The following is a 57085-nucleotide window of genomic DNA, read 5'->3' as shown; positions in this document are numbered from 1 at the left end:
GTCTCCCCGCGAGGTGCCCACCCATATTCCGCCCGGCGCGCAACGGCTTATTGCTCGTCTGGGCGACGTGCCGCTCGTCGTCTTCTCGGCAGCGTGGGACCTCATCACATGGACGCCGCTGTGGGAATCCCTTCTCGACGACCCGACGCTCACCTCGGGAAACGAGCGCAATCTGCTTCGTCGGCACTTCGCTGAAATTGACGGGCAGCGCCCTGTGGGAACGATCACCCCTGTGACGACGACAGAGGAGTTCTCGGCGTCGCTCGTCGCCGATCTGCGTCGGGTGCGTGGGCGGTATCCCGACGATCGCAACGTTGCGATGCTCATCGGCGACCTTCTGGCGTCGAGCCCGACGTTTGCGCGACTGTGGCACAGCGGCGCCGTTGGCGAGCATCAGTCGGAGCGCAAGATTGTGCGCAACTCACTCGTCGGCCTTGTCGAACTTGACTGCGATGTCTTTACCGTCGCAGGAGCCGATGCACGCATCGTCGTCTACACCGCTGCCACGGGGTCGGATGCCGCGGCAAAGCTCGACTTTCTGCGCGTCTCCGCCGTCTCGGCGACTGCCGTCGCACCGCAGCACTGAGCCCTCGCGTCACTACGCGCGGTCGATGCTGCGGTCGAGCCACTCGGCAAGCAGCTGTCGTTCGGCGCTGCTCAGCTCGGTGAGCGTCGGCGCGATGGCGCGCATCGCGACGACCGTTGTGATGCGCGTGTCGTCTGCCTGCTCAGGGGCATTGCTGATGATCTCGCGCAGAACGGCGTCGAACATCGCTGTGGCGAGTTCCGGGTCTCGATCACCGGGCGTGGTCGTCAGAAGAGTGAAGACCGCCCCGGTTCCGGCGGAGCGAATGAGAGCGACGGCGCGCTCCTCGCCGACGCGCAGCCGTCCGGCCTCTGCCACTCGGTGAACACGTCGCCGCAGAATCTCACCTCCGGCCCGCGTGGCCGGAGAGTCAGTGCCGCGCCCCGGATTGTTCATGAGCGTGAAGAGCACGGGGTTGGCGAGGCCGAACTCAATCTGCGTCGCCCACCCGGCCCGAAGGTCGTCAACGGGGTCGACGTCGTCTGCCGCTGCGGCGTCGACAACGGCAGATTTGGCGGCGACAAATGTCGCCATCACGCTCTCAGCCACCGCATCGAGCAGGCCGTCCTTGTCTCCGAACAGGCGATAGATGGTTGGTGGCTGAACGCCAGCTTCCTTTGCGACGTTGCGCGTCGTCACTGCTGCCGCACCCTGCTCCTGCAGCAGGCGGGCGGCAGCGTCGACGATGGCGGCCCCGGTGTGCGTGGGGGAATCGACTCTCGTGTCTTCAATCACGTTCCAATGATAACGCTTACTTGCTAACAGTGATATAACGGTGCTAACGTTCACATGTTTCCATTGATAACGCGAAGGGCAAACCATTATGATCATCGTCACCGGAGCAACCGGCGTACTCGGCGGAAAAGTTGTCGACCACCTCCTGGAAAGCGTCGCGGCCGACCGGATCGCCGTCGCGGTGCGCGACGTGTCGAAGGCGCAGCGTTTCGCCGATCGCGGCATCGACGTCAGACGCGCAGACTATTCAGACCGGGCGTCGCTGACGGCGGCGTTTGCGGGAGGCGACCAGCTGTTTCTCGTTTCGTCGAGTGACCCAACCGCCGATGCCGTGACGCTGCACCGCAACGCAATCGACGCCGCCGTTGCCGCGGGTATCGGCCGTGTTCTCTACACGAGCCACCAAGGGGCTCACCCGCAGAGTCCCTTCGCACCCGCACAAGATCATGCGGCGACCGAGTGGATGTTGGAAGAATCCGGCCTCGCGTGGACATCGCTGCGCAACGGTTTCTACGCGCACTCACTCGAGTTCATGTTGGGTGCGTGGCGTGAGACGGGCATCATCGAGGTTCCCAGCAACGGGCCGGTCTCGTGGACAGCACGGGAGGATGCCGCTGAAGCAGCGGCTGCGATCCTCGCTTCCGATGGTCGCTACGACGGGCCGGTCACGCTCACGGCACGCAGCGCACCGACATTCGATGAGATCGCGATGATCGCGTCAGAGATCGCCGGGCGCAGCATCCGTGTCTCGATTGTCGACCCTGACGAATGGGTTGCCGGTCAGGTGGCCGCGGGAACCCCCGAAGGCATGGCGCACTTTACGCTCGGCATCTATCAGGCCGCGGCGGGTGGATACTTTGCTGGCGTCGATCCGACGTTGGGCGAGCTGCTCGGGCGTGAGCCGCGTTCGGTGCGTGACCTGCTGACGTCATCGGCGAGCTGAGCGCGGGGTCTCCGTCAGATTCGCCCGATGATCTCGGCGCGCTTCGCCTCGTATTCGGCATCGGTGATCACCCCGCGCTGACGCAGCCTCTCGATCTCGCGCATGCGCGTCTCGGGCGAGGGGATGCCGGTGGCCGCCGCGTTGTCGGGCGAGCTCGAACCCCGGCGCGAGAGCACGACGGTGAGCACGATTGCGACAATGACGACAGCGACGATGACGAGGACGATTGCCGCCACGATCATCAGGTGCCATCCGGTGAGGTTTCCCAGCATGTAATCTCCTGCCGATAAGGGAGGGCGAGGCGGTGGTTCGAGCCTAGTACCGCGGCTCGTGACCCGCGATTTCTGCCGATTCTTTGCGAGAGGGTGTGGCCAGCGAACCCGAGGTCGTGCACGGCTCGAGTAGCCTTGGAGCACGATTGAGCTGGGCTCTGCTTGCGCACGCGCCCTCACCTGACGGTGGTCAGGGGAGGGCGCGAACGTATGCGACAACGCCCGGGCGGATGTGGGGATCATGGCACGCGGCAGACTTGTCGTCACCGCTCTTGCGATCGTTCTGATCACCCTGAACCTGCGCATCCCGGTCAATTCGGTCGCACCGCTTCTGCCGTTGATTCGGGACGAGACCAACCTCAGCACCTCAGCTGTCTCACTGTTGACGACGATTCCGCTTTTGTCATTCCTGCTCGGTGCTCCGTTTGTTCCTCGGCTGCTGAGGCTTCTCGGTCAGACGCGACTCGTCACATGCTCCTTGATCGGCATCACCCTCGGAATCATGATCCGCTCTGTGCCCGGCGTCGTGGCGCTCTACGGCGGAACGCTCGTGCTCGGGGTGTCGATCGCTGTCGCGAGTGTGCTCGCGCCGTCGATCGTGAAGGCCGTGCCGAATCAATCCGGGTTCCTGACCGGCCTCTACACAATGAGCCTCAGCATTGGGCCCGCGGCCGCGTTGGGTCTCACTCTGCCCCTGGTCACCGTCGCTGGTCTGTCGTGGAACGTCGCACTCATCGCGTGGTCGGTTGTGACGTTCGCGGCGATCGTCGCGTGGAGTCTCGCCCGACGAGGGCTCTCGAACACTCGGCCGAGCAGCTCAACCGTCCAGCATCCGCGATCATCGGTGTATCGCGAGAGGAGTGCGTGGGCAATTGCCTTGTACCTCGGGCTGACGTCGCTGACCTTCTACACGACGGCAACCTGGCTGCCGACCGTTCTTCGCGAGTCCGGCATCAGCGGCGTCGTCGCTGCTGGAATGGCCGCGTTCGTGAGCCTCATCGCTATTCCCTTTGCTCTCGCCGCCCCGCTTGTGGTGAAGAGATTCAGCGGAAACACCGGTCTTCTGACCTCGGTCTCATCTGCGCTCGTTGTGATCGCTCCCCTGCTTCTGCTGCCACGGCAGGCCAGTCTCAGTTTCGTCGCCGTGCTCGCATTCGGCGTCGCCCAGGGCGCGTGCCTCGGCATGGCCTATGCGCTCGTTGTTGACCGCTCGCGTTCTGTTGAGCATTCTGCGGCCGTCTCCGCGATGTCGCAGACCGTCGGCGTCTCGCTCGCGGCCGTCGGGCCGCTTGCCTTTGGTGCCCTCTTCGATGTCACACAGAGCTGGGTGAGCTCGCTGCTGCTTCTCGCCGTGCTCGGATGCGTGCAGATTGCCAGCGGGTTGACGCTTGCTGCGAAGAAATGACCGGGATGCCGTGCTCGAGCAGGTTGAATACCTCTTCGAGGGCACCGGCCGGGTCGGAATCGTGATCGCTGAGAAGCTCCGGAATCTCGAGCACGTACCGGGCGATCGCGCGGGAGGTGACGTCGTCGGGTGCGCGGCCAAGCTCTTCAGCGACGGCCTTCGCCAGAGGTGCCTCGCAGCGAACCCAGAGCACGCGCGAGTAGTCGCGCAGAGCCTTCGTGTTCACGATGAGGTCTGTGCGACGGCGAAACTCGGCCGACGGGTGAGCGACAAAAGGTCCGCGAGTTGCCATAAACTCCCGCAGCGCCGCGATGACGGTCTGCCCGTCTGGGCGCTCATGAACCGCCGAGAGAAGACTTTCGCGACGTTCGATGCCGTCGTCGAAGATCAGCGCTTCTTTCCCATCGGGAACATGCCGAAACAACGTGGGCACCGAGATGTCCACAGCGTCGGCGATCTCTTTCACGCTGACCTGGTCGTACCCCTTGCGCATGAAGAGCACAAGGGCGGCTTCGGCAAGGGCTCGGCGAGTCTGGAGGTTCTTTCTCTCCCGACGGCCTGCTGGTTCGACGCTCATGACGACAGCATATCGGAAGACGTAAGTCGATTGTAAATGTAAGTCACTTGCAAAGAATAGTCACTTGTGTTTTGCTGAACGTCAGACGAACACGCTTGTTCGCCGAAAGGACGATCCCTATGACTCTCAACGACACCACCACCACACCGGTGCTCATCATCGGCGGCAGCCTCGTCGGTCTCTCTGCCGCAGTGTTTCTCGCGTGGCACGACGTTCCGGTGATCGTGATCGATAAGCACACGGCCAGCTCGCAGCATCCGCGTGCCATCGGTTTCACCACCCGCACGATCGAGCACTTTCGCCACGTCGGCATTGACGTTCCCGCTTCGCTGCAAGGCATGAAGCCGCCAGGCCGGGCTCGTGTGCAGAGCCTCGTAGGCACGTGGTTTGAGGAGCACCCCTGGACGCTGCGAGGAGGCGGATCGTATGGCGCCGAGTACTCGCCCGTGACGGCGAAGGCGATTACGCAAGACAGGCTTGAGCCGATTCTGCGCGATCGTGCTCGGGTGCTCGGTGCCGAACTGCGGCTCGGCACCGAGCTGCTCGACCTGGCCGAGGAAGACGACGTCGTGACCGCGACGGTGCGTGATCGACAGAGCGGACGCGAGTACGCCATTGACGCGCAGTACGTGATCGCCGCCGACGGCGGAGGCAGTGGGGTGCGCGAGGGCCTCGGCATCGAGCGGAGCGGACGCGGTCATCTGAGCACTCAGCGCAGCATTCTGTTTCGGGCGCCGCTTGACGAGTATCTGCATGACGGCATCGTTCAGTTCGAGATTGAACAGCCAGGCCTCACGGCGTTTCTCACAACGTACTCAGATGGGCGGTGGGTGCTGATGCTCAGCGACGACGTCGAGCGCAGCACGGAGGAGCAGCTCGATCTCGTGAGGGCCGCGATTGGCCGCAGCGACGTGCCGATTGAGCTGATCACGAGTGGGCGCTGGGAGCTGAGCGCCCTGATCGCCGATCGCTTCTCGAAAGGGCGCGTGTTTCTCGCTGGCGATGCTGCGCATCAGCTTCCGCCCAATCGCGGAGGGTTCGGGGCAAACACCGGAATCGACGATGCCCACAACCTAGCGTGGAAGCTGGCGGCCGTGCTCGGCGGCGAATCAAACGAGGATCTGCTCGACACCTATGACGCCGAACGCCGACCGATCGCGCTTCTGCGGCACGATCAACTGTTCGCCCGAGCCGATTTCAAAGCTCATCTCGAAGTGGGGGAGGCGGACGTGCCCGTTCTCGACGACGCGGCGATCGAACTCGGTCAGCTCTACCGGTCGTCTGCTGTGCTCGGCGCCGATTCCAGCCTTCCGCCAGCGCAGACTCCCGACATGTGGAAGGGACAGCCTGGCACGAGGGCGCCTCACCTCTGGGTGACCAGAGCCGGCGAACGGATGTCGACGCTGGATCTGTTTCGCGGCGGCTGGGTGCTTCTCACGGAGAGCGAACAGTGGGTGGATGCCGCTCGTGAGGCGGGAGCAGCCGTGAACGTTCCGCTCGATATCGTGCGGATGGGCCAAGACGTCGCGCCGATCGAACCGGGTGCATTCGGCGACGCGTACGGTGTTGACTCTCTCGGTGCCGTGCTCGTGCGGCCCGATGGCTACATTGCGTGGCGCGCCAGCTCGGAGTCGGCGGACAGCTCTGTCGCGCTGACCGCCGCTTTGCGAGTGGTGGCCGCCCCGGCACACGCGAAGGCGAGTGCTATCGGATGATGGTCCGTGGCTCTGTGGCCGTTGAACTCAGTTGGCGGAGACCTGAGCTTTGGGCTCCAGGTCGCTGCCGACTGATGCTTCAGCACGGAGTGTACCCGAGGGAACGATCCAGAAGAAGACCGTCGTCGATGCAAGAGCGAGCACAGCGAAGTACACGAGACCAGATAATCCGAGACCGTGCAGCCATGGGCTCGCGGGAATCGCGGCCGCGGCCGCGATGACCGTGGCAATCGCAAAGCCGGCTCCACGGCGTCGCCCCGCGGCATCCGATGTCCACGTCCATCGTGTGGTCACGAGTGTGAGTGCGATCATCACGATAACATTCGTGGCCATGCCGACCCAGACCGGGTGAATGCCGAGGAAGAACTCCGTGGGCGACCAGGCGCCCCAGTGATACCAGAGCAGACCAGAGACAAACCCCGCAACCATCGCCGGGATCGCTGCCTTACGTGTGGCCAATGGCCAGAAGAATGCGGCAAGCACGGGAGCGAGCGTTGCACCGTTGCGCAGTGTCCAGGCGAGCACGTTCCACCATGCGGCTTGCTCGGTGCGCAAGAATGCGAAGCCGATCATGAGAAGCGTGAGCAGCACGAGCGACCAGCGGGTGTACCGCACAAGATCGGCTTCGGTCGCGTTGGGGCGGATGGCGCGGCCGACGTCGCGCCCGAGACTCGTCGCACCCGAGAACTGGCACGGGCCTGCCCAGCCAAGTGCGCACGCCCAGATACCGAGAAAGAACACTCCCGTGAGGGGAGCGGGCAGCACCTCTGCGATGTATCGAGGCGTCGCGACGAGCGGAAGTGCCTCGTTGGGCACAACGATAGCGGCGGCCGTGCCCAGAACGACGCCGAGAATAATGAGTGGCAAGCCGAGGCCGGCAGCGATGAAGAGGCCCTTCTGGCCGTCCGCCGGAGTACGGCACGACAGGCTCATCTGAAACGCAGCTTGCGCCAGCAGCACGTTGACGATGAACGTTCCGAACCAGGCGGCAATGAGCGTCACGCCCGCGCTCGTCGGATCGACCATCTCCGGTCGTGACTGGGCGAGCTCCGTCAGACCGTCGACACCGGGATTGATGAGAAAGGCCGTCACTCCAACGGCGAGCATTGCGAGAAAGACGACGCAGTTCATGGTCTGAGTGAATGCAACGGCACGCATGCCACCTGCCCACAGGAAGAACAGAAGCAGCACCGCGGTAACGGCGATTGCGGCGTAGATCGACAGCGAGGTGAACGCGTGCAGCGCAGAGGCGAACGCGATCGCCGTAGCGACCGACCACATCGGAAACGTGAACGCGGTGATCGTGCCCGAGATCCCCTGGGCGAGCCGGCCGAAGCGCTCGCCGATGATTCCGGTGACGGTGACGACGAGGCGCTCACGCAGTGGCTTGACGAGCAGAAGCGCGATGAGAATCACCTGAACTGTCTCGGCAATGCCATACCAGATGGCAGAGACGCCGGTACGGTAGCTCAGCTCCATGATCGAGATGAAACTTGAGCCAGAGAACAATCCGGTAATGCAGAACGCCACAGTCCATTTGCTGAAGCTGCGTCCGCCGACGAAGAAGCTGGCAATACCTTTATCTGCCTCGGCGCCGCGGCGCTGCAGAAATCGTCCGACGACGACAAGCGCGATCGTATAGCCGATCGCGAGCCCGATGGTCCAGAGACCCGGAGCGGTCATTGCTCGATTCCGGTGGAGTGGGTTGCCGACACGGGACTGACGGCGGGCACCTGCGCCGTCGATGCGAACTGCCAGTCGATCGTGAAGTCGACGCCGGCATCGCGCACGAGGTTGATCGCTGGGCAGCGCTTCTCGCTCAGGCGTACCAGCTCGGCACGCTGGCCGTCATCAGCATCGACGTCGATATGAATCGACAGGGCATAATCGTGAAAATGCGGCGAAACATCGGCTGTGCCGTGGAAACCGCGTACGTCCATGTGGGCGTGCGATGCAGTGTCGAGTGCACGCAGCGAGAGGTCGAGCTCGGCGGCGACGGATTCGATGACGACGGTGATGCACCCATTGAGGGCGCCTGCTATGAACTCCATGGGTGTCGGCGCGCTGTTTGTGCCCCCTGCGGGCTCAGGCTCGTCTGTGCGAAACGAGAAATCACGGATGCTGACGTCCGTGGTCATTCGCGTCTGCCACGTGCCGCGGGCGCGCACCGACTTGAACTGTGGCTCGTCGGTATTCGTTGTGGTTGTGGCTGTGGACGCGAGAGTGCTCATGTGCCGATTCAACGCGGTCAGCGGCGTCAGCACCACTGAAACGTAACGTACGGTAATGTTCCGCGCCCAGGTCGCTGGGGCCGGGCATGTCTGCGCGGCCCCAGCGATCTCACGCTGACGTCAGCGTGAGATCACGGCTTGCCGCGTGCTGACATATGACAGTGAGCGTGGTGGCGTCACCTGAGACGGACGCCGTGACACCCTCCGCCGTGCACGACCACCGTCCAGCAAGAGTCAACGTGACCGTCGACTCGGCACTCACGTTGCGACGCCAAGGACGCGAGTAACTCGTCATGCGGCCCTCATAGGCGCCGTCGGCAGCAAACTGATCGGGGTCTTCGCCGTCATACAGGTGCAGGTCGGGGTCGGTAACAGACAACTCCAGTTTCTCGCTGACCACGCGCTCCATGAGAAGACAGGGGGTGTCCGTTCCGGTGACCGTGCCCGTGAGGTCATCGACAGAAGAGAAACACACGGATGCCGTGATCGCGGTGCCCTTATGCGAGACCACGTGCGCAGCGGCGTCCTTGCGCACAACGCTGTAAGGCGCAGCATCCGAAGCCATCTTCGTGCTGAACTCCCGTGTCTTTGCCTCGCCTGCCTGCACAAGGATTGCGTACTCATACCCCAGCTTGTCTGGTGCTGTGCCATGGCGCAGAAGGGCTGTGTCGAACTCCGCGCTGCCTGTCTTTGTGCCGGCCTGGTTGGGGCTCGACTGAAGCACCGAGATTGTGCGGAGCTTCTGACCAGAAGCGACGTAGTATCCATTTCCGAGCGGATCGACGAGAGCCGCGGCATCCGTGAGCGCCTTCGTCGTATCTGCGCCTGTGGCGCTGCCGTCGGGAACGCGCACCTGGTACAGCGTCGTCTCGGTTTCAACGTTCGAGCTGGCATTCGAGATGTTGCTGCCGAGCACAATGATGAGGTCGTCAAAGCTGAACCGCGAGAGTCGTGCCGTGTGCGTCTCGTCAAAGAACGGGTGCTCCATGAGATGCATGCCGAAGACTCCGTGCGTGCCCTTCCACGACCCTGCGCCGGCGAATGCGGAGCGTGTGAGTACCATTTGCTCGATCGTGCCCGTGAGATCGGCCTTCAGATCCCCCCACTCAAGGTGGCGCGACGTGCTGCCGGGGAAGCGGTTCCAGTCCCACCCAGGCTGCACAAAACCATTTGCGGCATGAGTGATCTGCCCTGTGGCATCGGGCACCGCCTGAATCTCGACAGTGCCGTACGTCGAGTACCGTCCATAGAGGTTTGCGCCGTCATAGATCTCTGTCGACCAGAGGTAGCGGCTGTGTCCGCGCATTGTGACAAGCCATTGATCGCGCCGATGGAGCCCGCATGCAGCGTAGCCGAGCTGCCAATTGCCGTTCGGTGCTGCCTCTTTCGAGATGCCTGCTTCGGTGAGTCTTGCAGCAAACGTCTTCTGGGAGTTGGTGGGCTGCGCAGGCAGCAGACGCAGGAACGCGGAGGCAACGGCTGTGTCGAACGATCCGTCTGTACCGGGGTCAGGGACGCCCGCAAGGCGCTGAAAGGTCGGGACGTGCAGTGCCTTATCTCCCGTGGGATGCCGACCTGTGAGAGAAAGAGGCCACTGCGTGGTGTTCGCATGAAGACGTTGTGTGAGGAGCGCCGTGCGCAGCACGTGGCGCGCCTCGGCAGACACGCCGAAGGCAGTTCCGTGCAGAAGCGCGATAACGGGGCTCATTCCCGCGAATGCATCACGAGCGTAGTCCGGGTACGGTCCCATATGGTGAAAGGTGGTGCCGTCAGGCTTGAACCCGCCCGACAGGCCGGGCGAGTGCGTGAGAGCATGGTTTAGCCACGCGGTCACGGCGGTCAGCACTGTTGCCTGCTCACTCTCGTCGTCTCGTGTCAGTCCTGCGATGATCATGCCCTGCAACAGCGTGTTCAGCACGTCGACGAGGCCGCCGTAATGTGAGGGATCGCTGAAGTCCTGGGCCAGCCGGCCGAGCCCGAAGAACCACGAAAGATTGCCCCGAGCCCGATCCCACAGATTGTTCTCCTCGAGAACAGGCTTGGCGAGCAGGAGCGAGTCGGCGAACCCGCGATACTGATAACCGATGTGATGGATGCTGCCTTGCGCACTGCCTGCGGCGAAACCTTGATTCTCGAGATGCGCGAAGAGTCGAAGATACAGCGTCGCAAATCCTGGGGCCGTCGACGCGTTTGCATCGCGGGACGCTTTTACCGCCTGCGCCACGGTAAGCATTGCATCTGTCACTTTGCGCAGAGTGACGACAGACGCGAACTCGGCGATGTCGCTGCGCAGTTCGATCGGCCAGATGGCGCTCTGGTAGCCATTGACGAATGATCCAGTTCCGATCGGCGTGGAGCCATCTGTGAGAGCGGGGACGCCGAGACCGTCGACTGTCGAAGTCAGCGTTGCGAGGGCGCCCGCTGACACAGACGGCTTGCCTGCAAGCGATGCGAGAAGACGATCTCGAACATCGGCGACGCCATCGGTGCTCGCTGCGGGTGGAAGCGGATGCTCGGCGAGAGCCGCCCGAAACTCGAGGAGTGCAAGCCAGTGGTGGTTGTCGGCGGTGGCGATCTCAGGTTGCACGGTGGGCACCTGGTCGTCTGGGGTCGGGTGGTCGGGCCGCATCTCGGTGTTGAGGATCACCTGGTCGATATAGAGACGCCCCTCATGCGTCGGCGCGATGAAGCGTACGCGGTTCATGCCGTGGTGCGGTGTGCCCTCGGTGTCGTAGCCGAATCGTACCCAGCACGTTCGCCACCCCGAGAAGTCGAGGCCGAAGTCGAACCAGCAGTCGCAATTCGCGCCGCGCCCAAATTCGATGCGCAGTGGCTCGTCGGACGGGGTCTCGTTGTAGATCCACACGCAGAACGTGTCGACCGTGCCCATCCACGCCTGGTCGTCGCCCACGGAGTATGAGCTCGCGTCATACCGCAGCGGCTGCTTGATAATGAGGGTCGATCCCGCGGCGTAGGTCCACGCAAGACTGTGCATGCCGACCTTCGCGCGCTCGGCCGAGATCTCGATCGTCGAGTGCTTATCTGTGCTGAACTGCTTCGGCACACGACTTTCAAGAAGGAAGATCGGGGGATCGAGCTTTTCTGCACGCCTCTCGATGTCTGTGATTGCTGTCCTGGTTCGCACACCACGCCTGGGCATCGCGCCCGCTGCAGAAAGGCCCGAGATGTTCGGTATGGTCGCACCGGCGACGACTCCGGCGGTGAGAACACCGCGACGACTGAGTTTCATCAGTACCTCCTTGTGACTGTGTTCGTATCCCAGTCAAGAATGGAAGGAGAATTCAAGACCCATTCGGAAAACCGTCGGTGTGACCTCGCGCAAAGCGAGAACGCATTCAGTACGGAATCGCGAAGATCTCGCTCCGGATGCTGTCGTCGGCGCTCGCGGGAACCACGAGGAACTTCAGTGCATCCGTATCGTCCGTGTCTCGGCACCACGTGAGTAGTCGCATTCGCAGATCGTTAAGAACATCGTCGTATCGCGATTCGACGGCGAGATTGCGCTGTTCGCCCGGGTCCCGCTCGATGTCGTGCAGCTGTTCGCGATAGCGTCCCCAGCTGTAGACCGTGTACTTGTAGGTACCGGCGTAGAGCGCGCGCCCTCGTGTGAGTGGCGGGCCAGGGCGCTCAAATCGAGTCTGCACGACGATATCGCGCTGGACAGGATGCGTGCGGGCACCGAGCGGAAGCGGTACGCCGAGTCGTGACGGCTGTGTGCCATCGGAGGTCTCGCTTGCGCCCGCAAGCCCGTACAAGGTCGGCAAGAGATCGAGACTGACTGACACAGGGTCGGACTGACGTCTCCGAGGAATTCCCGGCCCGGCGACGATGAGTGGAACCCGCACGCACTCCTCGAAGAGCGCTGTCTTTTGATTCCACCGGTGCGAGGCATCGCCGTCCCCATGGTCACTCGTGACGATGACGATCGTGTTCTCGGCACCGTCGTCGCCAAGGGCGCGGAGCAGAGTGCCCACGTAGCCGTCGAAACGTGAAATGAGCTGACGATACGCGTAGCGATACTCTCGCCACTCCTCTGGCGTGTAGCGCTCCGTCGCGTATATGTTCTGCGCAGCATGCTTCTCGAAGCGAACTGCTTCGGGTTCAAACGGAGCTGGCTCGAAGTTGGCGGGAAGCGGCGGTGCATCCGCGATCGGCGCTCGCCGTGTGTCACCGTACGGCATCGGCTGTCGACGCGCGTATTCGCAGATGGTGTGCGGATCGTCAAACGACGCACAGAGAAAGTACGGTGTTTCGCCGTTGCGGGCACGAATCCACTCTGCGCACGCGTCGGCAAGTCCCGAATCCCCGAACGGGCTCAGCACGGCGAAGCCGGTTCCGTCAGGCGCGCTCGGCGATGTTGCGTGCCATTTTCCGGCGTACGCGCAGTCATATCCGGCACGACGCAGCACATGCCCGAGACTGTTCTCGTCGAGGGCGGGTTCTGACCCGGCGGTCCTGCTGTCCGGCGCATTTCCGGCAATTCCGAGCTCATGCGGCATCCGCCCTGTCAGCATGCTTGCCCGAGAGGGTACACAGAGGGGAAAGCTCACGTATGCGCGCTCAAAGTCGGCACCGGATTGGGCGAGCCGATTGAGATGCGGAGTGTCTGAGAACTCCGCATCCCGATCGAGCACGTGGGCACCGAGCTGATCCGCCATGATCAGCAGGATGTTGGGCTGTCGGCCCGGCTCAGATGTCACTTACCCATGCCGAGAGTGAGACCTTCCGTGAGACGTCGGCCGAGCCACAGATAGATGACCAGCATCGGAATGACCACGATGCACAGACCTGCGAAGAGCCCGCCCCAGTCTGCGCCCGAATATGTCTGCTGTTGGATGAATGAAATGAGGGCGACGGGCAGCGTGTACTTATCTGTCGACTGCAGCAGTGTCAGCGCGAGCAGGGTCTCGTTCCAGTGCGAAATCACCTGCAGCACGAAGGCGGTCAAGATGCCGCCCTTCGCGAGTGGCAGCGTGATGCGCCAGAACGTGCCGAAAGCCGTCGTGCCGTCGAGCGCAGCTGCCTCTTCCATCTCGAGCGGAAGCGATCGGAAGAACGCGGTCAAGAGGAACACGGTGAACGGCATCGAGACGCCGATGTACACCAGGTTCAGACCAATGAGACTGTCTGTCAGGTAGACCTCGTTCAGCATCACGAACAGCGGAATGAGGATCACCTGTGCCGGAATCCCGAGCCCGAGCACGAAGTACATGGTGAGCGAGCGCGTCAGGCGATTATCCACGCGGCTCAGGTAGTAGGCGGCGGGCGCGGCGACGGCGACAGTGAGCAATGACGAGACCGTCGTCGTGACCACGCTGTTGAGCGTCGCCGTGGCGAAGTCGCCGACCGTCCATGCGGTGATGAAGTTCACCGGGTCCAGTGACGTCGGCATGCCCCACGGGTTGTCGAGGATGGAGCGCGTGTCGCGGAAGGCCTGAATGACCATCCAGACCATCCAGGCGATATTGAGCGCGACGAACAGCCAGAGCAGCACAAGTCCAATGCCGCGGAACACGCTGCGGTCGTGCGTGATGGCCGCTCGCCTGCGGCGCTGCTTGCGCGGCCGCTTCGCCGCCACAGCGGGCGGTGTGAGCTCGGTCATGGTCATGAATGGCTCCTAGAACTCGACGGCATCGCGCTTCGTTGCACGACGCAGCAGGACGACAAGGATGGAAATGACGGCAAGGGACAGCACAGCGGATGCTGTTGCTGCACCGTACGCGGGGATCGACTGCCCTGAGAACGCCGTGACGTAGGTGTATACGGCAACAGTCCACGTCTGCGTCGGCGGCATCCCCTGGCCCGTCGATCCGCCGAAGACCCAGATGATCTCGAAGATCTTCACCGAGGAGATCGTCCAGAGCACTGCACACGTCGCGAAGACGTCCCAGGTGAGGGGAAGGATGACATAGCGCAGCCGTTGCCAGGCGTTCGCGCCGGCCAGGGCGCAGTCCTCGTAGTAGTAGGGCGGAATCCGGTCGACGCCGGCCATCAGGATCGTCGTGAAGTACCCGGTGGTGATCCAGGTCATCATGACCATGATCAGCGGAAACAGGTTCTCGTGCGCGAGCCATGCGGGCGGCTCGGTGACGCCGAGTCCGCCCAGCAGCTTGTTGACGAGCCCGCCCGGGTTGAAGATGAATCCGGCGAGAACACCGAAGATCATCGCGTTGACCAAGTGCGGAAAGAAGATCACGGAGCGCGCGACCTTGCGGCCGACCATGTCGCGCAGAACGAGCGTCAGGCCGAAGGCAATCACGAAGATCGCAATTCCGACCACGAAGAGCAGCAGGAGCGTGTTCACGAACGACTGCACGAACAGGACGTCGGAGAAGAGGCGCACATAGTTCTTGAAACCGACGAATTCCATGTCGTCGCCGCCGGACCATTCGTTGAAACTGATCCAGACTGCGTAGAGCGACGGCACGACGAACAGAATCGTGTAGAAGAGGAATGCCGGGCCGACGAACGGCACAAAGAGACGCTTACGTCCCCTGTCGATGGCGTTGCCGCCGGCTCGGCGACCCGAGGGGGTCGCCGAGCCCGCGGCACGCGTAGCTCCGATCATCCGAGCTGTCTCGGTCATGAGTTCTGCTTCCAGTAGTCAGCCTGCCCGGTCTTCATCGCGTCGATGAACTGCTGAGCATCGAGTTTGCCGAGCATGAGCTTGTCCAGCGTTGGCCAGAGCAGCTTCTCCGTGTAACCGGGGAAGGAGATGCCGTCGTTCTGCTGGTAGTAATCGTCAGCAGCGTCGAGCGCCGCTTTCACGGTGCTCATGTCTTCGCTCACGGCGGCGTCCTGACGGATGGGAATGATCTTCGCATCGGTTCCTAGCGCATCCTGATACTGCTTGCCGAGGAAGAACGCGGCAAACTTCTGCGCGTTCTCAGCGTTGTGCGCCTTCGCTGGTACGGCGAATCCGACGAAATCTGCTCGCTGTGAAACCGGGCCGCCGTCAACCTCGGGGAAGGGGAACGACGAGTACTCGAAGCCATCTGCGGCGTACGATGACGTTTCGTTCGGAAGCCAGGTGCCGTTGTACATCAGCGCGCCCGAGTTGTCGGCCCACTTCTGCTGCTGTGCTGGCCACTTGCTCGCGTTGTATCCGTCGATGAAGTAGCCGCCGTCGACAAGCTTCTGCACCAATTCGGCAGCCTTCAGCGACTCGGGGGAGTCCCACGCCTCACCGGACTCGTCTGAAGCGATCTTCTTGAGGGAGCCGGGACCGGCCAGACGCATCATCATCGTCGTGTACCAGTAGGCGTTGTATCCGGAGACGTCGCCGTCAATTGCAATGGGGGTCTGGCCGTCTGCCTTGAGATCGTCGAGCGTCCCGATGAAATCGTCCCATGTCTGAGGCGGGTTCTCAGCGAGCTCCGGATGCTCGGCCTCGTTGAACCACATCGCATCGCTCGTGAGGGAGTACGGAAGCATCCAGGGGGCGTCCTCTCCCTCCGCGGTGAGCGCGCCAGCGTCGATGTACGCACTCGGAATGAGGTCGGAGACCGGCTTTCCGTCGACTTTGGCATCGTAGGCCTCTGTGAGCGGCAGCGCCTGCCCAGACTCGGCAAGGATCGGGGCGAGCTTCGCGAACGACCCGTCTACCACGTCAGGAACCTTGTTCGTATTGAGAGTGGGAAGGGCCTTCTTGATGTTGTCGCGACCCTGCCACTGGACGTCCACGGTAATTCCGGTCTCGTCTTCGAAATCGGCGATCGCCTGGGCAACGACCTTCTGCTGCGCTTCGCCTTCCTTCCACATTGCCCAGTAGGTCAGCGAGTCGCTGTCGCCGCCCCCTTGGGGAGCGCAGCCGCTTGCCGTCACCGCAAGCACCCCGCCGATGACGAGGGCGGACAGGGCTCGGATCTTCGCCATTGGTTCACCTTTCACGTATGGGCGGCAACGTCGCCGCTCGTGTGGATCGACTCTCACAAGGATTGAGGAGAGTATTCAATAAGTAATTGCAAGAAAAACGAGTTAAATTTCCAAGAAGGGCCGGAATGGCAGGGAGCGGTACGAGATACTTCTGCAAATTAGGTCTTTATTACTCTCTTATTGAGAGTGAGTATTGAAGAAGCGCCAGAAATGAGGAGCCATGTCGAGAAAGCCAGTTGTCGCACTCCGCGACGCCGAAGCGCGCGGACTGAAATTCGAGCTGCTCGCGGATGAGCTTCGTCGAGGAATTCTCGCGGGTACGTGGACGGCCGGGCAGAAGCTCCCGACGGAGCAGCAGCTCGCGGCCGATACCGGGCTCTCGATCACGACAGTTCGGCGGGCGTTCGACGAGCTTGTCGCGCAAGAAGTCGTTGTGCGCCGTCAGGGCGCTGGAAGCTTCGTCGCGCCCCAACGGCGACCAGACGAGCGCGTGCGACGTCGCATCGGCGTGCTGCTCCCCGACACTCAGCTCTACTATCCGCGGGTGCTGCAGGGAATCGACGAATCGCTGTCGGCCGCGGGAAGCTCGCTGCAGCTGGCGACCTATCGGTACGATCAGGCGCTGGAAGACCGCAGCATCGAGCATCTCCTGGAATCGGGCGTCGAGGGGATGCTCCTGGTGCCGACCCTGACGGAGATCGGCGACCCGGCCCGCCGCGCGCAGAGCCTGATGGATCTGCCGGTTCCGGTGGTGCTGCTGGAGCGAAGCCTGATTGACTCGGGGGCCGGGGATCGCACGGAGCACGTCTGCTCCGACCACCAGGGCGGTGCCTACGATGCCGTTCGCCATCTGGCAGATCTGGGTCATGAGCGCATCGCCCTCCTGACACGCCAGCACACCCCGACGGGTCCCGCGGTCACGCTCGGATACCGGCGTGCGGTCGCTGATCTGGGGCTCCCCGCTGACCTCGAGTTCTCCGAGAACAAAAAGGTGTGGGAGACCACGGGAGCGGATGCTGCGCTTGACGCGATTCAGGAATTCGAAGCGACAGCAGCCCTCATCTTCGGCGACCGCGAGGCGACGCTCTTCGAAGCGGCAATGAGGCGACGGGGACTGTCGGTTCCCGACAACATCGCTCTCGTCTCGTACGACGATGAGACGGCCGATCTCGCTGAAGTTCCGCTGACCGCTGTTTCACCGCCCAAGTACCGCATCGGTCGGATGGCCGCCGACGTGTTGATGCGTCGTCTGGCCGAAGGCGATGACTGCCCCCTGCACCAGATCCGGCTTCGGCCCCGTCTCGTCGTGCGTCGCTCCTGCGGCGCCATGCGCGACTGAACACACTGCCACTGAAGGAGAACATTGCGAATCGGACTCATCGGCGCCGGTGCCGTTGCTGATTTTCACATCCAGGCCGCCCGCTCCATTGCACACGCGGAGGTGACGGCGGTATGCGATCTCGACGACAGTGCTGCAGCCCGTGCCGCTGATCGTGCCGGCGATGCTCGAGTCTTCGCCGACTACCGCGAGATGTACGCAAGCGGCTGTATCGACGCGGTCATCGTCAATACGCCGCACGCGCTTCACCTTCCGATGGTGACGGATGCCGCTCGAGCGGGGCTGCATGTTCTCGTCGAGAAGCCGATGGCGACAACGCTCGCCGATTGCGACGTAATGATCGCCGCGTGCGAGAACGCGGACGTCGCACTCGCGGTGGGGCACATTCAGCACTTCATGCCCGACAAGTTAGCGGCCAAAGCGATCATCGATTCCGGTGAACTGGGTGATGTCGTCATGATCCACGACGACCGCAGCACGGATTATCGCCCGGGAACGCGCCCCGACTGGTTCCTCTCGCGAGACGTTGCGGGCGGGGGCGCACTGATCAACATCGGAGGGCACTGTCTCGATCGATGCCTCTGGTTCGGCGGAGCCCACGCCACCGAGCTCTTTGCCTCAACCGTGCAACGCTTTGGAGCCGCCGTCGAGACAGACGGGATGATTTCGCTTCGCCTGAAGAATGGCGTGGGAGTGACCATCAGCGTCCTCTCGGACCCACCGTCGAAAACAGACAGCATGTCGATCGTGTGCGAGCTCGGCGTCGTCGTCGCCGATCCCCGAAGCGGCACAATCGTGCAGAGGGACGGCACCAGCCGTATGCTGCATTCCCCCGACCCTGTCGACATTCAACGCGCGTTCACGGCGCAGCTCGCTGATTTCCTCGCGGTCATTGCGGGCGCTGAACCAGCGGTTCCGCTTTCACACGCTCGGCATGTGGTCGAGCTCGTCCTGGCAAGCTACCGTTCAGAGGAACAGCATTCGCTTGTCGCGCTCGAGAGCGAGGCGGTCGAGGCAGGGGCGGCGAGGTAGATCACGATGACGACCCAGCAGCGCCCGAACATCCTCGTGATCATGAGTGATGACCAGGGATCGTGGGCCCTGGGATGCGCGGGGAACGCCGAGATCAAGACGCCGACCCTCGACGCGCTCGCCGCTCGTGGCACACGGCTGAGCCGCTTCTTCTGTGCTTCGCCGGTGTGCTCGCCGGCTCGCGCGAGCCTCTTGACCGGGCAGATTCCGTCGCGGCATGGCGTGCACGACTATCTCGCCGGGCCGCATGCCGGCGCGCAGAGCTCGGATTATATCGCCGGCCTGCCCTCGTTCACCGACGCGCTCGCCGATGCCGGTTACCGTCTGGGGCTGTCGGGGAAATGGCACTTGGGAGCGAGTGATGTTCCGCGCCCTAGCTTCGTGCACTGGTACGCGCTCGAGGGTGGGGGAAGCCCGTATTCCCACGGGCGCATGTATCGGGACGGGCGCCCCGAGGACGTCGAGGGATACCTCACCGACGTCTTCGCCGACGACGCAATCGCGTTCGTCGAGGCCGAGGCGAACCGGCCCGAGCCGTTCTTCCTCGCGCTGAATTTCACGGCGCCGCACAAGCCGTTCGCGGGCCAGCATCCGGCCGAATACACCGAGCTGTATCGCGACTGCGTCTTCGAAACGTGTCCGCAGGAGGAGGCGCATCCGTGGCAGCCTACCGTCGACGGAATTCCCATCGGCGGTGAGGCCGATGCGCGTGAGGCCCTGGTCGGCTACTTCGCCGCCGTCACAGCGATGGATGCTGCCATTGGCCGGGTGCTTGATCGGCTTGCCGCTCTCGGCATCGACGATGACACCCTCGTCGTCTTCGCGAGCGACAATGGCTTCAACTGCGGCCACCACGGCATCTGGGGCAAGGGGAACGGAACGTACCCCCAGAACATGTACGACGAATCCGTCATGGTCCCGTTCATCGCGGCGCATCCGACCCTGGTAGACGAGGGCGCCGTCGTCGACGACCTGCTCTCCAGCTATGATTTTGCCGCGACGCTCCTCGACCTGGTCGGGCTCGATCCCGAGCCATTCGAGCGCGGACCGGGGCGTAGCTTCGCGTCGGTGCTGCGCGGTGAGAACGTCACCGGACGGCCGGTCGTCGTTCACGATGAGTACGGTCCCACTCGTATGATCCGCACCGGCGACCGCAAGTACGTTCATCGACACCCGTGGGGTCCCCACGAATTCTACGATCTCCTGGCGGACCCGGGCGAGAGAGTGAACCTCGTCGATGTTCCCGAGCGGGCGCCCGAAATCGAGAGGCTCCGCGCGCAGATGGATGCGTGGTTCGCACGGCATGGCGATGCGATGGCGGACGGTGCTCGGCTCCCCGTGGCCGGTGCAGGTCAGATCGCTCCCCTCGGTGCCGACCCGCTGGGGGCATTCACACCGCCCAACTGGGACGGCACCGAACAATCGCAACGTCACGGAGGTTCCACGTGAGTCGCACTCAACCCAACATCCTTCTGATCGTCTCTGACGATCACGGGTACGCCGACCGCTCCGCCGTTGGATCAGCGGACGCCTCGACGCCGCATCTCGACAGGCTCGCTTGCGAGGGGACCAGCTTCACGGATGCCTATGTGACGGCTCCGATCTGCTCGCCGTCGCGCGCGGCGATGATCACGGGACAGTACCAGCAGCGCTGGGGCGCAGCCTGGTTTGATTCATCCCACATCGGCTCGGAGCCCACGATCGCCGAGATGCTGAGCGAACGCGGATACGAGACAGGCTATTTCGGCAAGGTGCAACTATGGTCCCGAAGGGCCGGGCGATCGCGGGACTCCGCCACGTCACGGATTCGACGAGTCGTTCTACGGTCTCGCCGGCCAATCGATGGGTCGATTGCATTACCTCACGCACTCGCGGGAGGCGATGAGCGAGTTTGGGGATGCTGCCGAGGCCATGGCGGTGCAGCCGATGTGGTCCGGCGACCAACCTGCCGACGTCGACCGGTTCCTCACCGACGAGTTCAGTATGAGGGCGGACGACTTCATCAGCCGCGACCGCGAGTCGCCCTTCTTTGCCATGGTGGCATTCAACGCCGTCCACAATTTCTGCTGGCAGCTGCCCCACGATGAGCTCGAGAAGCGCGGGCTGCCCGCGCTCGAGGACTGGCACCCGGGAGCAAGCGAGTACCTCGACTGGTACGACGGTGCGATCAGCCCGAACCTGCCGAACGGGCGCGCCTACTATCTCGCTCAGCTTGAGCTCATGGATGCGCAGATCGGGCACCTGCTCACGCGCCTCGACGCTCTCGGCATCGCCGATGACACCATCGTCGTGTATCTGACAGACAACGGTGGCTCCACGTGCAACTACGGTGACAACGGGGAGCTTCGCGGAACGAAGTACACCCTGTGGGAGGGTGGTGTCCGGGTGCCGTTTCTCATGCGCTGGCCTGGACTCGCCGAGGCTGGCGCCACAAGCAACCAGCTCGTCAGCTCTCTCGACCTCGCGACAACGTTCGCTGTCGCTGCCGGTGAGCCGCAGTCGGAGAACCTCGATGGGCGTGACCTTGCCCCGGTGCTGGCCGGTGGTGCGGGGCACGAGGTGCTGCACTGGGACTGCGGCTGGCAATGGGCGGTTCGCGAAGGTCAGTGGAAGCTGAGCTGGTGCGATGCGGCATCGGAGACCGCACAGTACATCATCGACGTCGAGCACACGTCTCCCGGAGACGGAGCCTTTCTCTGCGATCTCGAGACAGACATCGGCGAGACCACGAACGTTGCCGCCGAGCATCCGGAGATTGTTGACCGTCTGGCGCGAGCGCACGATGCCTGGCGAACCGAGATCGGGCTTGTCAACGGCTGAAGCGGTGGATTGAGCGTGACCATGAGCGCGATGGGGGCATCGTGCGTGGCGACGTCGAGCTTGATGCAGGCGCGCGAGTCTCGCACGGCGAGGGCTCTCGCAACAAGTCGCCGACGTCATCGTCTGACAGCTAACGTCATGTGTCGCGCCCGCGGTGACGCCAGCTGCATCCTCCCCTAAATTCTGAAGCCACACCGACATACTCGACGGCGTTCAGGAGGAACCCATGCCCGCAGCATCCGACCGTCTCGAAGCTGTACTCGAGACACTTCGACCCGTCTTCGACGCGATCGCGACCGACGCGTACTCACGGGAACGAGATCACCTGCTGCCACGCGAGCAGGTGGCACAGCTCGTCGACGCCGGCTTCGCGAGCCTGCGGGTGCCCGCCCGGCGGGGCGGCGCCGGCCTCAGCATTCCGGAACTCGCCCGCGTTCTCACCGAGCTTGCGGCTGCAGATTCGAACCTTCCGCAGATCTTTCGCGGCCATATCGCCTTCGTCGAGGATCAGCTCACCGCCCCCGCTTCGCCCGAGCGCGACGCCTGGCTCGACCGCTTCGTCTCCGGTGAGATCATCGGAAATGCGTGGAGCGAGGTGGGCTCCGCGACGGTCGGCACCTCCCAGACCACCGTGACGCGCGCTGGCGACGGCTACGTCGTCAACGGCAGCAAGTACTACACGACCGGCAGCATCTACGCTGACTGGACTGACGTGACCGCCACGAACTCCGAGACAGGGGAGGCGGTCACCGCGCTTGTGCGGGTCGACCAGCCCGGCGTCACGGTGCGCGACGACTGGAACGGGTTCGGCCAGCAACTCACCAGCACCGGCACGATCATCTTCGAGAACGCTCGGGTCGAGCCCAGCGAGGTGCGGCTTTTCGAGTCGCGCTTCCGCTACCAGACTGCTCTGTACCAGCTCGTGCTTCTGACAGTACTCGCGGGCGTGGCGTCGTCAATCGAGTCGGATGCTGCCACGCAGATCACCGCGCGAAAGAGAACGTACTCGCACGCCAACGCCGACCTCGTGCGCCACGATGCGCAGATTCTCGGTGTTGCCGGTGAGCTCTCCGCCATCGCATTCACCGCAGACGCGACAGTGAAGCACGTCGCCGAGGTTGTGCAGCGCGCCTTCGAGACGGCGGCAGAGCGCGACTCGGACGAAGACCGTGCCGCCAACGTTGCCGCCGAAATCGCCTCGGCACAGGGCCAGATCGTGCTGTCGAAGCTGGTTCCGGATGCCGCGACAAGGCTGTTCGACACGCTCGGAGCATCCGGAGTGAGCCGTGACGTCGGCCTCGACCGGCACTGGCGCAACGCCCGCACCGTCGTGAGCCACAACCCGTGGATCTACAAGGCACGCATCGTGGGCGACTGGACGGTGAACGGCACGGCGCCGACGTACGTGTGGAACATCGGTGTGGCAGCACGCGAATCGGCAGCGTCCGATACGGGCGCACTTAACTAAGTGACCTAGTCGAGGAGGGCACCATGGATGCTGTGGTGAACGTTCACGTGGCGAAGACCCAGTTGTCGCGCTTGCTCGAGCGTGCTCACGCGGGAGAAGAGATCGTCCTGGCAAAGTCGGGAAAGCCGTACGCGCGGCTTGTGCCGCTGGATCCGGCCGCGGGTAAACGTGCGCCGGGCGGGCTCGCGGGCGTGGTGGGTGACGAGTTCTTCGACGAGTTGCCCGAAAATGAGCTCGCCGCGTGGCAAGCCTGATGCTGGGTTACCTTCTCGATACCCATGTTCTGCTGTGGTGGCTGACGAACGATCGGCGGCTCTCGACGACCGCGATCGAGGTCATAGAGAATCGATCAAACGTCGTCTGCGTCAGTGCCGCCAGTGCATGGGAGATCGCGACGAAGACGCGGCTGGGCAAGCTGAACGGCGTACCAGAAGCGGCCGAGAAGTTTGGCGAGCTGTCAACGGAGCATGGTTTCACGCACCTGCCCATCACGTTCCGTCACGGGGTGCTCGCTGGCGGTCTCGAAGCCGCACATCGAGACCCCTTCGACAGGATGCTGGCAGCGCAGAGCACAATCGAAGCGCTCCCGCTCATCAGCCGCAATCATGCGTTCGCCGAGTTCGATATTGAGGTCGTCTGGTAGCAGCCGATGCAGTCCGACAGAGGGCAGCATCTGCGCCACCGGCTGAGCGCGCGACAGCATCCTGGTAACCGTCGCACGCGAGACGGGACTTTGCCATGTGTTCACCGTCGCGTCACGCTGCGCCTCTACGTTCGCTGAGTGGCACCGAAGCAGGTGTCAGGCCGCGGCCGCCCCCGGCCGACACGTGGAGGAAGAATGACAGCACCGCTCACAGCGGAACTGCGCCCGCGAGCATCCCACCGCTCGAGACGCACCATCGCCACAGCCAGTGCCACGGCACTGCTGGCAACCATGTTCTCAGCCTCGGCGGGCGTTGCATTCGCCGCCGAGCTGCCCGACACCTACATCGACACGGCATCAACCGTGTGGAGCTACTCGGACAACGACACAGATCCGGCAGCGGGGTCAGATGACCGGCTGTCATGGACGACCGGCGACTTCGACGACGCCGCATGGAAGTCGGCAACCGGCACATTCGGCGCGAAGCGCGGCGAGGCCGAGGGTATCGGCGCGAACTTTCCGATCACCACACTGCTGAACCAGTACGTCGACGGCGAAGCGCCGCCCAACGTGCGCACGTTCCACTTTCGCACTGACGTCACAGTCACCACGGACGAGCTTTCTGAACTCAACGGACTGAGTGGAACCGTCACCTACGACGACGCCATTCAGATTTTCGTCAACGGCACGCAGGTTGCCGGTTTCGTCGACGACACGGTGGATGCTGCGCCCGAGGCCGAGCGCAATCTGATGTACGCGGGCTCGAGCAACGGCTCACCGCTCACCTCGACATTCACTGTCCCCACCGACGTTCTGCAGACTGGCGAGAACACCGTTGCCGTCGCGCTTTACCAAGACCGCGACACCAGCTCAGACATCTACTTCGACATGAGCGAGCTCGCCCCGCTCGTCACTCCGGAGCACGCGAGCTTCGACAACCTCGTGATGAGCATCGGAAGCGACGAGAGCTCGCGCAACCTCACCTGGTACACGGATGTCGACGAGGCGCAGTACGTGCAGTACGCCGTGGCGCCAGCATCCGGTGCTGAATTCCCCGCCGACAGCGCGACAACCGTCGACGCCGCCGGTGGCGAGACCACGAGCGGCGAGCAGAACCGCCGCGCAACTCTCGACGGACTCAGCGAGAATTCAACGTATGCATACCGCGTCGGCAGTGACGCGCTCGGCTGGTCTGACGTGCAGATGTTCAGCACGGCGGACTTCACCGGCGACTACAACTTCTTGTTCTTCGGTGACCCGCAGATCGGCGCTTCAGGAAACGTGGCATCGGACAAGGCAGGCTGGCAAGACACCCTCGACGTCGCACTTGAGCAGTTTCCCCAGAGCGAGATGCTGTTTTCCGCTGGAGACCAGGTGAACACGGCATCGAGCGAGAACGAGTACGACGCGTACCTGTCCCCGAAGCAGATGCAGCAGATTCCCACCGTTCCCGTTATCGGCAACCACGACGTCGGATCGAAGGCGTACGAGCAGCACTACACGACGCCGAACCTCGACTCGGAGGCAGGCGCCGCGCTGAGCGACTCGTCGTCTGGCGGCGACTACTGGTTCAGCTTCAAGGGCGTTCTCTACATGGTGATCAACTCGAACAATCCCGACATCGACGCGCATGAGCAGTTCTTGCGCGACGTCGTTGCAGAGCACGGTGCTGACGCTCGCTGGTCTGTTGTGGCGTTCCACCACTCGATCTATTCGGTGGCGGCACACGTCAACGACTCGAACATCATCTCGATGCGCAACGAGCTGCCAACACTCATCAGCGACCTCGGCGTCGACCTGGTGCTTCAGGGGCACGACCACAGCTACACGCGCAGCTACCTCATCAACGACGGCGAGCTCGCGAACCCGGACGAGACCGCAGCATCGAACGATGTCGTCGCGGGCGAGGGCGACGTGCTCTATGTGACGGCGAACTCGGCGAGTGGGTCGAAGTACTACGACGTCACCGCTCCCGATGCCTGGTATGCCTCGGTGATCAACCAGGAGAAGGTGCGCAACTACACCAACATCGAGGTGACGGACGACGCCATCACCATCACCACGTATCGCAGCGAACAAAGCGTCGCGCGGGCTGCCGTGAACAGCGTCGTCGATCAGGTGACGCTGACGCGCGAAGACACCGTGGCTCCGCAGCTGACGGTGCCCACGAGCGGCGAGGTCGAGCAGGGCAGCGACTTTGACCCGATGGCCGGTGTCAGCGCCGCAGACGACACTGACGGAGACCTCACGGATGCCGTCACGGTGACCGGCAGCGTCGACACCGCGACGCTCGGCAGCTACTCGCTTGAGTACAGCGTTGCGGATGCTGCGGGCAACACGCAGACCGCGACGCGCGAGGTGACTGTCGTCGCCGCTGAGGTGCCGGGCACAGGTCCCGGTGCTGAGCCTGGCGAAGATGCAGAAGACGACGCTGGTTCAGCGCCCGGAAATTCGGGCGACAGCGCGAGCGGGGAGCTGCCGTACACGGGTGCCGAAGCGCTGCCGTGGCTGGTCGCAGCGGGGCTGCTCGTGATGCTCGGTGTCGGGCTCGCCGTGACAGCGGCTGTGCGTCGCCGCAGGCTGAACGCGTAATCCGAACGCATCACGTGTGCACCGTGCGGCAGGTGCCGGCTTCGTGCCGGTGCCTACCGCACGCGTGCTCATGACGTCGCTCGTCGCCCCAGCCACTGAAGCCCTCAGTTCCCCAAGATCCGACCCCTGAAGACCAACCCCCTGAAAGGGCGCATGTTCAGATTTCACCACCGACGTGCCGGAGTCGGCCTGGTTCTCGCGGCGGCGGTCACTCTCACGGGGTGTTCCGTCGATGGCGCAGCCGCGGGCAGCGCAACCTCCTCTCGCGCGCCGGGAGCCGCAACGTCTCAGAAGGCAGAGCCGCAGCCGAGCGCATCACCGTCGCCGGGCAGCGTGTTGCCAGTACCGGAGCAGCTGCCCCCGATCGAGGCTGGAATCGAGATCGCGTTCATCATTGCGGAGGGAACAGACGATGTAATACCGGATGCTGTCGAGAAAGCTGCGGCGAGGGTCGACGCGTCCGTCGACGTCGTCACGTCCGGGCCGTCGGATGTGGTCACCGATCTGGTTGATGCGGCCGAGGGTTCTGACGTCGTCGTTGTGTGCGGTGCCGACCTCTTGGTCAGCCTCGATGCTGTGTCCTCCCAGATCCTCGACGCGCAGTTCCTCGTTCTCGGTGCGCAGCTGCCTGAACCGACGGGCAACGTCACCGCTGTGGTGTGGCCGGGAGCTGATGCGCGGCACGCTGGCTCGCCAGCATCCGATGATCTTGTGAATCGCGTGCCGACTGCGCTCGAAGCTGGACTGGCTCTCATCGGTGACGGCGGCGCCGGTATGGTCTACGAGCTGCCCTGAGGCGATCGATAGCGATCGTCAATGACCGCACCGAGAGGCTTGCGGTCGGAAGGGAGCACTCTCGACCGATAATGACCGTTAATGGGCGTGAGTGAGTAGCCAACCGTCGACGTCGCACTGGCCATCGTCGTCGTTTCCGGATGCGAGCACAGTTCCATCTGATCGAAGGCCGAGGGTGTGGGTCGATCCCGCGGCGACCGCTATGACATCGCGCCACGCTGCCACGTCACACTGACCGCGGCTGTTGTCTCCGGCCGCGAGCACCCTGCCATCTTCGAGGACTGCAACCGTGTGATAGCTCCCTGCTGAGACTGCCGTGATGTTGTCCCAAGCTCCTAATTCATCGACGCCGGCCATCCGATCCCCGGCCGCAACCACCTTGCCGTCTTGGGTCAGACCGATCGTGTGTAGATAGCCCGCAGCCACCGCACGCAAATTGCGCCATCCTGTGATCGCGCACTGCCCTCTTCGATTGTTCCCAACGGCAACAGCCGTACCGTCTGCGCGGAGCCCAATGGTGTGCCAGTCACCCGCCGCGACGGATACAAGTTCGCCCCATCCTTCAACGTCGTTGGCTCCCTCGTTTCGCCTACCAGCCGCGAGAGCTGTCCCATCCGCACGGACTCCAAGCGTGCGACGCCACCCGGCGGCGATGCTCACGACCTGAGACCAATCCTCGACGTCACACTGTCCCTCGTTGTTCCAGCCAGTCGCGAGTACCGTGCCGTCTTTGCGCAACCCGACCGTGTGGGCGCGACCGGTGTTCGAAGCAGTGTGTACGCCACCTACGGCCACGGCAACAACGTCGCCCCAACCTTCCACTCGCAGCTCCTCCGAATTCGAGCGACCAGCGACAAGTACGGAGCCATCTGCCAATACGGCGGCGGAGTGTCGGCGGCCCGCAGCGATGAGAGCGTGAGCTGGCTCTGGGCTCTGTTTGTACCTCATCTTTCAATCCTCCCAGCAAGCACATTCGAAAGACTCGATCCACAGCCTGCGGCGTCGACTTGGCAAGCGCCTACAAAGGGGTGCCGGAAACGATCGTTAATGGCCGCGATGAGGACACCTTCTCGCCAGAACCAGTTCCGGGGCAAAAGGGATGGCATACTGCTAGCGTGACCGGCGATGAACTGACCCGCGCTCTCGTGATTCGCGGCACCTTCTACCGCGCAATCGATCCCTCATTTCGCCAGTTCGCGATAGCGGGATCGCGTTCGGCGGGACGCTACTCGAGACCTCATCAGCCGACGCTGTATCTGAGTTCATCTGTCGAGGGTGTCGAAGCCGCGATGATCGCTCATAGGGATCAGCGTTCCCCGGCGCTTGAGGTCATGGCCGTTGAGGTCGAGGCCCGCAGCATCGTCGACCTGCGCGACACCGCAGCGTTGGAGGCGACGGGCGTCACCTTCGCTGATGCGATTGCTCCGTGGCAGGAGACCGTGGCTTCCGGGGGAACACCCTCGTCGTGGGCCGTTCGCGACACGCTTGTCGCGCGTGGCGCGAACGGACTGATCGACCCCTCGCGGAAGAAGCCAGGTCTTTGGCACCTGGTGCTGTTCCGCTGGAACGAGGCCGACGCTCCGACCGTTCGACTGGCGAAGTAGCCTCACGCCAGGTTCGGTTGGTGGTGCTCGTCAGCGCCAGGGAAATCGATGGCCGGGAATGGTCTATACGCCGCCCTGATTCCGCCACGGCGAACGTCGTTGCACTGGCGAAGAGCGTCGAAGATACTTAGGGTACAAAGTAATCGTGCACGAACGGTGTGCGAGAAGGGCGAGTGTGATGGGCGAGCGATTCTGGCGCTTCTACGAGTTGATGAACCGGGGGATTCGCACATTCACCGGCCCGGCTCAGGTTGGCGCGGGCTATGACGAAGGTCCCGACGTGCGGCCAGCGAACCCACCCTGCCCCATGTGCTCTCGGCCCATGTCGGAGCATGCGATTTCGCGCAGTGCCGGGCAGTACCACCCCACCCGCGTGCGGTGCCCGCAATGAGTGGCGACGTCGAGGTGACCGTCGACGATCCGCTCGCGCTCGAAAGCCAGCTGTGCTTTGCCTTGGCTGTTGCGTCGCGCACCGTCATTGACGCATACCGCTCTGAGCTCGAGCCGCTCAATCTGACCCATCCGCAATACCTTGTGATGCTTGCGCTCTGGGAGCACGGAACGCTGTCGCTCTCGGGGCTCGGTGACCTGCTCATGCTCGAGGCCGCGACGCTCTCGCCGATGGTCAAGCGTCTCGAGCGCGTCGGGTACGTGCGTCGCACCCGCAATCCGCTCGATGAGCGGCAGCTTGCCATCGAGCTGACCGACGACGGTCATGAGCTGCGCGAGCGGGCCAAGCAGGTGCCGATTGCGATGGGTGCGAAGTTTCAGATGACGCCGGGTGACGTCGAGAAGCTTCGCGATGCCGTCAGCGGCGTTATCAGCGCCGCACGCGCCGCGCGGTAAGTGTCGCCGCGCTGGCTGAAACATTCGCCAGCGAGTGCCACTGCTGTTATACAGGTCATCGGGGTGATTCGGTGAAGCCGAGGTTCGGGATCGTCTGTATTCACGGAATCGGTCGACAGGCGCAGGGGCAGACAACGCGCGACGTGGCATTGGCCGTTCGGCGTGGCGCCGAGTCGCTCGGCGGCTCGGTCACGGATGCCGAGGGTGTGACGGACGCCGACCAGGGAGCACGTGTTCTCGATGTCAGCTTGCCAAACTGCGTTCCCATCGAGGTGACGCTGCACGATGGACGCTGGGATCATCTCGTGGACCCGCCGCCGTGGCGGTCGGTGCTGCTGTGGATGCTTCGGGTTGCACCGTTCGCCATCTGGCTGACAATGGCCGGCTGGGTCATCGATATTCTCCACGTGCAGGAACGAGGCGGCCGGACGCATCCTCTGCTGCAGATTTTGCCGGCGGGAACGGTGATGCTCGTGCCGATCGTGGCCCCGGTCATCATGGTTCTCGCACTTCTGGTCACACCACTAATCCTCGTCAACAGGCGGCTGTCGACGGTAGCGCGCACAATCGTGTCCTCGTGGATCGGCGACGCCTGGATGTACCGGTCGGACAGACTCGACGACACGGCAATCGCCTCGGTGCGTGAACTCGTCGAGAGCGTGAGGCAGCAGTCGGATGCTGTCATCGTGGTCGGGCACTCGCAGGGCGCTGAGATCGGTCGCCGCGTCGCGATCACTACCGACGTCGACACGTGCGTCTGGGTCGGATCGGGTGAGTTTCCTCTCGGAATTCTCCGGATGCTGCGCCGAAGCCCGGGAGTCGTTGTCGCCCTGTGGACTGTGCTCCTGACCTTTCCGATGGTGTTCGCGCTTGTTCTCACAGCGTTGTGGAACGGGCTCGCGGGCCTGGTGGGGGTGGCGGTAGATACGTTCGCCGGGTTGTGGCCGCCGCGCATGGTCATGCCTGCCGAGGTGAGTGATCGGGCAGACGCCATGAGCCGCGGATTCTGGGACTTCGCGTGGAGCGGTCTCGGTGAGGTCGCGTTTTTGCTGGTCTACTTCGGTGTCGCTGCATTCGTCATCGTTCGGCTGGCGAATGCCCCGCGAGACCAGCACAAGACACCGGATTGTCAGGTCGCCGTCATTAAGTCCCTCATGGACCCCGTGTGCCTTGGTCCGCGAGGCGACGCCGATTTCGTTCGCTACGTTCCGGTGTCGCGGGCGACGAGCTGGTGGCGCGAGCACGTGGCGTATTTTGACAAGCCCGAAACGGGGAAGACGCTGATTGAGGCGATGGTCGGTGCGAATTCGATCTCGCACATCCCGCATGTTCCAAAGCTGGGCGTTGCGATCCATGTGATCGGCGCCCTCGCTGCGGGCGCGATGGCGTTTCTGCTGTGGGCACTCGGCACGTGGATGCTGACGCTGATGCCCTTCTGAATCGCGGCCTATGCCCGGGGCCACACGCCCGAACTGCCGCGCCGGTGACTATCGACGAGATGGGTGTCGATCATGCCGACAGCCTCCATCAGGGCGAACATCGTCGTCGGGCCGACAAAGCGGAAGCCTCGCCCCCGCAGTGCTTTCGAGAGCGCGAGCGATTCGGGACTCGACGTGGGCACATCGGCGAAGGTGCGCGGCTGCGGCGTCTCGGCGGGCTGAAACGACCACACGAATTCGACGAGACCCCCGTCGCCGCGCATCTCCACGGTCGCCCGCGCATTGCCGATGGTGGCGAGGATCTTCGCCCGATTTCGGACGATCCCCGCGTCGCCGAGAAGACAGTCGACATCGTCGTCGCCGAATGCGGCGACAGCATCCGGATCGAAATCGGCGAACGCCGTACGAAAGGCGGGACGCTTGCGCAGAATCGTCGCCCACGAGAGACCTGACTGAAACGCCTCGAGGCTGATGCGCTCGAAAAGGCCGCGCTCATCGCGCACCGGCATGCCCCACTCGGTGTCGTAGTAGTCGCGCATGAGGTGGTCTGAGGCCGCCCACGTGGGGCGGAAGAGACCGTCGTCGCCGCGCACGACGCCGTTCGCCTTCTCGCTTTCCATGAGTGCGATGCTACCGGCGGTCTGTGACAGTGCTGGTTGCTTCGAGGTCGAGAAGCAGGGCCTTCGCCTCGGGGCCTCCCGCGTACCCGCCGGTTGTGCCGTCACTGCGCAGCACGCGGTGACAGGGAACGATGATCGGCAGCGGATTCACGGCACACGCCGTGCCGACGGCTCGCACCGCCTTCGGTCTGCCCACGTCGCGGGCAACCTCGGCGTACGACTGCGTTGAACCGTAGGCGATGGCGGGAAGATGCTCGTGCACCTGCCGCCGAAAACCGTGGGAAAGCGAGCGGTCGAGAGAGACGTCGAAGCCGGTGCGCGTTCCAGCGAAGTATTCGTCGAGCTCCCTGCGAACCAGATCGAGCCGTGCGGGTGCTTCGAGCACGCGGGGGCTCACCCGCTCGCTCAGCAGGCTGAGAACGTCGTCGAAGCCCTGAGACTCAAACGCGATGCGCACGATCCCCAGTGGGGTTGCGGCGATCAGCAATCGGCCGAGCGGAGAGTCTGCCGTGGCGTAGGCGACGTCGATCAGGCCAGCGGCTTCGGCCCTGGTCTCCAAAATGGCGTGCAGCCGCGCGAGATGATCGGCTGTGGGCTGGGCGAGGGTGCGAAGACGCTCGGCTTCGCGGGGAATCTCAGTCATCTGCTTCTCCTTCGTGTGCAGTGACGTCGACCGGATGCTGCTGCCGCAACGCAGCGATCCCGTCGGCTGCGGCTCGCCGTGCGGCGGCCGCAGACCCTCCGATGAGCGCTGCGATCTCGGAATACGGGAGGCCGGCGACGTAGTGGTAGGCGATGACGAGGCGTTGCTTGCGCGGCAGCGCCGCAACGCGAGGCCAGAGATCGAGGTCGCGCGACTCCGGGTTGCCGAGGGTGCTTGCCGAATCGGGAAGCTCGTCGACGGTGATGGGGTGCCGAGAACGCGACCGTGTGACGTCGATCGCCTTGCGATGGGCGATGGTGACGAGCCACGCTTCGACGTTGGCGTCTGCAGGAAGGTCGGAGTACGCCCCCATTGCCGCGACGAACGTCTCTTGCCATGCGTCGTCTGCGTCGGTGTGCGGGCCGAGCACGGCTCGACACACGCGAAGCACCGTCGCCCCATGATGGGTGACGACGGCTTCAAACGGCTGTTTCATTGTCATCACTCGGTAGACGTGCGGTGCCGAAGAAGTGTGAGCTTCTGCCGCGAGATCAGTCGATCGTGTAGAACTCCAGCGCAATGTTGTCGGGGTCGCGAAACGACAGCACGCGGCCCGAGATCCCATCGACGATGGGAGACCACGTAACGCCGTTCGCCTCGAGATGGTCAGCCCACGCCTCGATGGCGTCGGCATCCACCCCGAAACTCAGGTGGTCGAGACCGACACGACGTTCCGAAAACCGCCCAGGCTCTGCCGAGTCGCCGTGACCGGCGAAGGTGACCATGATGTCGCCCCTGTACAGACGTGCCTTCTCGAGCCCGTTGTGCTGACGATGGAATTCTTCGGTGAACCCCAGAACGTCGCGGTACCAGGCAATGCTCGCGCTGACGTCGGAGACGGTGAAGGTCACGTGATGGATGCTGCGAATAGCCGGAGTGCTCATGCGACGAGCCTACGCTTCGCCAATCATGCGATCACCGTGCGTTCAGCAGAGTCATACCAACCGACTGGCGCGTTCCAACTCTCTCTTCAGCTTCAACCGTCGATACTTATAGTCGGTGTCTCACGTCAGGACAGCACCGGACAGAGCAGAGTCAGTGGACGAAAGGAGAGATATGACGACACGAGTGCGCAGCATTCTGACGGCAATTGTCGCCGCTCTTGGCGTCGTCGTGTCGTTCTTCATGGCTGTGCAGACGCACCTGGGCCAGCGCGTGGAAGATCGGGTGCTCGACTCGTCGCTCTACAGTGAACGATCGCCGCTGCTTGCCCTTGTCACCGTTCCGAATCTCGCGATCGCGCTCGCGGTCGTCGTGCTGATCGGCCTCATCCGGCGTGCCTGGGCAGACGCCGTCATCGCCGCCGTCGTGATGGGACTCAGCAATGTGCTGGGGCAGCTGCTCAAGCATCAGATTCTGCAGCGTCCGGACTTCTCCATCGACGCCGTCAATACATTCCCCAGCGGGCATACGATCGCGTTCACCTCGACAGCCTTTGCCCTCGTGATCGTGCTGCCGCATGTCGTGCGGCCAATCGCGTTGCCTGTTATCTCTCTCGTGCTCGGGCTCGTGAGCGGTCAGCTCGTCGTTTTCGGCTGGCACCGCCCGAGTGACGTCGTCGGCGGTGCTCTTCTGGTGCTGGCCGTCGCTGCCGCCGCGAATACGCTGCGCCCGTCCGCGGGTCGATTCGCTCGTGGTGGCCCGACGGCGAAAGCGCGCAGATCGCTCAGCGTGATCTCGCTCGTCATCGTCATCGCCGCCGCAGCCTGCGTTGCAGTAGCCGGGGTGCTTGCGGCGCTGCACTTTCTTGGCCCGCTCCACGATGCCTCGTGGGCGCTCACCGCTGCAGCGGCATCCGGAGTCGTCGGCGGTGCATTCGGCTCCGCAGCGATTGTCGGCTGGATGCTGTCAGCACGCCGAACGCGCTGATTACTGCGGGTAGACCGTCTCGCCGCGCTCAAGCATCTCGACCATTGTGGCTGCGCGGCTCGCCCGCGTCTCAGACTGCTTGGCCGAGCTCACGCGAAAGAGCACGGCGTAGCGATTGCGGCCCGAGAGGGTTTCGAAGAAATCGAACGCGCGAGGGTTCTCAGCCAACGCGGCCTCGAGCTCGGGCGGAACCTGCATTGTCGACTGAGGGGCGTAGGCCGATTCCCAGCTGCCCTGTGCTTTCGCGCGGTCGATCTCACGCTGTCCGGCCGGACGCATTCGACCCGCGGCGATCAGGGCATCGGCGCGCTCTCGATTGAGCAGTGACCATCGGCTTCCCTCACGGCGCGGCATGTACGACTGCGAGAACCAGCTCTGATCGATGCGATTGCGTACGCCGTCGATCCAGCCGTAGCAGAGAGCGACTTCCAGGGCATCGGCGTGCGTCAGACTCGCCGCGCTGTTGTTGGACTTCGCAATCGCGAGCTGTACACCAGCCGACGTTGCGTAGTGCTGGGCGAGCCAGGCCTCCCACGCCGCTGCGTCCTCGAAACGAAGAGGCTCGCCATCAACCATCTCGGCTCCTTGTTCTCTGCGCACTGCCACGGACTCATCGAGTCTACGTGCGCAGCCTGAGTTCGGCTGGGAGCTGAATTGACGCAGCGACCGCAGCACTCCCTATGCTGGACGCATGCCAAAGCTCAGCCGCGACGACGTCGAGAAGCTCACCGCACTGGCGATCGATCTCGCCAGAAACGGCGAGACAACGGAGCTGCTTGAGTTCTTCGACCATGGCCTGCCGCTCAACGTGCAGGATGCCGGTGGCAACACAGCCCTGATGATGGCGGCGTATCACGGCCACGCCGACGCCGTTCGCGGGCTCATCGAGCGCGGGGCCGACATCGATCTGCGCAATGCCCGCGACCAGTCTCCGATCGCCGGCGCCATCTTCAAAGGCGAAGACGAGATCGTGCGGATGCTCCTCGCCGCCGGAGCCGATCTCGATGCCGGAACGCCGCCCGCCCGTCTGGTGGCCGAGATGTTCGGCAAGAAGCACCTGCTGGCACCAGACGCCGAGTGACGTCGCGTTATTGCATGAGCTGTGCGTCGTGACATAGAGTCTGCGTCATGTCATGCGCGTTCTACATTCGTCACCGCAGCCTCTAAGCGGCGGTTCGACGACGTTCGCCGTCGCTCATTCGGCTCATCGCCGGAGCGGCCGCTTTGCGCTGCCCGGCCTCACCTCTCGAGCAGCGGAGCACACGCATGCCACGGACATCGTCAAACGGCCGCCACGAGAATGGCCAAAATTTTCTCGTCAATCGCGCAGTCATTGATCGCATCATCAGCCACGTCGCCACGGCCGACGGACCGATTATCGAAATCGGCCCGGGAAGCGGCGCTCTCACCGCGCCGCTCTCGCGACTGAATCGACAACTCACGGCGATCGAAATCGACGGCCGCCGAGCACGAAAGCTCGATCGCCGTCTTGACGGACGCGTCACCATTCGGGTGGGAGACTATCTGCAGTACTCGCATCCGGCGAGGCAGCACGTCGTCGTCTCGAGCATCCCGTTTCATCTCACCACGGCAATTCTGCGCAAGCTGCTGACCGAACCCGGGTGGACGCACGCCACGCTTCTTGTGCAGTGGGAGGTGGCACGTCGTCGCGCCGGAATCGGCGGCGCAAGTCTGCTGACAACGCAGTGGTGGCCCTGGTATGACTTCGAGCTGCGTGAACGCGTTCCCGCTCACTCGTTCAGGCCGATGCCCAGTGTTGATGGCGGCGTTCTCTCCATCACCAGGCGGATGCTGCTGCCCGCGGGCGAGCAAGCGGCATATCAGCGCTTCGCGCAGCGTGTCTTCACCGGCCGCGGCGTAAGTCTCGCGCATATCATCGCGGGCGCCACATCGCTGTCGAGAACGGACGCCGACGCGTGGCTGTCAACCGCCGCACCCCGGGCTCGCTTGCCCAAACAGCTGACCGTCGAGAACTGGGTCAGCCTCTGGACGGAGCACTCGGTCAGGAGCGGAGCGTCTCGCCGCGTTCCAACATCTCGACGAATTGAGCGGCACGGCGCTCGCGAGTCTCGGCGCGCTTCGCCGTGACGATGCGGAACAGGAAAGCATAGCGATTCTGCCCCGTGAGGGTGGCGAAGAACTCGGCAGCCTTGGGGTTCTTCGCCAGCTCGGCCTCGAGCTCGGGCGGAACCTCGATCGTGGATGCTGGTGCGTATGCGGCATCCCATCGTCCGTCTGCCTTCGCGCGATCGATCTCGCGCCTGCCCGCCGGCTGCATGCGGCCCGCGTCGATCAGACGCTCGACGCGATCGCGGTTGACCTGCGACCACGTGCCGCGGGGCCGCCTCGGCATGAACGACTGCAGAAAGTGCGTGTCGTCGAGGCGGTTCCGCACACCGTCGATCCAGCCGAAGCAGAGCGCGCTCTCGAGCGCCTCAAGGTTCGTCGGCCCCGGCTGCCCGCTGCCCTTTTTGGGGATCGCCAGCCTCACGCCGTCCGACGACTCATGGTTGTCGGCGAGCCACTGCCACCAGGCCTCGGCGGAGTCCATATACACGATGTCGCGGTCGGCCACGGTTCTCCCTCGTCTCGTTGCGGTGTCGTCTGAGCATACGGCCCGCCACCGACGTTCACTTATTCGGAGATTGTCCTTCCGTGGCGGCGTGTCGTGCGCGCCACCACGGCGTGTCGGCCGAGATCTCCGAATGCTTGAACAGCGCCTCGCCCGTCTACTGCGCGGCGCGCACCCGCAGATCGCGCGCGAGTTTGTCACGCTGTTCTGTCACGAGACGCACGAGAGCCCCGGGGGCGTCCTCGTTCTCGGTGAGCCAGGCGTCTACCACGTCAAGCGAGTCGCTCTCGGGGAACAGCCCGAGCACGAGCCGCCTGGCGATCTCGATGCTGCGCGACTGCCACGTCTCGCGAATGCGCTCGAAGTACTCGGCGTCGAAGCCGGAGGTGAGGTCGCGACGCTCCGCGGCGCCGAACCCCTCGATCGTCGCCGAGAGATGATCGTTGGTGAGGCTCGTGTCGGTCCACGCCGAGTGCCACGCGGCATCCTTCACGCTCTGCTCTGGCAGCGCGGCCCGAGCCTCGCGGTGCGCCGTCACTCCGCTTGAGGTGTTGTCTCGTGTGAGCTCGTCGTCGATCTCGTCTGGTGTGGCGTGGCCTGTTGCGGCAAGCGCGATCACGAGCATCCAGCGTAGATCAGCATCGAGCGAAAGGCCTTCGGGGGCGTCGCCCGTTCCATCGAGAATCGCCCGGATGCCGTCGGCCCGCCCATCGTCGGAGGCGGCTGCCGTCGCGAGGGCACGCGCCCACGCGAGTTGGTGCCCCGAGCCCGGCTTCGCGGTGAACGCTCCGCTCCAAGCGGCGTCGAGCCAGGAGCGGCGCTCGTCGTCGCGCTCGGCATCGGCGACGTAGTGCGACAGGGCGAATGCGGCGTTTGCCAGCACCGATGTGAGCAGCCCGACGTTGCTCTCGCTCGGGGCATAGCGTCGCACGATGCGCAGAAAACGGGATGCCCGAAGCTCGCCGTCACGCACGGCATTCCACAGTGACGACCACACGAGACCCCGTGAGAGGGCGTCGTCGAGTGTGTCGAGAGATGACTCGACGGCGGCGAGGCTCGACGCGTCGAGACGCACCTTCGCATACGTGAGATCGCCGGCATTCAGCAGGGTGAGATCGGCCGCGGGCACATCGACGTGCGTGCGTTCGCCGTCAATATCGATATCGATCGAATCGCGCAGCACGAGCCGGTTGTTGACGAGGTCGTAGGCGGCGACGGCAAGGCGATGCGGCCGCGGCTTCTGTCGGGGGATGGTCTGCGTGATCGTACGCTGCCCCGCAGCATCCGTCTCGATCGCCAACGTTGCAACACCCGTTGTCTCGAGCCACGCCGTCGACCAGGCGCGAACGTCACGCCCCGACGTCTCTTCGAGCTGCACAAGCAGGTCGTCGAGCGTCGTGTTGCCGAACTCGTGGTGCTTGAAATAGCGGCGGGCGCCCTCGAAGAACGCATCACGGCCGACGAATGCGACGAGCTGCTTCAGCACGGCTGCGCCCTTGGCATAGGTGATGCCGTCGAAGTTGAGCTTCGCCGCTTCGAGGTCGACGATGTCGGCGACGATCGGGTGCGTCGTCGGCAGCTGGTCTTGCGCGTACGCCCACGCCTTGCGCCGGTTGGCGAACGTCACCCACGCATCGCTGAAGCGCGTTGCCTCGGCGGCCGCGAGGGTGCCCATGTAGTCGGCGAACGACTCCTTCAGCCACAGATCATCCCACCAGCGCATGGTCACGAGATCGCCGAACCACATGTGGGCCATCTCGTGCAGGATCGTGTTGGCGCGACCTTCGTGCTGCGACTCGGTTGAGGCGCCGCGAAACACGTAGGCTTCCGTGAACGTCACAAGCCCCGGATTCTCCATGGCCCCGAGGTTGTATTCGGGCACGAAGATCTGGTCGTACTTTCCCCACGGATAGGGGTAATCGAAGTTCGAGGTGAAGAAGTCGAGGCCTTGCTGGGTCACCTCGACGATCTCGTCTGCATCGAGGTGCTCGGCAAGCGATGCTCGGCAGAACACGCCAAGCGCAACGGTCTGGTCGCCCCGGCTCCACTCGGCGCCGACGCGGTGGTAGGGCCCGGCGGCCACCGCCGTGATGTAGCTCGAGATGGGCAGCGTTGGTGCGAACTCGACAGTCTGCGACGCAGCATCCGGTGTCTCGTGCCGGGCGACGGCACTCTGATTCGACAGCACATGCCAGCCGGTCGGGGCGTGCACCGTGAACGTGAAGCGCGCCTTCATATCGGGCTGTTCGAAGCAGGCAATCACACGGCGGGAGTCCGCGGGCTCGTACTGCGTATAGAGGTAGGTCTCGCCATCGGCGGGGTCAACGAAGCGGTGCAGTCCCTCGCCAGAGCGGGAGTACACGCCGTTCGCCGTGATGGTGAGCGAATTGGATGCCGCAAGGCCGGCGATCTGAATGCGCGCACCGTCGTACTGAACGGGAACGTTCTCGCCGTTGAGCGTCACCTGTTCGACGTTCTCGCCGATGAAGTCGACCCACGTGGAATCGGCGAGGCTGAGGTCGGCGTCGAACTCGAGCGTCGTCGTTGTGAGAAATGTCGTGGCCGCGGCATCCTGTGCTCGTCGCAGGTCTAGCTCGACGTGCGCGCGGTGCAGCGTCAGCGCTGCGGAGCGGTCGGCGGTTTCGGAGCGGGAGAGATTTGCGGATGCGTTGGAGCTCATGGCTCCATGCTTTCATGTGTGCGCCGTGGTGCCGGACGCAGCCCCTCATCGCACCGGGTGCCGACTGGTTAGGCTGGGCACGATGATCCCCTCGCGCAGCTACCCGTCGACGATCGCCGCACCGATCGACAACGAGATTGTCATCACCAAGTCGCGGTTCATCGCGCACGTTGCTCCTGTGGGCTCCCCTGACGACGCCGACGCGGTCATTGCCCGGGTGAAGAAGCGGTATTGGGATGCTCGGCACAACTGCGTCGCGATGGTCACCGGCGTGCTGGGGGACCAGGCTCGGTCGTCAGACGACGGGGAGCCGTCGGGCACCGCGGGGGTGCCAATGCTTGAGGTGCTGCGTCGACGCGAGCTCACCGATGTCGTCACCGTCGTCACGCGGTACTTCGGTGGTGTCAAGCTCGGAGCGGGCGGGCTGATCCGCGCCTATTCGAGCGCGACGTCTGAAGCCCTTGACCGTGCCGCGCCGGTGCGGCGCGAGATGCTCACGCGCGTGACGCTCGACGTCGCCCACGTCGACGCCGGGCGCTTCGACAATATGCTGCGCGAGTGGGCGCCTCAGCACGGCGCCCGCCTCGACGAGCCGCACTACGCTGCCGTGGCGACCTTCGAACTGTGGGTGCCGCCCGCCGAGCTGCGCCAGCTGACAGCAGATATTGCGGCGGCATCCGCTGGCTCTGTCGTTCCGGTTGTGGGCGAAGATCGCATCCTCGACGTGCCGTGAGTGTCACCGGCCGGTGGCACAATGAGCGATGGCAACACACGAGAGGAAGTTTCATGGCACCGACATTCAACGATGTGGCCTTCCCCGTGCAGACGGAGCGGCTCACGATTCGACGGGCTGAGGCCGCTGACGTCGAAGCAGTGCGTGCCTATCGGCAGCATCCTGATGTCAATATGTGGATGCCGTCAGACGGCACCGACCCCGATGAATTTCGGCGTCGCTTTTGCGACCCGGCGAAGCTCGCGGGCAAGCTCGTCGTCGAGCAGAACGGCGTGATCATCGGTGACGTCATGGTCGGAATCGGCGACGCGTGGGCTCAAGATGAGGTGAGCGACCGTGCCCGCGATACGCAGGCAGAGCTGGGCTGGTGCCTTGCGCCAAGCGCGCAGGGGCAGGGGTTTGCGAGCGAGGCGATGCGCGAAGTTCTGCGCCTGTGCTTCGAAGATCTCGAGCTGCGCCGTGTGTCGGCGGGATGCTTCGCAGACAACGAACCGTCGTGGCGGCTCATGGAGCGACTCGGCATGCGACGCGAGAGCCACACCGTGCGCGAGAGCCTGCACCGCACTCTTGGCTGGCTTGACGGCATGGAATACGCGCTGCTCTCCGACGAGTGGAGACAGCGCGAATCTCAGGAACGCGAATCTCAGTAAGACGTGTCAGAGACCGGCGATCCCCAGACGTGCACATGTTTGTGGCGTCCTACGGCGCCGCGCAGAGTCGTGACACACAGATCGGGTGACGGAACGCGAGCGTTCCGTCACCCGATTCTGGGAAACTAGCGTTAGCCCATCGACGGCGGCATCAGCACCGAGTCGATCAGGTAGACGGTTGCATTTGCCGTGTGAACGCCACCGCAGATGACGCTGGCATCGCCAACCATGAGGTCGTCACCGCTTCCGGTCACCTCAACGGTCTCGCCCTCAACGGTGTCGTGCTCACCGGCAATCGCATCGGGTGCGATCTGCCCGGGAACAACGTGGTAGGTCAGGATGCTGGTGAGTGTCTCTGCTCCTTCGGGAGTCTTCAGCATCTCGAGCGTCTCGGCGTCGATCTTGCCGAACGCGTCATCGACCGGTGCGAAGACGGTGAACTCGTCACCGTTCAGCGTGTCGACGAGGTTCACATCGGGGTTGAGCTCTCCGGAGACCGCAGAGACGAGCGTTGTCAGCATGGGGTTGTTCGATGCCGCGACGGCGACGGGGTCTGCCGACATGCCCTTGATCGATCCGGGACCGTCGGGAACCTGGTCGGCGTAGGCCGAGCAGCCAGCACCAACGAGGTCAGAGGCGGGATCGGCCATCGACTCGTTCGACTCGCTCTCCTTCGGCGTTGACTGGCTCTGGCTCGAGTCGTCATCCTTCGACATGTCACTGCTCGATGAACAGCCCGCGAACGTCAGGGTCGCTGCTGCTGCGATTGCGAGTGCAGCGAATGCTTTTCGTGATGTGGTGCGCATGATCACTCCTTTGTCTTTCGTTCCAGTTGTGGAACGGCTGATTGCATACGGGGTTCGGAACCCTGGCGAGAGTGGATTGGAAGATTCTCAGATTCTTTTCTTTCCATCAGCGGCGTCCCTCGCACCTATGCCGGGTACCCCTTCACCTTCGAAGAGCACCTGCCGCCAACGGAGCGGATGCCGCGTGTTGTGCGGCGTGTGCGATCGCGAAGCGCGGCGCTTGGCCAGCGGCCTGTAGCGGTAGCCGGTAGCCCGTGTTGGGTGGCGGTTATGCCGTTTCGAACACCATGACGGGGTCGGTCGTTGGCTGCTCAGAGCCGCCGTCGGGTTCGACGGTGATGCCGATCACCGTGCCCGGTGTGAACGTGCCGTCAAGAACGTGCCATGTCGTGTCAGGCTCTGCGGTGAATGTTCCCGCAGCCACCGCTCCGCCGTCACCGATGTACCACGCCTCGTAGACCTTGCCATCGGGGGCAGCAGGCAACTCGTCCATCACCACGGCCGACAGCTCGAGCGATGCCGACCACACGACGGTTGCCGTCGTGCCGTTTGATTCGATGCTCGTGCGCTGCGTATCGTCTGCGGCATTGATTGCGGCGAGTTTGTCGGCGGCTTCGGATTGCGCCGAGATGGAGTCGTTGGTGACGAGGGTGCCGACAGCGGTACCTCCGGCGAAGATCAGGGCGGATGCCGCGACGGCAGCCACCGCGATCGTCGCGGGGCGTGAGTACCAGCGACGCTGCGCGCGCTTCTCCGCATTCGTCATCCGCGGTTCGGCGGCCGGGAGCGGCTCGGGGGGCTGAGTCGGCTCGGAGGCCGGCGCGGCGGCGGGTGCGTCATCCGCGGGTTCGGCCGTGTGCTGTGGCAGATCCGAAATTGCCGACATCAGTCGCGATTTCATGTCTGCAGGTGGCGCAATGGGTGTCGTCGCCTCGGCGAGTTCCCGTGCGACGTCATCGAAGCCGGCCTGGGTTCGGCGCAGCGCGTCATTGCTCGTCAGTTCGCTGTCGAAGGCGGCGTGCTCCTCGGCAGAATCAGCATCGAGGGCGTGCGAAGCTGCCTCGGCATCCTTGTCGCGAGTCATGTCGTCACCCCCAAAAGAGATCGAAGCCTGATCATTCCGTCTCGAAGGCGTGTCTTCACTGTTCCGATCGGGGTATCGAGGCGTTCGGCGATTTCGCTTTGCGAGAAGCCGCCGTAGTAGGCCAACGTTATCGCTTCGCGCTGGGCGCCAGACAGTTCGCGCAGGGCGCGATGAACCCGCTGACTCTCGATTCGCGCATCGCCCTCTTCTGCTACGGGGTCATAGGCGGTGTCGGTGTCGCGCTTGGCAATGCGCTCGTCGCGGTCGCGTGTTGACTGTGCCGAGCGCACGCGATCGACGGCGCGGCGGTGGGCGAGAGTGAAGATCCAGCCGATGGCGCTTCCGCGCGTTGCGTCAAAGCGCGGAGCAGATTGCCAGATCTCAAGAAAGATCTCCTGCGTCACCTCTTCGGACTGCGCGTCGTCAATGAGGATGCGTCGCACCAGCCCGTGAACACGGGCGGCGACAGCGTCGTAGAGGTCGCCGAACGCGCGTTGATCGCCCGAGGCGACGGCCGTCACAAGGGTTGCGACGTCGTGAGACGGCTCGTCTCGGGGAGCAATGGGCGCCCCGGTTTCCGCTGTCACAGGTGCCAGTATTGCACGCAAACCACCCAGCGCATCTGCATGCGCTCGTCGGGTAACGGGTTCGGCAAGGGTGATCACACGTGGTATTCGTTGCCACGGCCGTGGCGGATTGGCTTAGCCCTTGACGATGGTGACGTTTACGGGAGTCGCGTTGGCAAACAGGTCGAGAACGGGGCAGTGGGCGTCAACGGCGGCGTGCAGTTCGTCGTAGCGCTCCTGTGTTTCCGGACCGGTAACTGTGATGTTCAGGCGCACCGCGCTGAATCCCGGGCGAACGTTCTCGTCGATTCCGAACAAACCGGTGACGTTGAGGTCGCCCTCGGCGGATGCCTGAATGTCATCGACCTGAATGCCGAGGTTCTGCGCGTACAGGCGGTAGACGACGATCTGACACGAGATGAGCGCGCCGAGTGCAACCTCGACGGGGCTTGCCGCCACGTCGTCACCGGCGAGAGCGGCAGGTTCGTCCACAGTGAACGTGTGCTTTCCCGCGCGGATCGTCGACGCAACGGAGCCCGAACCCTCACCGGTCACCGTGTAGGTGAGGTTGGCGCTCGAGGGGGCCTTCTGAATGCGCTCGCCCCAGGCGGTGCCAGCCGAGGCGAGTCGCTCAGCGCGCTCCTCGACGGAAACGGTGGGAGCGGATGCGGGTGCGACAGTGTCTGTGAGGGTCATGGCGACGTCCTTTCGTTGTGCTCAGGCTACGAACGACTCAGCACGTCGCCAATCTCTCGACGTCATGCGCCGTAATGCGGCACGGCATCGGCGTTCTCGCGAACAACGAAAACGGCGCCGCCTTCCACCTGGTTGCCTTCGTACTCGATCGCATCATCACTGTGGTTGAGCAGAAATCGGACGCGCTGACTTTCGGACTCGCGCGTGACGATCTCGAGCCCGTCGGGCAGCACGGCATGTGCAACACCAGCGTCGTCAAGCACCGACTCCACGAAGCGATCCAGGTCAACGGAGGCAAGCGTCGTTGACACGTAGTGCGCTGCACCGCGCCCATGGCGATTGCGAGTGATGGCGACGCCGGAAGCCGCTGGGCCGTTCGTATAGTTGGCGACGGCCTCGGCCCCCGTGAGCACGATGTCGTCTGCCCACACCGAGCCGGTCGCCCCGGTGTCGAGCGTGACGAGCTCGCCGTCGCGCAGGGGGAGAAACTCGTGCACCGCGAGGCCGAGCACCTCGCGCAGCTGCCCGGGGTATGCGCCGGCGGGCACTTCGTCGTTCGCCATGACGATCCCCGAGAAGTATGAAACGGCGAGGATGCCGCCGCCGGCGACGTACTCGCGGATGTTGGCCGCCTCGGCATCCGCCAGCAGGTACAGACTTGGCGCGAACACGGCGGCGTAACCAGTGAGGTCAGCGCTGGGATGCACAAAGTCAACGGTCACTCCGCGGCGCCACAGCGACGAATAGAACGCCTCGATGCGTTCTCGATGATCGAGATCCGCAGACGGACGCCAATCGAGATCCATTGCCCAGAACGATTCAATGCTCCACACGATCGCCACGCGTGCGCTCACGCGGCTCCCTGCCACCTCGCTCAGCGAGGCGAGCTCACCGCCGAGGCCGACGACCTCGCGCCAGACTCGACTGTTCGTTCCCGCATGGGGGAGCATCGCCGAGTGAAACTTCTCTGCGCCGTACCTGCTCGCGCGAAATTGAAAGAACATCACAGCGTCGCACCCGCGTGCGACATGCTGAAGGCTGTTGCGGGCCAGCTCTCCAGGCCGCTTCGCGATGTTGCGCGGCTGCCAGTTGACGGCGGAGCTCGAGTGCTCCATCAGAATCCAGGGCTCGGATGCCGCGAGCGATCGGGTGAGGTCGGCATCCATGGCGAGCATGACGTGGTTGTCTGTGCGCTCGGCCGCAAGGTAATGATCGTTTGCGACGATGTCGACTTCTTTCGCCCACTTCCAGTAGTCGACCGAGGGGCAGTTCGTTGCCATGAAGTTCGTTGTGATGGGGCGGTCGGAGTGGGCGCGAATTGCATCGCGTTCTGCCGTGAAGCACGCGAGAAGAGCGTCTGACGTGAATCGCTGAAAGTCGAGGCGTTGGGCCTGGTTGCTGACGCTCGCCGATTGACGAGGAGCATCGATCTCGTCCCATTCGCCGTAGGTCTGACCCCAGAACTGTGTTCCCCAGGCGCGATTGAGCGTGTCGAGCGTGCCGTAACGGGTCCGCAGCCACGCGCGGAACGCCGTCACCGAGTTGTCGTCGTAGCTGTCGCTGATGGGGGCACCATATTCGTTGTGCACATGCCACATCACAACGGCCGGATGTGTGCCGTACCGCTCAGCGAGCTTCGACGCGATGGCCGTCGCGGCGCGTCTGTAGTCGGGGGAACTTGGGCTCACCATGCCGCGGGATCCGAACCCGACGCGTGTGCCGTCGCGCAGCACGGGGTGGGAGTCGGGGTATGCCTTCCAGAACCACGCCGGGGGCGCTGCCGTCGGGGTGGCCAGGTCGATATCGATGCCGGCGTCCGACAGCATCCCAATGATCTCGTCGAGAAAGCTGAAGTCGTATTCGCCCTCGCGGGGTTCGAGCATGACCCACGAGAAGATGCCGATGCTTACCAGGTTCACGCCGGCATCCTGCATCAGCCGGATGTCTTCGGCCCACACCTCGCTGCTCCACTGCTCGGGGTTGTAGTCGCCTCCGTAGCGAAAGCCGGTGCGTCCGGGGATCCAGGTCATGTCATCTCCTCTGACTGTGTGCGGTTACAGTTCTATCACAGTTCGACGTGTGGCTTGTCGATGGAAAGTTCACGCTTGACAAGGAATCAGTCACTGTGCGTAACTAGAACCGCTCACAGGGTTTCGGACATTCTCGTGGGCCGCTGTGCCGCACATCTGCGCACAGGACGTGTTTTCGACAAGGAGGACGAATGCGTTCATCACTTCGCGCAACAGCGGTCGTCGCGATCGCCGCAGCCGCGCTGCTGGCCACGGGCTGTTCCGCCGACGCGGGCGGAGAATCCAGCGGCCCCGTCAAACTGAGCTACTGGGCATGGGCGCCCAACCTGGAAAAGGTCGTGAAGATCTGGAACGACGACCATCCCGACATTCAGGTGACCGTGAGCAAGCAAGATGGCGGTGACCCCGCGGTCACCAAGCTGCTCACTGCGGTAAAGGCCGGCAGCGGCGCCCCCGACTTGATTCAGGCCGAGTATCAGAAGATCCCCACACTCGTGGCATCGGATGCTCTCGCAGACCTGTCCGAATACGGTGGCAGCGACCTTGCCTCATCGTTCCCCGACGGCGTGTGGAACTCGGTGACGCTCGGAGGCGACGCCGTCTATGCGATTCCGCAGGACACCGGCCCGATGATGGCGTACTACCGCCAAGACATCCTCGACTCGTATGGTCTGAGCGTTCCGAAGACGTGGGACGAGTACGCCGACCTCGCGCGTGCCATTCACGAGAAGGATCCGGATTCGTACCTCGGCACATTCTCGGCAAACGACGCGGGCTGGTTCACCGGGCTCACGCAGCAGGCTGGCGCGTCATGGTGGTCCATCGACGGCGACGCCTGGGGCGTCGACATTGACTCGGCAGCGTCGCAGAAGGTTGCCGAGTACTGGGGCGGACTCGTCGAAGAGGGTGTCATCGACAACAAGCCGATGTACACGCCCGAATGGAACGCCGGCTTGAACGATGGAACGCAGGTCGGCTGGGTCAGCTCGGTCTGGGCACCCGGAGTGCTCTCGGGCAACGCTGCGGACACCCAGGGCAAATGGGTAGCGGCAGAGCTTCCGCAATGGGATGCCAGCGCTCCGGCAAACGGCAACTGGGGTGGCTCGTCGACAGGCGTCACGTCGCAGTCGAAGCATCCGAAAGCAGCCCTTGAATTCGTCACGTGGCTCAATACCGACCCCGAGGCTGTGAAAGCCCTCGCCGACGTTGCCGGAATCTACCCGGCCGACACGAAGGCTGCCAAGGCGGCGCTGACGACGGCACCGGAGTTCTTCAGCAACCAGGATGACTTCTACGACGTTGCCGCCAAGGCCGCAGACTCCGTCAACTCGTTCACCTACGGGCCGAACGTGAATGTCGCGTACAGCGCCTACAACGACGAATTCGCGAAGGCGGCACAGGCGAAGACCGCTGATGCGTTCCTCACGGCGCTCGCCGCGATGCAGAAGATCACAACGGACGATCTCGTCGACAGCGGATTCACCGTCAAATAACCACGTCGCCGCCGGGGTGCGCGAGCACTCCGGCGGCCCGAGCATTCGGAGGCAGCGATGCAGGCAGAGCTCTCAGTGCGCCAACGAAAGACAGCGGCGCGGGCAGCGCCCGGCACCAGGCGCGGCAGTTTTCGCACGCGGGTGCTCACCCCGTACGGCATGCTCATGCCGGGAATCGTGCTGTTTGTGCTGTTCATGCTCGCTCCGATCGTCTACACGCTGATTCTGAGTTTTCAGAAGCAGGAGATTGTCGGGCTCGGTCTTGGTTCTGGGGGCAAGTCGCTCTCGTTCGCGGGGATCGAGAACTATGTGACGACGCTCACCAACACGGAGTTCGGCGCGAGTGTCGGCAGGGTTCTGCTCTATGGCGTCGTGCTCATTCCGACGATGCTGCTTCTTGCTCTGCTGTTCGCTCTGCTTCTCGATTCGAAGCGCACGCGCGCCGTCGGGTTCTCGCGTCTGACGATCTTCCTTCCCTATGCCGTGCCCAGTGTGATCAGCTCCCTGCTGTGGGGTTTTCTCTACCTTCCGGCCGTGAGTCCGTTCTATTACGTCTTCGAGCGGCTCGGCTGGGATGCCCCGCGAGTGCTCTCGAGTGATCTCGTGCTGTTCGGCATTGCGAACATCGCACTCTGGGGAGGCGTCGGCTTCAACATGATTGTGCTGTACACGTCTCTGCGCGCCGTGCCGAGCGAGATCTACGAGGCGGCAAAGATCGACGGCGCGAGCGAGGTGCAGATCGCCCTGCGCATCAAAGTTCCCATCATCGCGCCAGCGCTCGTGATGACGGGGCTGTTCTCGATGATCGCGACGCTTCAAGTCTTCGCGGAACCGACGATCCTGCGACCGCTCTCGAACAGTCTGTCGACAAGCTGGTCGCCTCTCATGCTCGTGTACCGCGATGCGTTCACGCGCGACGACATCTACTCAGCCGCAGCGACGTCGATCGTGATCGCCATCGCCACGTTTGCTCTCTCGTTCTTCTTTCTGCGGGTCGTGCAGAAGCGGGCGTTCGGGCAGGAGGACTGACATGACGACGTATGCACATGTGAAACCCGGGTCGACAGCATCGCCGACGCACAGACCAGATCGGCGTGAGCCGATCAGCGTTCTCTCCACGGCGATTCTGCTCATCGGCGCGCTGTACTGCCTGCTTCCGGTTATCTGGGTGGTGATGGCGTCGACGAAAGATGGCTCAGAGCTGTTTTCGACATTCACTCTCGCGCCGAGCACGCACCTCTGGGACAACATCGTCGAGCTCACGCAATACCGCAACGGACTCTTCTGGCGATGGATGCTGAACACGGCGCTGTATGCCGGAGTCGGCGCGTTCGCCTCAACCTACGTCTCGGCGCTCTCGGGCTATGTGCTGGCGAAGTTCTCGTTCCCTGGCAAAGGCACAGTGTTCAAGGTGCTTCTCATGGGCGTTCTCGTGCCCGGGGTCATCCTTGCCATTCCGCAGTACTTCCTCTTCGCCGAGGTCGGGCTGACGAACACCTATTGGTCGGTTCTGCTCCCGCAGATCATCAGCCCGTACGGCATCTACCTCGCGCGCATCTATGCCGCGGCATCCGTGCCGACCGACGTCGTCGAGGCGGCGCGCACGGAAGGCGCACGGGAGCTGCGCATCTTCCACACCATTGCGATGCCGATGATGGCGCCCGGTCTTGTGACGATCTTTCTGTTTCAGTTCGTCGCCGTGTGGAACAACTTCATGCTTCCGTACATCATGCTGGGCAGCGACAGCCTGTACCCGATCACTGTGGGCCTCAGCGGTCTGCTGAATCAGGGGGCATCCGCTCCGGCGCTCTACACCCTCGTCGTCACCGGATCCCTGCTCGCCGTGATTCCGCTCATTCTGCTGTTCTTCCTTCTTCAGCGCTTCTGGCGGGTCGACCTGGCCGCAGGAGCGGTGAAAGCGTGAGCGCACGGCAATCCCAAGCGTACGGCGCATGCTCCCATATGCTGGTGGCGTGAGCACCCCCTCCCCGCGTCGTCGCCCCACGATCGACGACGTCGCCACGGCAGCGGGGGTGTCGCGCGGAACCGTCTCGCGGGTGCTCAACGGCGGTCACTGGGTGAGTCCCGACTCGCTTCATGCCGTGAACGCCGCGATCAAGAAGACCGGGTACCGCATCAACCCGCACGCGCGAAACCTCGCGACGTCGCGCGCGAACTCTGTGGCGTTTCTGCTCACGGAATCGCACGACAGACTCTTCGAAGACCCAAACTTCGCCGTTTTGATGCGCGGTGCCGCGAGCGCGCTTGAAGAGCACGACCTTCCGCTCGTGCTTCTGATGGCGGGAACGGATGCTGAAAAGCGCCGTGCCGCTGAATTCATCACCGCGGGCCACGTCGACGGTGTGCTTCTCGTCTCTTCCCATGCCGGCCAGTCGTCGTTTCTGCACGAGCTCGTGCAGTCGAAGGTTCCGGCGATCGCGTGTGGAATTCCGCTTGGCTTCGAGAGATCTGTCGGCTACGTCGCTGCAGACGACGAGGCCGGCGCCGAGGCTGCGGTCGAACATCTTCGCGCACGCGGCTGCACGCGCATCGCCACGATCGCCGGGCCCCAAGACACCTCGGGCGGAGTCGGGCGCCTCGTCGGGTATCGCCGGGCGATGGCCGGCGACGCAGACGACGCGCTCATCGAAGATGGCGACTACTCGCGCGAGAGCGGCAGACGGGCCATGGCCGCGCTGCTCGAGCGAAGCACCGACATTGACGGCGTCTTCGCCGCGAACGACGTGATGGCGGCTGGCGCGCTCGATGTTCTTCGCGATCGCGGCATCCGGGTTCCAGACGGGGTCGCCGTCGTCGGGTTCGACGATGCGCCGATCGCGAGCAGCACCACGCCGTCTCTCACGACGATGAGGCAGCCGTTTGAGCGCATCAGCCGCGAGATGGTGCGGCTGCTTCTCGACATGATCAACGGAAACGGGGGAGCGACAATGACCCTCCCAACGGAACTCGTCGTTCGCGAGAGCGCGTAAGATCTCCCTCCGCTGCACGCGCCCCGGAACAACCGAAGAACGTTTAGGTCACCGCCGGTGACGTTGCAGACGCATCGACGTGTCTGGGCTGTGTGATTCTGGACATGATGCTGGCCATTGTGCGCCTGGTCAGAAGGCGGCCGAGATTCGCTCCAACGCGATTTGACGCCCCGTCGATGACGCTCGGCCCGGGGTTACGACGTGCGAGGTGTGCGAGCGCCGTTGCGACGACGTTGTCGGGTGTGCGCATGCGTGCTCCCGCTGTCGCGTCATCGGTGCCAACGACGGAGTTGAACTCGGTACTTGTTGCGCCAGGCGAAAGGGCGAAAATGGTGACCCCGCTCGTGCACAACTCTGCCCACAGTGATTCAGTGAAGCTCAGAACGAATGCCTTCGTTGCCCCGTAGACGGCCATGCGTGGTGTTGGTGCGTAGGCAGCCATGCTTGCGACGTTGATCAGGTAGCCGCTTCCGGCCTCGACCATGTCGGACAGGAAAGCGGCGCTGGTCTGTACTGGAGCCGACACATCCACGGCGATTTCGCGAGCGAGCAGCTGCGGGTCTTCGGCGACGAACGGGCCGAACGTACCGAATCCGGCATTGTTGATAACGCCCGTTACTCGAAGACCGGCGCTGTCGACGGCAGCTCGCAGGTCGGCCCCCGCTGTTGCGGACGAAAGATCCTGTCGCAATACCGTCGCTCTGACTCCGTGCGCCCGATTGAGCTCAGACGCAAGCCGCTGGAGACGGTCTTCCCGGCGCGCCACCAGCACCAGGTCTGAGCCGAGACTGGCCAGTTTGCGAGCAAAAGCCTCTCCGATTCCGGAGCTGGCGCCCGTGATGAGAACTGTTTGACTGCCGTGATCGATGGTGGGCATGTTGGCTCCTCCGGGTGAGGTCGATGGATACCTGCATCGTATGCCTAGCGGGCACTCAGTGCCAACTAGGCATCTCGGCTACACTGGGAAGTCATGAGCCCTGAACCTACCCTCTGGGAGCGATCGCGTCAGGCGGCTCTGACCGAGATCACGACCGTGGCTATGCGGCTGATTCTCGACCAAGGTTTCGAGCAGACGACGATCGATCAGATAGCCGAGACGTCCGGGATCTCCCGTCGGTCGTTTTTTCGGTACTTCCGCACGAAGGAGGACGTCGTGCTGGGCGACCTGGCGGGTCAGGGCGTGCTGATGCAGGAGGCTCTCGAAGCTGTTCCGCTTTCCGTCGGACCCTGGGAGGCGCTGCGCGAAGCCTTCGACGCGATTGAAGCTCTCGAGGGTGATTCGGGCACGACCCTCAAGATCGCAAAGATGATGTATGAAACACCATCGCTGCGCTCGCGCAGCATCGAGAAGCATCTGCACTGGCAATCACTCCTTGTGCCCAACATCCGGCTGAGGCTCGGCATTCAGGACGGGCAGGGTGACCCGTCAGCGGAGGCGATCGTGGCCTGCTGCATCGCGTGTCTCGATGTCGCAGGGGAGTTGTGGACGAAAGAAGGCGGCACCTCGAGTCTTGCGGACCTCTACGATCAGGCGGTACACGGCATGCGATCTGCCGACTGAGCCGGGACGACTCGCGCCGATCTCACGGTGCGTCAGCCTTTTCCATGTTCTTTCCGCCGGAGTCTTGACGGAAAAATGAGTTCTCCCTTAGATGGGTGGCGAAGCACTTAAGGGGCGCGGGCAGCAACGCGATGCACGTCATCGCCGCCGTCGAGACGTCGCCCCGATCATCACCGTCGTGCCGCGAATCCACGCGCGCCGACGCTGCTGCGCGTGCGTGCGCGGCAACTTCAACGAAGAAGGAGAGCGCATCACATGCGTTGGAGATCGGTTACAGCAAGAGCAGCGGCCATCATTGCCGCGAGCGTGTTCATCGGAGGTGCGATGCCGCCACGGGCTGCGTCGGCCGACCAGCATCCGCAGTCAGCTGGGACGCAAGCCTCGGGCACGTATACAAACCCGGTGAGCGAAGGAGTTGTCGATTCGTTCCCCGATCCCGCCATAATCAAGGGAAAAGACGGGGCCTGGTACGCGTACGGAACGACAAACCCCATCTTCAACAGCGACGGCGAGAAGGGGGAGCGCATCTTGCCGATGATGCGCTCGACAGACATGGTGACGTGGGAGCACGTCGGCGATGTCTATGAGAAAGGCGGCGATCGCCCCGACTACTGGTCGGCGGGTACGCGCCCGTGGGCTCCGGACATCCGCTATCTCGACGGCCAGTACTCTCTGACCTACTCGCTGTCGAACGGGGGAGTCGCGCTGCTCACAGCCGAAACTCCAACAGGGCCCTGGACAGACCATGGCCTGCTGATCAGCGGTAAGGGAGTCGAAGGCTGCCCGACCGGGAACATTGACCAATCACTCTTCACCGATAGCGACGGCACGCACTACATTTACTGGGGAAGCTACGACCTGCTCTGTGTCTCCGCGCTCAACGAGGAGGCAACGGCACTGACCGGTGACGTGACGCAGATTGCACAGGGGCGACGCATGGAGGGAGGCCTTGTCGTGAAGCACGACGACATGTACTACCTCATGTATTCGGATGCCGGATGCTGCGACGGCTCGTTCAGCGGCTACACCGTCAAGGCAGGGCGCTCAGACAGCCCTCGCGGTCCGTTCGTCGACGATGATGGAATCGACCTGATGTCGACGAGCAGCAACGCAGGATTCGTGCTGACCTCCAACGGAAACGGCTTCGCGGGGCCGGGACACAACACAATCCAGACTGATCTGTCTGGCCAAGACTGGCTTGTTTATCACGCGATCCCGACCGCCGACCCCGACTTTCCACCTGTCGGCAACCTCAATCTCTCGAAGCGTCCGCTCATGATCGACAGACTTGACTGGATCGACGGCTGGCCCGTTGTGCGGGCGGGAGCCGGCCCATCGAATGGCGAAGAAACGGCACCCGTGACGACGCCGATCGTCGGGTCGGACTTTGCCGACGGGTCGCTGCGGTCGTGGAAGAAGCGCGGACGAAGCAGCGTTGACATCGCGACGGACGACGATGCGGGCAAGCATATTCGCATGACCGCAGAGGGCACGGGCTCCAGCGCCATGTCGGGCGGCGCCACCGTGACAAGCCAGAAGAAGGCATCGGGGGATCTGCGCGTGCAGGCCGACATCCGATTCACAGCGGCAGACGCCGACACCTCGGCCGGCGCCACAGGATTGGTACTGGGAAGCAAGGGGCGGAACGGAACGACGGCATGGATCGACGCCGAAGCGAACGAACTGCGCATTGAGATCGTTCACGGAAGCGCTGTCGTGACCGAGTCGGCACCTCTTCCGGACTCGTTTGATGCCAGCACGTGGCACGTGGTCTCCGTCGAATGGCGAGGGAGCACCGTGACGGCAGAGGTCGCGAACGATGGACTGGGCGAGCCGCTCGCCGTTGTCGAGGCAACAGCGCCCGAACAGGCGAAATCGCACGGATCCGTCGGCTTCGCAGCATCCGGTGCCGTCATGGATGGCGACAACATCAGCGCCGCGAAGCTCTTCACACCTGTGACGGAGCGCGTTGCCGATCCGCAGCCGGGAGAGCTGCTGAGCGAGTACTCTGACGACTTCGACGCGGACGGAAACCCCGCAGAGAATGACGACGCGTGGAGGTGGGTACGCGGGCAGGCCGAAGGCTCAGGCGTCAGCGACGGTTCGCTCGTCTGGCCGACGAACGGCGACGAACTCTATAAGGGGACGAATACGGCATCCGTTCTGCTGCGCGATGCGCCGCAGAACAACTACATGGTCGAGACGAAGGTGACGTTTGACCCAACGAAGGCGGCTCAGCAGGCCGGACTCGTGCTGTACGAACACGATGACAGCTACGTCAAATTGACGCACACGGTTCTTCCCATCAGCCGAATGGGCCACGTCGAGCACGTAACCGAATTCGGCAAAGAAGGCTCGCGTCCGACGACAACACCGCCGACAGCGGTCGCGAACGGACCGATGTTCGGAGCAGCACCTGCCGAGACGACATGGCTGCGACTCTTCGTTCAGCGTGATGACGAAGGAGAAGAATATGACGTTCGCATGGCATCGAGCACCGATGGCGAAAACTGGCAGTGGGGCGGAGTCTGGTCGCTGTCGACGCTCGGCAACCTGCAGCTCGGACTGCTCTCGATGAACGCGAAGGGAGCCGACGCGAACTTCGAATACGTGCACACCTACGACATGGGCGGCGAGGCCGCGCAGCATCCAGCCAGCTGGCCCCTGCCGATGCCGTACGGCACAGCCGACGACCGGGCAGAGATCACGCCGGGGGTGCACAACTCGATGGTGCTCGATCTCGAGACACGGCCGCAGGATGCAGAGCAGGGCCGAGTCTGGATGCGTGACACCTACGTGAACCACTTCGAGGTCGACGGCGAGACGCTGTACGTCGCGACGGGAACGACGAAGGTGGCGGAGCTTGACAAAGCAGGGCCGTGGAACGACGGCCTCTACATGTGGACTGCGCCGTCGATGGACGGACCGTGGACGCTCGTCGACACGACATCGCTGCGGCCAGACCAGACGAAGGGCAAGGTGTGGTCGCCCGAGTTCGTCGACGAGAACACAGACGAGAAGACTGTGGTCGCGGACTGGCAGACGTACAAGCATCCGGATGACCCGTCGAAGCGAGCAGGCAACGTCTGGGCACCGGAGGTGCAGTACATCGACGGCACGTGGTACATCATGGCCACAATGGGTGACCCGTCGAAGTTGACCGGAACCTTCATGCTGGCAAGCGAAGGCGGCATTGAAGGGCCGTATCGCAACATCGAGGGAAGCATTGAACACCCCCTGGGCGACCCTGTCAGGGCATCGAATCCGCAGTATTACCACATCGATGGCGGGATGTTCCACGAGGGCGATGACACCTACCTCGTGCTGCACAACGACCTCTACTCGAAGCTGACACCAGACATGGAGAACCTGGAGCACCCCACCGATCTGCCGACCTTCGACCAGCAGCCGTTCTCACCCGAGCCGTACCTGGAGGGCGCAACGGTGACCAAGGTGGGCGACAAGTACTACCTCATGCACGCGGTCTGGGCGAACAAATCAGGTGAAGGCGAGGATGCTGTCTGCTCGTACCTGCCGAACACGGGGAAGAAGTCGCAGTACGACGCCATCGTCGCCGTGTCTGACTCCTTCGAAGGGCCGTACTCGAAGCGCTATACGGCGGGCGTCGGGGCCGGTCACAACAACATGTTCGTCGATGAGGAGGGGACCGTGTGGATGACGTTCTTCCGCAACCCGGCTCACGGCTACTGGTCCGAGCCAGACCACATCGATGATGCCGCCGTGGCTGGTGTCGTTCGCATGGAGCAGGCCGGCCCGTTTGGCGATCTGCTCTACGTGGAGCGACCCACGGACTGATCACCAAGCACGCGAAGGGGCGCCCGTGCTACACGGGCGCCCCTTTTTGCCTGCCGGGTCGCTCAGTCGCGAATACTTCTGACGGCGTCAGAATTAATTCTGAAAGTTTTTTGCCGGATGGTTGACGGAAAAATTCTGCGCTGAGATTGTGGCTGTTATGTCAATGACGAACGGCGTGCGAGCCCTGGTGAGACGCACACACGAGGAGCGCGTACTCGCGGCACTTCGTGCACACGGGGCCCTGAGTCGCAGCGATCTCGCGACCCGGGTCGGTCTCTCGCGCACCACGCTCTCGGAGATCACCGCGAGTCTGCTGCAGCGGGGAGCAATCGTCGTCGCAGACACCGACGCGGCAGTGCGTGCGGGCAGTGGACGCCCCGCCGAGCGACTCGCTCTCGACCCCGGCGCTGGCCAGGTGATCGGCGTTGACTTTGGGCACAGGCGCGTGCACGTTTCCGTTGCCGATGCGTCGCACAATGTGATCGCATCCGGGCGTGAAGAGTATGCGAACGGCACCCCGTGGAACGAGCGCCTGTCAACGGCGTTCGAACTGATTGAGCGCCTGAGTCGAGAGACTGGCGTGCACTACGGCGCACTCCAGGCCATCGGCATCGGGGTTCCGGGACCTTATACGGGAAAGACAAGCGGCTCCGGACCCGTGAGCTGGAAGAACCAGCTGATGCCCGATGGCGTCGATGCCGCGTTTGCCGAGCGATTCGACACCCCTGTCTTCGTCGACAACAACACGCGACTCGCGGCGCTCGCCGAGGCAAGCACGCGCTCGGACGTCGTCGACAACCTCATCTACCTGCGGCTGTCCGACGGCGTCGGCGGAGGCCTCGTCGTCTCTGGGCGGCTTGTCTCGGGAACGAAGGGCTTTGCGGGCGAACTCGGTCACGTCACCGTGGACCCCGCCGGCGTCACGTGCCGCTGCGGCAAGCGTGGGTGCCTCGAGACTGTCGCCTCCGTGCCCGCCATCCTCGCCGCGTGTCGCGGTCGAGGTGTGCAGCTCGAGACCTTCGACGATCTTGCCGCGGCCGTTGAGAAGGGCGACCCGGTTGTCGATGTCGTGCTGCGCGAGGTTGGCACGGCGATCGGTCGGGTGCTCGGCGCGGCCGCCATGACGCTCAACCCGCGCGAGGTCGTCATCGGCGGTGAAGTCGTGCGCATCGCCCCCGTCATCGTGGAGCAGGCTGCGGCGACCATCCGCTACGAGCTGTACCCGATTCCTGCCGAGCAGCCGCTGGTCGTGCGCGC

General features: G+C 63.7%; 51 protein-coding genes and 2 pseudogenes (2 of these 53 cut by a window edge). 29 read left to right on the top strand and 24 right to left on the bottom strand.

All coding sequences use genetic code 11. The features are described 5' to 3' along the window. On the top strand, positions 1 to 586 hold the 3' portion of the coding sequence (locus HCR84_RS15675; protein ID WP_166979497.1) for a helix-turn-helix transcriptional regulator. 284 nt of this gene lie to the left of the window's left edge; 586 of the gene's 870 nt are visible here — the last part of the coding sequence; its start codon lies beyond the left edge, outside the window; the stop codon is at positions 584 to 586. A gap of 12 nt (positions 587 to 598) precedes the next feature. On the opposite strand, the gene HCR84_RS15670 is transcribed toward HCR84_RS15675, so the two are convergent. Beyond that, positions 599 to 1321 (bottom strand): TetR/AcrR family transcriptional regulator, encoded by a 723-nt coding sequence (locus tag HCR84_RS15670; protein WP_235940734.1) that lies wholly within the window; start codon positions 1319 to 1321, stop codon positions 599 to 601. An 88-nt stretch (positions 1322 to 1409) separates the two neighbouring features. Between HCR84_RS15670 and HCR84_RS15665 the strand changes: the two genes are divergently transcribed. Beyond that, positions 1410 to 2264, top strand: coding sequence for an SDR family oxidoreductase (locus HCR84_RS15665; protein WP_166979501.1), 855 nt, complete (start codon positions 1410 to 1412; stop codon positions 2262 to 2264). 14 nt (positions 2265 to 2278) lie between these two features. On the opposite strand, the gene ccmI is transcribed toward HCR84_RS15665, so the two are convergent. Then, positions 2279 to 2536, bottom strand: coding sequence for a c-type cytochrome biogenesis protein CcmI (gene ccmI / locus HCR84_RS15660; RefSeq protein ID WP_166979503.1), 258 nt, complete (start codon positions 2534 to 2536; stop codon positions 2279 to 2281). Positions 2537 to 2777: 241 nt separating this feature from the next. Here ccmI and HCR84_RS15655 point away from each other — a divergent pair, with 241 nt between their 5' ends. Continuing rightward, positions 2778 to 3941, top strand: coding sequence for an MFS transporter (locus tag HCR84_RS15655; protein WP_166979505.1), 1164 nt, complete (start codon positions 2778 to 2780; stop codon positions 3939 to 3941). Here HCR84_RS15655 and HCR84_RS15650 read toward each other — a convergent pair. After that, a complete protein-coding gene (locus tag HCR84_RS15650; RefSeq protein WP_166979507.1) occupies positions 3850 to 4518 on the bottom strand; it encodes a TetR/AcrR family transcriptional regulator in 669 nt (222 codons plus the stop codon). The two genes, HCR84_RS15655 and HCR84_RS15650, sit on opposite strands and share 92 nt — an antisense overlap. Positions 4519 to 4637: 119 nt before the next feature. Here HCR84_RS15650 and HCR84_RS15645 point away from each other — a divergent pair, with 119 nt between their 5' ends. After that, positions 4638 to 6233, top strand: coding sequence for an FAD-dependent monooxygenase (locus HCR84_RS15645; protein WP_166979509.1), 1596 nt, complete (start codon positions 4638 to 4640; stop codon positions 6231 to 6233). A 27-nt stretch (positions 6234 to 6260) separates the two neighbouring features. Here the strand turns inward: HCR84_RS15645 and HCR84_RS15640 are convergent, their stop codons facing one another. The 7 genes from HCR84_RS15640 to HCR84_RS15610 all read right to left on the bottom strand — a co-directional run bounded on the left by HCR84_RS15640 (position 6261) and on the right by HCR84_RS15610 (position 16360). After that, positions 6261 to 7916 (bottom strand): sodium:solute symporter family protein, encoded by a 1656-nt coding sequence (locus HCR84_RS15640; RefSeq protein WP_166979511.1) that lies wholly within the window; start codon positions 7914 to 7916, stop codon positions 6261 to 6263. Then, positions 7913 to 8464: an OsmC family protein gene (locus HCR84_RS15635; RefSeq protein ID WP_166979513.1), complete on the bottom strand. Its 552-nt coding sequence runs from the start codon at positions 8462 to 8464 to the stop codon at positions 7913 to 7915. Before HCR84_RS15635 ends, HCR84_RS15640 begins: the two co-directional genes overlap by 4 nt. A 109-nt stretch (positions 8465 to 8573) precedes the next feature. Next, positions 8574 to 11714, bottom strand: coding sequence for a chondroitinase family polysaccharide lyase (locus tag HCR84_RS15630; RefSeq protein ID WP_166979515.1), 3141 nt, complete (start codon positions 11712 to 11714; stop codon positions 8574 to 8576). Positions 11715 to 11820: 106 nt separating this feature from the next. Next, the gene (locus tag HCR84_RS15625; RefSeq protein ID WP_276511783.1) at positions 11821 to 13185 is read right to left on the bottom strand and encodes a sulfatase family protein; all 1365 of its coding nucleotides are present in this window, start codon (positions 13183 to 13185) and stop codon (positions 11821 to 11823) included. After that, positions 13182 to 14093, bottom strand: coding sequence for a carbohydrate ABC transporter permease (locus HCR84_RS15620; protein WP_244972513.1), 912 nt, complete (start codon positions 14091 to 14093; stop codon positions 13182 to 13184). The genes HCR84_RS15625 and HCR84_RS15620 overlap by 4 nt, the downstream gene beginning before the upstream one ends. Before the next feature lie 9 nt (positions 14094 to 14102). Next, the gene (locus tag HCR84_RS15615; protein WP_244972512.1) at positions 14103 to 15071 is read right to left on the bottom strand and encodes a carbohydrate ABC transporter permease; all 969 of its coding nucleotides are present in this window, start codon (positions 15069 to 15071) and stop codon (positions 14103 to 14105) included. Beyond that, positions 15068 to 16360 (bottom strand): ABC transporter substrate-binding protein, encoded by a 1293-nt coding sequence (locus tag HCR84_RS15610; RefSeq protein ID WP_166979519.1) that lies wholly within the window; start codon positions 16358 to 16360, stop codon positions 15068 to 15070. Before HCR84_RS15610 ends, HCR84_RS15615 begins: the two co-directional genes overlap by 4 nt. Positions 16361 to 16580: 220 nt before the next feature. Here HCR84_RS15610 and HCR84_RS15605 point away from each other — a divergent pair, with 220 nt between their 5' ends. The 10 genes and pseudogenes from HCR84_RS15605 (at position 16581) to HCR84_RS15565 (ending at position 27049) form a co-directional block, all read left to right on the top strand. After that, a complete protein-coding gene (locus HCR84_RS15605) occupies positions 16581 to 17699 on the top strand; it encodes a GntR family transcriptional regulator (protein ID WP_166979521.1) in 1119 nt (372 codons plus the stop codon). A 24-nt stretch (positions 17700 to 17723) separates the two neighbouring features. Continuing rightward, complete coding sequence (locus HCR84_RS15600; RefSeq protein ID WP_166979523.1) at positions 17724 to 18731, top strand: Gfo/Idh/MocA family protein; 1008 nt, start codon at positions 17724 to 17726, stop codon at positions 18729 to 18731. Between the two features lie 6 nt (positions 18732 to 18737). Next, the gene (locus HCR84_RS15595) at positions 18738 to 20180 is read left to right on the top strand and encodes a sulfatase family protein (protein WP_166979525.1); all 1443 of its coding nucleotides are present in this window, start codon (positions 18738 to 18740) and stop codon (positions 20178 to 20180) included. After that, positions 20177 to 20437: pseudogene (locus HCR84_RS17680) on the top strand (sulfatase-like hydrolase/transferase); the annotation flags it as partial. The gene HCR84_RS15595 and the pseudogene HCR84_RS17680, both read left to right, overlap by 4 nt. A gap of 175 nt (positions 20438 to 20612) precedes the next feature. After that, the gene (locus tag HCR84_RS15590) at positions 20613 to 21551 is read left to right on the top strand and encodes a sulfatase family protein (RefSeq protein WP_338040106.1); all 939 of its coding nucleotides are present in this window, start codon (positions 20613 to 20615) and stop codon (positions 21549 to 21551) included. Between the two features lie 226 nt (positions 21552 to 21777). After that, positions 21778 to 23019 (top strand): acyl-CoA dehydrogenase family protein, encoded by a 1242-nt coding sequence (locus tag HCR84_RS15585; protein ID WP_166979527.1) that lies wholly within the window; start codon positions 21778 to 21780, stop codon positions 23017 to 23019. A 23-nt stretch (positions 23020 to 23042) separates the two neighbouring features. After that, the gene (locus tag HCR84_RS15580; protein ID WP_166979529.1) at positions 23043 to 23273 is read left to right on the top strand and encodes a type II toxin-antitoxin system Phd/YefM family antitoxin; all 231 of its coding nucleotides are present in this window, start codon (positions 23043 to 23045) and stop codon (positions 23271 to 23273) included. Further along, the gene (locus tag HCR84_RS15575; RefSeq protein ID WP_218043585.1) at positions 23261 to 23662 is read left to right on the top strand and encodes a type II toxin-antitoxin system VapC family toxin; all 402 of its coding nucleotides are present in this window, start codon (positions 23261 to 23263) and stop codon (positions 23660 to 23662) included. The genes HCR84_RS15580 and HCR84_RS15575 overlap by 13 nt, the downstream gene beginning before the upstream one ends. 195 nt (positions 23663 to 23857) lie before the next feature. Then, a complete protein-coding gene (locus HCR84_RS15570) occupies positions 23858 to 26254 on the top strand; it encodes an immunoglobulin-like domain-containing protein (RefSeq protein ID WP_166979531.1) in 2397 nt (798 codons plus the stop codon). A gap of 153 nt (positions 26255 to 26407) precedes the next feature. Then, complete coding sequence (locus tag HCR84_RS15565) at positions 26408 to 27049, top strand: hypothetical protein (RefSeq protein ID WP_166979533.1); 642 nt, start codon at positions 26408 to 26410, stop codon at positions 27047 to 27049. Positions 27050 to 27127: 78 nt separating this feature from the next. Here the strand turns inward: HCR84_RS15565 and HCR84_RS15560 are convergent, their stop codons facing one another. Then, positions 27128 to 27997, bottom strand: a complete 870-nt coding sequence (locus HCR84_RS15560; RefSeq protein WP_166979535.1) for an RCC1 domain-containing protein — start codon at positions 27995 to 27997, stop codon at positions 27128 to 27130. Between the two features lie 167 nt (positions 27998 to 28164). On the opposite strand from HCR84_RS15560, the gene HCR84_RS15555 reads away from it, so the two are divergent. The 3 genes from HCR84_RS15555 to HCR84_RS15545 all read left to right on the top strand — a co-directional run bounded on the left by HCR84_RS15555 (position 28165) and on the right by HCR84_RS15545 (position 30938). Then, positions 28165 to 28653 (top strand): RES family NAD+ phosphorylase, encoded by a 489-nt coding sequence (locus tag HCR84_RS15555; protein ID WP_235940730.1) that lies wholly within the window; start codon positions 28165 to 28167, stop codon positions 28651 to 28653. A gap of 387 nt (positions 28654 to 29040) precedes the next feature. Further along, complete coding sequence (locus HCR84_RS15550) at positions 29041 to 29499, top strand: MarR family winged helix-turn-helix transcriptional regulator (RefSeq protein WP_166979537.1); 459 nt, start codon at positions 29041 to 29043, stop codon at positions 29497 to 29499. A gap of 143 nt (positions 29500 to 29642) precedes the next feature. Beyond that, complete coding sequence (locus HCR84_RS15545) at positions 29643 to 30938, top strand: hypothetical protein (protein WP_195706661.1); 1296 nt, start codon at positions 29643 to 29645, stop codon at positions 30936 to 30938. Between the two features lie 8 nt (positions 30939 to 30946). Here HCR84_RS15545 and HCR84_RS15540 read toward each other — a convergent pair whose 3' ends face one another. Genes HCR84_RS15540 through HCR84_RS15525 form a run of 4 tightly spaced genes read right to left on the bottom strand, consistent with a single transcriptional unit; the run spans position 30947 to position 33145 of the window. Beyond that, complete coding sequence (locus tag HCR84_RS15540) at positions 30947 to 31558, bottom strand: DNA-3-methyladenine glycosylase I (RefSeq protein WP_166979541.1); 612 nt, start codon at positions 31556 to 31558, stop codon at positions 30947 to 30949. 10 nt (positions 31559 to 31568) lie between these two features. Then, on the bottom strand, positions 31569 to 32201 hold the full coding sequence (locus tag HCR84_RS15535; protein WP_166979543.1) for a methylated-DNA--[protein]-cysteine S-methyltransferase: 633 nt from the start codon (positions 32199 to 32201) through the stop codon (positions 31569 to 31571). Then, positions 32194 to 32697: an RNA polymerase sigma factor gene (locus tag HCR84_RS15530; protein ID WP_218043584.1), complete on the bottom strand. Its 504-nt coding sequence runs from the start codon at positions 32695 to 32697 to the stop codon at positions 32194 to 32196. The genes HCR84_RS15535 and HCR84_RS15530 overlap by 8 nt, the downstream gene beginning before the upstream one ends. A gap of 55 nt (positions 32698 to 32752) precedes the next feature. Further along, positions 32753 to 33145, bottom strand: coding sequence for a VOC family protein (locus tag HCR84_RS15525; protein WP_166979547.1), 393 nt, complete (start codon positions 33143 to 33145; stop codon positions 32753 to 32755). A gap of 172 nt (positions 33146 to 33317) precedes the next feature. On the opposite strand from HCR84_RS15525, the gene HCR84_RS15520 reads away from it, so the two are divergent. Then, the gene (locus HCR84_RS15520; protein ID WP_166979549.1) at positions 33318 to 34130 is read left to right on the top strand and encodes a phosphatase PAP2 family protein; all 813 of its coding nucleotides are present in this window, start codon (positions 33318 to 33320) and stop codon (positions 34128 to 34130) included. Here the strand turns inward: HCR84_RS15520 and HCR84_RS15515 are convergent, their stop codons facing one another. Further along, complete coding sequence (locus HCR84_RS15515) at positions 34131 to 34706, bottom strand: YdeI/OmpD-associated family protein (RefSeq protein WP_166979551.1); 576 nt, start codon at positions 34704 to 34706, stop codon at positions 34131 to 34133. A gap of 115 nt (positions 34707 to 34821) precedes the next feature. On the opposite strand from HCR84_RS15515, the gene HCR84_RS15510 reads away from it, so the two are divergent. Together HCR84_RS15510 and erm are read left to right on the top strand one after the other, a co-directional pair. Beyond that, positions 34822 to 35211 (top strand): ankyrin repeat domain-containing protein, encoded by a 390-nt coding sequence (locus tag HCR84_RS15510; protein WP_166979553.1) that lies wholly within the window; start codon positions 34822 to 34824, stop codon positions 35209 to 35211. Positions 35212 to 35396: 185 nt separating this feature from the next. Continuing rightward, positions 35397 to 36140, top strand: a pseudogene (gene erm, locus HCR84_RS15505) (23S ribosomal RNA methyltransferase Erm); the annotation flags it as partial. A gap of 13 nt (positions 36141 to 36153) precedes the next feature. Here erm and HCR84_RS15500 read toward each other — a convergent pair. Continuing rightward, positions 36154 to 36726: a YdeI/OmpD-associated family protein gene (locus HCR84_RS15500; RefSeq protein ID WP_235940728.1), complete on the bottom strand. Its 573-nt coding sequence runs from the start codon at positions 36724 to 36726 to the stop codon at positions 36154 to 36156. A 154-nt stretch (positions 36727 to 36880) separates the two neighbouring features. Then, positions 36881 to 39403, bottom strand: coding sequence for an aminopeptidase N (gene pepN, locus HCR84_RS15495; RefSeq protein ID WP_166979556.1), 2523 nt, complete (start codon positions 39401 to 39403; stop codon positions 36881 to 36883). A gap of 82 nt (positions 39404 to 39485) precedes the next feature. Between pepN and HCR84_RS15490 the strand changes: the two genes are divergently transcribed. Together HCR84_RS15490 and HCR84_RS15485 are read left to right on the top strand one after the other, a co-directional pair. Then, positions 39486 to 40136: an IMPACT family protein gene (locus tag HCR84_RS15490; RefSeq protein ID WP_166979558.1), complete on the top strand. Its 651-nt coding sequence runs from the start codon at positions 39486 to 39488 to the stop codon at positions 40134 to 40136. A gap of 53 nt (positions 40137 to 40189) precedes the next feature. After that, on the top strand, positions 40190 to 40786 hold the full coding sequence (locus HCR84_RS15485) for a GNAT family N-acetyltransferase (RefSeq protein ID WP_166979560.1): 597 nt from the start codon (positions 40190 to 40192) through the stop codon (positions 40784 to 40786). Between the two features lie 131 nt (positions 40787 to 40917). Here HCR84_RS15485 and HCR84_RS15480 read toward each other — a convergent pair whose 3' ends face one another. From HCR84_RS15480 to HCR84_RS15460, 5 genes are all read right to left on the bottom strand, one after another. After that, complete coding sequence (locus HCR84_RS15480) at positions 40918 to 41592, bottom strand: fasciclin domain-containing protein (RefSeq protein WP_166979562.1); 675 nt, start codon at positions 41590 to 41592, stop codon at positions 40918 to 40920. 268 nt (positions 41593 to 41860) lie between these two features. Next, on the bottom strand, positions 41861 to 42676 hold the full coding sequence (locus HCR84_RS15475) for an anti-sigma factor (RefSeq protein ID WP_166979564.1): 816 nt from the start codon (positions 42674 to 42676) through the stop codon (positions 41861 to 41863). After that, positions 42673 to 43263 carry an ECF RNA polymerase sigma factor SigK gene (gene sigK / locus HCR84_RS15470; protein WP_434063543.1) on the bottom strand — a complete coding sequence of 197 codons (591 nt, stop codon included), beginning with the start codon at positions 43261 to 43263 and terminating at the stop codon, positions 42673 to 42675. The genes HCR84_RS15475 and sigK overlap by 4 nt, the downstream gene beginning before the upstream one ends. Positions 43264 to 43377: 114 nt before the next feature. Beyond that, positions 43378 to 43938, bottom strand: a complete 561-nt coding sequence (locus HCR84_RS15465; protein ID WP_166979566.1) for an OsmC family protein — start codon at positions 43936 to 43938, stop codon at positions 43378 to 43380. Positions 43939 to 44000: 62 nt separating this feature from the next. Then, positions 44001 to 45968: a beta-galactosidase gene (locus HCR84_RS15460; protein ID WP_166979568.1), complete on the bottom strand. Its 1968-nt coding sequence runs from the start codon at positions 45966 to 45968 to the stop codon at positions 44001 to 44003. Between the two features lie 191 nt (positions 45969 to 46159). On the opposite strand from HCR84_RS15460, the gene HCR84_RS15455 reads away from it, so the two are divergent. From HCR84_RS15455 to HCR84_RS15440, 4 genes are read left to right on the top strand one after another with little or no spacing between them, the layout of a single operon-like run. Further along, positions 46160 to 47461, top strand: a complete 1302-nt coding sequence (locus HCR84_RS15455) for an ABC transporter substrate-binding protein (RefSeq protein WP_166979570.1) — start codon at positions 46160 to 46162, stop codon at positions 47459 to 47461. A 57-nt stretch (positions 47462 to 47518) separates the two neighbouring features. Beyond that, positions 47519 to 48490 carry a carbohydrate ABC transporter permease gene (locus HCR84_RS15450; protein WP_166979572.1) on the top strand — a complete coding sequence of 324 codons (972 nt, stop codon included), beginning with the start codon at positions 47519 to 47521 and terminating at the stop codon, positions 48488 to 48490. Between the two features lies 1 nt (position 48491). Further along, a complete protein-coding gene (locus HCR84_RS15445; RefSeq protein ID WP_166979574.1) occupies positions 48492 to 49385 on the top strand; it encodes a carbohydrate ABC transporter permease in 894 nt (297 codons plus the stop codon). 49 nt (positions 49386 to 49434) lie between these two features. Next, entirely contained in the window at positions 49435 to 50451 is a 1017-nt protein-coding gene (locus tag HCR84_RS15440) for a LacI family DNA-binding transcriptional regulator (protein WP_208322080.1), read from the top strand. Between the two features lie 43 nt (positions 50452 to 50494). Here the strand turns inward: HCR84_RS15440 and HCR84_RS15435 are convergent, their stop codons facing one another. Further along, on the bottom strand, positions 50495 to 51328 hold the full coding sequence (locus tag HCR84_RS15435; protein ID WP_166979578.1) for an SDR family NAD(P)-dependent oxidoreductase: 834 nt from the start codon (positions 51326 to 51328) through the stop codon (positions 50495 to 50497). Between the two features lie 93 nt (positions 51329 to 51421). Here HCR84_RS15435 and HCR84_RS15430 point away from each other — a divergent pair, with 93 nt between their 5' ends. The 3 genes from HCR84_RS15430 to HCR84_RS15420 all read left to right on the top strand — a co-directional run. After that, positions 51422 to 52012 (top strand): TetR/AcrR family transcriptional regulator, encoded by a 591-nt coding sequence (locus tag HCR84_RS15430; protein WP_166979580.1) that lies wholly within the window; start codon positions 51422 to 51424, stop codon positions 52010 to 52012. Between the two features lie 402 nt (positions 52013 to 52414). Then, positions 52415 to 55828 (top strand): family 43 glycosylhydrolase, encoded by a 3414-nt coding sequence (locus HCR84_RS15425; RefSeq protein WP_166979582.1) that lies wholly within the window; start codon positions 52415 to 52417, stop codon positions 55826 to 55828. 157 nt (positions 55829 to 55985) lie between these two features. Next, a protein-coding gene (locus HCR84_RS15420) for an ROK family transcriptional regulator (RefSeq protein WP_244972511.1) crosses the window boundary here: on the top strand, positions 55986 to 57085 show its 5' portion. It continues 136 nt past the right edge of the window; the window shows 1100 of its 1236 coding nt (coding positions 1–1100); it begins with the start codon at positions 55986 to 55988; the stop codon falls past the right edge of the window.

The organism is Paramicrobacterium fandaimingii (genome assembly GCF_011751745.2).
Taxonomy (GTDB): Bacteria; Actinomycetota; Actinomycetes; order Actinomycetales; family Microbacteriaceae; genus Paramicrobacterium; species Paramicrobacterium fandaimingii.
This window is presented reverse-complemented; position numbering and strand designations above follow the sequence as displayed.

What these genes read in the sequence shown, in the direction of transcription:
- HCR84_RS15605 (WP_166979521.1), top strand. Translation starts at nt 16,581, where the DNA reads ATGTCGAGAAAGCCAGTTGTCGCACTCCGCGACGCCGAAGCGCGCGGA.
- HCR84_RS15535 (WP_166979543.1), bottom strand. Translation starts at nt 32,201, where the DNA reads ATGACTGAGATTCCCCGCGAAGCCGAGCGTCTTCGCACCCTCGCCCAG.
- HCR84_RS15445 (WP_166979574.1), top strand. Translation starts at nt 48,492, where the DNA reads ATGACGACGTATGCACATGTGAAACCCGGGTCGACAGCATCGCCGACG.
- HCR84_RS15525 (WP_166979547.1), bottom strand. Translation starts at nt 33,145, where the DNA reads ATGAGCACTCCGGCTATTCGCAGCATCCATCACGTGACCTTCACCGTC.
- HCR84_RS15615 (WP_244972512.1), bottom strand. Translation starts at nt 15,071, where the DNA reads ATGACCGAGACAGCTCGGATGATCGGAGCTACGCGTGCCGCGGGCTCG.
- HCR84_RS15640 (WP_166979511.1), bottom strand. Translation starts at nt 7,916, where the DNA reads ATGACCGCTCCGGGTCTCTGGACCATCGGGCTCGCGATCGGCTATACG.
- HCR84_RS15435 (WP_166979578.1), bottom strand. Translation starts at nt 51,328, where the DNA reads ATGCCCACCATCGATCACGGCAGTCAAACAGTTCTCATCACGGGCGCC.
- HCR84_RS15480 (WP_166979562.1), bottom strand. Translation starts at nt 41,592, where the DNA reads ATGCGCACCACATCACGAAAAGCATTCGCTGCACTCGCAATCGCAGCA.
- HCR84_RS15550 (WP_166979537.1), top strand. Translation starts at nt 29,041, where the DNA reads ATGAGTGGCGACGTCGAGGTGACCGTCGACGATCCGCTCGCGCTCGAA.
- HCR84_RS15455 (WP_166979570.1), top strand. Translation starts at nt 46,160, where the DNA reads ATGCGTTCATCACTTCGCGCAACAGCGGTCGTCGCGATCGCCGCAGCC.
- HCR84_RS15635 (WP_166979513.1), bottom strand. Translation starts at nt 8,464, where the DNA reads ATGAGCACTCTCGCGTCCACAGCCACAACCACAACGAATACCGACGAG.
- HCR84_RS15430 (WP_166979580.1), top strand. Translation starts at nt 51,422, where the DNA reads ATGAGCCCTGAACCTACCCTCTGGGAGCGATCGCGTCAGGCGGCTCTG.
- HCR84_RS15475 (WP_166979564.1), bottom strand. Translation starts at nt 42,676, where the DNA reads ATGACTCGCGACAAGGATGCCGAGGCAGCTTCGCACGCCCTCGATGCT.
- HCR84_RS15485 (WP_166979560.1), top strand. Translation starts at nt 40,190, where the DNA reads ATGGCACCGACATTCAACGATGTGGCCTTCCCCGTGCAGACGGAGCGG.
- HCR84_RS15560 (WP_166979535.1), bottom strand. Translation starts at nt 27,997, where the DNA reads ATGAGGTACAAACAGAGCCCAGAGCCAGCTCACGCTCTCATCGCTGCG.
- HCR84_RS15610 (WP_166979519.1), bottom strand. Translation starts at nt 16,360, where the DNA reads ATGGCGAAGATCCGAGCCCTGTCCGCCCTCGTCATCGGCGGGGTGCTT.
- HCR84_RS15655 (WP_166979505.1), top strand. Translation starts at nt 2,778, where the DNA reads ATGGCACGCGGCAGACTTGTCGTCACCGCTCTTGCGATCGTTCTGATC.
- HCR84_RS15465 (WP_166979566.1), bottom strand. Translation starts at nt 43,938, where the DNA reads ATGACCCTCACAGACACTGTCGCACCCGCATCCGCTCCCACCGTTTCC.
- HCR84_RS15565 (WP_166979533.1), top strand. Translation starts at nt 26,408, where the DNA reads ATGTTCAGATTTCACCACCGACGTGCCGGAGTCGGCCTGGTTCTCGCG.
- pepN (WP_166979556.1), bottom strand. Translation starts at nt 39,403, where the DNA reads ATGAGCTCCAACGCATCCGCAAATCTCTCCCGCTCCGAAACCGCCGAC.
- HCR84_RS15515 (WP_166979551.1), bottom strand. Translation starts at nt 34,706, where the DNA reads ATGGTTGATGGCGAGCCTCTTCGTTTCGAGGACGCAGCGGCGTGGGAG.
- HCR84_RS15650 (WP_166979507.1), bottom strand. Translation starts at nt 4,518, where the DNA reads ATGAGCGTCGAACCAGCAGGCCGTCGGGAGAGAAAGAACCTCCAGACT.
- HCR84_RS15595 (WP_166979525.1), top strand. Translation starts at nt 18,738, where the DNA reads ATGACGACCCAGCAGCGCCCGAACATCCTCGTGATCATGAGTGATGAC.
- HCR84_RS15450 (WP_166979572.1), top strand. Translation starts at nt 47,519, where the DNA reads ATGCAGGCAGAGCTCTCAGTGCGCCAACGAAAGACAGCGGCGCGGGCA.
- HCR84_RS15510 (WP_166979553.1), top strand. Translation starts at nt 34,822, where the DNA reads ATGCCAAAGCTCAGCCGCGACGACGTCGAGAAGCTCACCGCACTGGCG.
- HCR84_RS15590 (WP_338040106.1), top strand. Translation starts at nt 20,613, where the DNA reads ATGAGCGAGTTTGGGGATGCTGCCGAGGCCATGGCGGTGCAGCCGATG.
- HCR84_RS15645 (WP_166979509.1), top strand. Translation starts at nt 4,638, where the DNA reads ATGACTCTCAACGACACCACCACCACACCGGTGCTCATCATCGGCGGC.
- HCR84_RS15460 (WP_166979568.1), bottom strand. Translation starts at nt 45,968, where the DNA reads ATGACCTGGATCCCCGGACGCACCGGCTTTCGCTACGGAGGCGACTAC.
- HCR84_RS15665 (WP_166979501.1), top strand. Translation starts at nt 1,410, where the DNA reads ATGATCATCGTCACCGGAGCAACCGGCGTACTCGGCGGAAAAGTTGTC.
- HCR84_RS15490 (WP_166979558.1), top strand. Translation starts at nt 39,486, where the DNA reads ATGATCCCCTCGCGCAGCTACCCGTCGACGATCGCCGCACCGATCGAC.
- ccmI (WP_166979503.1), bottom strand. Translation starts at nt 2,536, where the DNA reads ATGCTGGGAAACCTCACCGGATGGCACCTGATGATCGTGGCGGCAATC.
- HCR84_RS15585 (WP_166979527.1), top strand. Translation starts at nt 21,778, where the DNA reads ATGCCCGCAGCATCCGACCGTCTCGAAGCTGTACTCGAGACACTTCGA.
- HCR84_RS15620 (WP_244972513.1), bottom strand. Translation starts at nt 14,093, where the DNA reads ATGACCATGACCGAGCTCACACCGCCCGCTGTGGCGGCGAAGCGGCCG.
- HCR84_RS15570 (WP_166979531.1), top strand. Translation starts at nt 23,858, where the DNA reads ATGACAGCACCGCTCACAGCGGAACTGCGCCCGCGAGCATCCCACCGC.
- HCR84_RS15520 (WP_166979549.1), top strand. Translation starts at nt 33,318, where the DNA reads ATGACGACACGAGTGCGCAGCATTCTGACGGCAATTGTCGCCGCTCTT.
- HCR84_RS15530 (WP_218043584.1), bottom strand. Translation starts at nt 32,697, where the DNA reads ATGAAACAGCCGTTTGAAGCCGTCGTCACCCATCATGGGGCGACGGTG.
- HCR84_RS15540 (WP_166979541.1), bottom strand. Translation starts at nt 31,558, where the DNA reads ATGGAAAGCGAGAAGGCGAACGGCGTCGTGCGCGGCGACGACGGTCTC.
- HCR84_RS15630 (WP_166979515.1), bottom strand. Translation starts at nt 11,714, where the DNA reads ATGAAACTCAGTCGTCGCGGTGTTCTCACCGCCGGAGTCGTCGCCGGT.
- HCR84_RS15580 (WP_166979529.1), top strand. Translation starts at nt 23,043, where the DNA reads ATGGATGCTGTGGTGAACGTTCACGTGGCGAAGACCCAGTTGTCGCGC.